The 57,671-nt window shown below is 34.2% G+C and carries 48 protein-coding genes and 3 tRNA genes (2 of these 51 only partly in view); 23 read left to right on the forward strand and 28 right to left on the reverse strand.

Translation table 11 applies throughout. The annotated features are described in order from the left end of the window. A protein-coding gene (locus tag Q1W72_RS03285) for a response regulator (RefSeq protein ID WP_099715916.1) crosses the window boundary here: on the forward strand, positions 1-295 show its 3' portion. The gene continues 110 nt to the left of window position 1, outside the view; only the last 295 of its 405 coding nucleotides appear in the window; its start codon lies off the left edge, out of view; it ends in the stop codon at positions 293-295. Positions 296-363: 68 nt separating this feature from the next. Here Q1W72_RS03285 and rpsT read toward each other — a convergent pair whose 3' ends face one another. The 5 genes from rpsT to proS all read right to left on the reverse strand — a co-directional run bounded on the left by rpsT (position 364) and on the right by proS (position 2,508). Continuing rightward, the gene (gene rpsT, locus Q1W72_RS03290) at positions 364-615 is read right to left on the reverse strand and encodes a 30S ribosomal protein S20 (protein ID WP_035673520.1); all 252 of its coding nucleotides are present in this window, start codon (positions 613-615) and stop codon (positions 364-366) included. Positions 616-647: 32 nt separating this feature from the next. Beyond that, positions 648-719 (reverse strand) — tRNA-Glu (locus Q1W72_RS03295). 41 nt (positions 720-760) lie between these two features. Then, a tRNA-Glu gene (locus Q1W72_RS03300) sits at positions 761-832 on the reverse strand. Between the two features lie 47 nt (positions 833-879). Continuing rightward, positions 880-951 (reverse strand) — tRNA-Glu (locus Q1W72_RS03305). Between the two features lie 78 nt (positions 952-1,029). Further along, positions 1,030-2,508: a proline--tRNA ligase gene (gene proS, locus Q1W72_RS03310; RefSeq protein WP_302137381.1), complete on the reverse strand. Its 1,479-nt coding sequence runs from the start codon at positions 2,506-2,508 to the stop codon at positions 1,030-1,032. 100 nt (positions 2,509-2,608) lie between these two features. Between proS and Q1W72_RS03315 the strand changes: the two genes are divergently transcribed. The 5 genes from Q1W72_RS03315 (at position 2,609) to Q1W72_RS03335 (ending at position 8,198) form a co-directional block, all read left to right on the forward strand. After that, the gene (locus Q1W72_RS03315) at positions 2,609-3,592 is read left to right on the forward strand and encodes a hypothetical protein (protein ID WP_302137382.1); all 984 of its coding nucleotides are present in this window, start codon (positions 2,609-2,611) and stop codon (positions 3,590-3,592) included. Positions 3,593-3,647: 55 nt separating this feature from the next. After that, positions 3,648-5,228 carry an OmpP1/FadL family transporter gene (locus tag Q1W72_RS03320; RefSeq protein ID WP_302137383.1) on the forward strand — a complete coding sequence of 527 codons (1,581 nt, stop codon included), beginning with the start codon at positions 3,648-3,650 and terminating at the stop codon, positions 5,226-5,228. Between the two features lie 206 nt (positions 5,229-5,434). Next, the gene (rimO, locus tag Q1W72_RS03325; RefSeq protein ID WP_099715919.1) at positions 5,435-6,748 is read left to right on the forward strand and encodes a 30S ribosomal protein S12 methylthiotransferase RimO; all 1,314 of its coding nucleotides are present in this window, start codon (positions 5,435-5,437) and stop codon (positions 6,746-6,748) included. A 39-nt stretch (positions 6,749-6,787) separates the two neighbouring features. Then, positions 6,788-7,261, forward strand: a complete 474-nt coding sequence (locus tag Q1W72_RS03330) for a hypothetical protein (RefSeq protein WP_302137384.1) — start codon at positions 6,788-6,790, stop codon at positions 7,259-7,261. A 34-nt stretch (positions 7,262-7,295) separates the two neighbouring features. Further along, on the forward strand, positions 7,296-8,198 hold the full coding sequence (locus tag Q1W72_RS03335) for an N-acetylmuramoyl-L-alanine amidase (RefSeq protein WP_302137385.1): 903 nt from the start codon (positions 7,296-7,298) through the stop codon (positions 8,196-8,198). Positions 8,199-8,537: 339 nt separating this feature from the next. Here Q1W72_RS03335 and Q1W72_RS03340 read toward each other — a convergent pair whose 3' ends face one another. After that, positions 8,538-9,587: a porin gene (locus Q1W72_RS03340; RefSeq protein WP_099715921.1), complete on the reverse strand. Its 1,050-nt coding sequence runs from the start codon at positions 9,585-9,587 to the stop codon at positions 8,538-8,540. Positions 9,588-10,601: 1,014 nt separating this feature from the next. Here Q1W72_RS03340 and Q1W72_RS03345 point away from each other — a divergent pair. Continuing rightward, positions 10,602-11,081 carry a hypothetical protein gene (locus Q1W72_RS03345; protein ID WP_099715923.1) on the forward strand — a complete coding sequence of 160 codons (480 nt, stop codon included), beginning with the start codon at positions 10,602-10,604 and terminating at the stop codon, positions 11,079-11,081. A gap of 139 nt (positions 11,082-11,220) precedes the next feature. Here Q1W72_RS03345 and Q1W72_RS03350 read toward each other — a convergent pair whose 3' ends face one another. From Q1W72_RS03350 to Q1W72_RS03380, 7 genes are all read right to left on the reverse strand, one after another. Next, positions 11,221-12,573: an NAD-dependent succinate-semialdehyde dehydrogenase gene (locus Q1W72_RS03350; protein WP_302137386.1), complete on the reverse strand. Its 1,353-nt coding sequence runs from the start codon at positions 12,571-12,573 to the stop codon at positions 11,221-11,223. 252 nt (positions 12,574-12,825) lie between these two features. After that, entirely contained in the window at positions 12,826-14,937 is a 2,112-nt protein-coding gene (locus Q1W72_RS03355; RefSeq protein ID WP_302137387.1) for an ATP-binding protein, read from the reverse strand. Positions 14,938-15,181: 244 nt separating this feature from the next. Next, positions 15,182-16,138: an aldo/keto reductase gene (locus tag Q1W72_RS03360; protein WP_302137388.1), complete on the reverse strand. Its 957-nt coding sequence runs from the start codon at positions 16,136-16,138 to the stop codon at positions 15,182-15,184. 171 nt (positions 16,139-16,309) lie between these two features. After that, entirely contained in the window at positions 16,310-17,851 is a 1,542-nt protein-coding gene (locus tag Q1W72_RS03365) for an acyl-CoA carboxylase subunit beta (protein ID WP_302137389.1), read from the reverse strand. A 51-nt stretch (positions 17,852-17,902) separates the two neighbouring features. After that, positions 17,903-19,342: an acetyl-CoA carboxylase biotin carboxylase subunit gene (gene accC / locus Q1W72_RS03370; protein ID WP_302137390.1), complete on the reverse strand. Its 1,440-nt coding sequence runs from the start codon at positions 19,340-19,342 to the stop codon at positions 17,903-17,905. Between the two features lie 90 nt (positions 19,343-19,432). Further along, positions 19,433-19,918: an acetyl-CoA carboxylase biotin carboxyl carrier protein subunit gene (locus Q1W72_RS03375; RefSeq protein WP_099715929.1), complete on the reverse strand. Its 486-nt coding sequence runs from the start codon at positions 19,916-19,918 to the stop codon at positions 19,433-19,435. 100 nt (positions 19,919-20,018) lie between these two features. Then, positions 20,019-22,217: a radical SAM protein gene (locus Q1W72_RS03380; RefSeq protein ID WP_099715930.1), complete on the reverse strand. Its 2,199-nt coding sequence runs from the start codon at positions 22,215-22,217 to the stop codon at positions 20,019-20,021. A gap of 447 nt (positions 22,218-22,664) precedes the next feature. Between Q1W72_RS03380 and Q1W72_RS03385 the strand changes: the two genes are divergently transcribed. The 4 genes from Q1W72_RS03385 (at position 22,665) to Q1W72_RS03400 (ending at position 33,949) form a co-directional block, all read left to right on the forward strand. Next, positions 22,665-24,551, forward strand: a complete 1,887-nt coding sequence (locus tag Q1W72_RS03385) for an IS1634 family transposase (protein WP_302134830.1) — start codon at positions 22,665-22,667, stop codon at positions 24,549-24,551. Between the two features lie 104 nt (positions 24,552-24,655). Next, positions 24,656-31,768 carry a T9SS type B sorting domain-containing protein gene (locus Q1W72_RS03390; protein WP_302137391.1) on the forward strand — a complete coding sequence of 2,371 codons (7,113 nt, stop codon included), beginning with the start codon at positions 24,656-24,658 and terminating at the stop codon, positions 31,766-31,768. Between the two features lie 85 nt (positions 31,769-31,853). Further along, positions 31,854-33,443, forward strand: a complete 1,590-nt coding sequence (bshC, locus tag Q1W72_RS03395; protein WP_302137392.1) for a bacillithiol biosynthesis cysteine-adding enzyme BshC — start codon at positions 31,854-31,856, stop codon at positions 33,441-33,443. An 86-nt stretch (positions 33,444-33,529) separates the two neighbouring features. Beyond that, positions 33,530-33,949: a nucleoside-diphosphate kinase gene (locus Q1W72_RS03400; RefSeq protein WP_091259031.1), complete on the forward strand. Its 420-nt coding sequence runs from the start codon at positions 33,530-33,532 to the stop codon at positions 33,947-33,949. Positions 33,950-34,094: 145 nt separating this feature from the next. On the opposite strand, the gene Q1W72_RS03405 is transcribed toward Q1W72_RS03400, so the two are convergent. Further along, positions 34,095-34,391, reverse strand: a complete 297-nt coding sequence (locus Q1W72_RS03405; RefSeq protein WP_099715934.1) for a DUF721 domain-containing protein — start codon at positions 34,389-34,391, stop codon at positions 34,095-34,097. Then, positions 34,372-34,926 carry a hypothetical protein gene (locus Q1W72_RS03410; protein ID WP_233206916.1) on the reverse strand — a complete coding sequence of 185 codons (555 nt, stop codon included), beginning with the start codon at positions 34,924-34,926 and terminating at the stop codon, positions 34,372-34,374. Before Q1W72_RS03410 ends, Q1W72_RS03405 begins: the two co-directional genes overlap by 20 nt. A gap of 135 nt (positions 34,927-35,061) precedes the next feature. On the opposite strand from Q1W72_RS03410, the gene Q1W72_RS03415 reads away from it, so the two are divergent. Next, positions 35,062-36,138, forward strand: a complete 1,077-nt coding sequence (locus tag Q1W72_RS03415; protein ID WP_099715935.1) for a serine hydrolase — start codon at positions 35,062-35,064, stop codon at positions 36,136-36,138. Positions 36,139-36,325: 187 nt separating this feature from the next. On the opposite strand, the gene ftsY is transcribed toward Q1W72_RS03415, so the two are convergent. The 11 genes from ftsY to Q1W72_RS03470 form a co-directional block, all read right to left on the reverse strand. Beyond that, positions 36,326-37,279, reverse strand: a complete 954-nt coding sequence (gene ftsY / locus Q1W72_RS03420) for a signal recognition particle-docking protein FtsY (protein WP_099715936.1) — start codon at positions 37,277-37,279, stop codon at positions 36,326-36,328. A gap of 128 nt (positions 37,280-37,407) precedes the next feature. Then, a complete protein-coding gene (locus Q1W72_RS03425; RefSeq protein WP_073370281.1) occupies positions 37,408-37,560 on the reverse strand; it encodes a DUF4295 domain-containing protein in 153 nt (50 codons plus the stop codon). A gap of 74 nt (positions 37,561-37,634) precedes the next feature. After that, entirely contained in the window at positions 37,635-37,817 is a 183-nt protein-coding gene (gene rpmG, locus Q1W72_RS03430; RefSeq protein ID WP_017495179.1) for a 50S ribosomal protein L33, read from the reverse strand. Between the two features lie 27 nt (positions 37,818-37,844). Continuing rightward, positions 37,845-38,081, reverse strand: a complete 237-nt coding sequence (rpmB, locus tag Q1W72_RS03435; protein ID WP_024980263.1) for a 50S ribosomal protein L28 — start codon at positions 38,079-38,081, stop codon at positions 37,845-37,847. Positions 38,082-38,153: 72 nt separating this feature from the next. Beyond that, positions 38,154-39,407: a competence/damage-inducible protein A gene (locus Q1W72_RS03440; RefSeq protein WP_099715937.1), complete on the reverse strand. Its 1,254-nt coding sequence runs from the start codon at positions 39,405-39,407 to the stop codon at positions 38,154-38,156. Positions 39,408-39,465: 58 nt separating this feature from the next. Next, positions 39,466-40,170, reverse strand: a complete 705-nt coding sequence (locus tag Q1W72_RS03445) for a hypothetical protein (protein ID WP_099715938.1) — start codon at positions 40,168-40,170, stop codon at positions 39,466-39,468. 226 nt (positions 40,171-40,396) lie between these two features. Then, on the reverse strand, positions 40,397-40,741 hold the full coding sequence (locus Q1W72_RS03450; protein ID WP_099715939.1) for an Hpt domain-containing protein: 345 nt from the start codon (positions 40,739-40,741) through the stop codon (positions 40,397-40,399). Then, entirely contained in the window at positions 40,741-41,352 is a 612-nt protein-coding gene (locus tag Q1W72_RS03455; protein WP_099715940.1) for a fumarylacetoacetate hydrolase family protein, read from the reverse strand. The genes Q1W72_RS03450 and Q1W72_RS03455 overlap by 1 nt, the downstream gene beginning before the upstream one ends. Positions 41,353-41,370: 18 nt before the next feature. Beyond that, positions 41,371-42,147 (reverse strand): 3'-5' exonuclease, encoded by a 777-nt coding sequence (locus tag Q1W72_RS03460; RefSeq protein ID WP_099715941.1) that lies wholly within the window; start codon positions 42,145-42,147, stop codon positions 41,371-41,373. A 173-nt stretch (positions 42,148-42,320) separates the two neighbouring features. Next, complete coding sequence (locus Q1W72_RS03465; RefSeq protein WP_099715942.1) at positions 42,321-43,622, reverse strand: dihydrolipoamide acetyltransferase family protein; 1,302 nt, start codon at positions 43,620-43,622, stop codon at positions 42,321-42,323. A gap of 84 nt (positions 43,623-43,706) precedes the next feature. Beyond that, on the reverse strand, positions 43,707-44,882 hold the full coding sequence (locus tag Q1W72_RS03470) for a glycosyltransferase family 2 protein (protein WP_099715943.1): 1,176 nt from the start codon (positions 44,880-44,882) through the stop codon (positions 43,707-43,709). Positions 44,883-45,120: 238 nt separating this feature from the next. Between Q1W72_RS03470 and Q1W72_RS03475 the strand changes: the two genes are divergently transcribed. The 5 genes from Q1W72_RS03475 to Q1W72_RS03495 all read left to right on the forward strand — a co-directional run bounded on the left by Q1W72_RS03475 (position 45,121) and on the right by Q1W72_RS03495 (position 50,015). Then, positions 45,121-46,089: a T9SS C-terminal target domain-containing protein gene (locus tag Q1W72_RS03475; RefSeq protein WP_233206917.1), complete on the forward strand. Its 969-nt coding sequence runs from the start codon at positions 45,121-45,123 to the stop codon at positions 46,087-46,089. Between the two features lie 80 nt (positions 46,090-46,169). After that, entirely contained in the window at positions 46,170-48,032 is a 1,863-nt protein-coding gene (locus tag Q1W72_RS03480) for an ABC-F family ATP-binding cassette domain-containing protein (protein WP_302137393.1), read from the forward strand. A 256-nt stretch (positions 48,033-48,288) separates the two neighbouring features. Then, positions 48,289-49,191 (forward strand): hypothetical protein, encoded by a 903-nt coding sequence (locus tag Q1W72_RS03485; protein WP_302137394.1) that lies wholly within the window; start codon positions 48,289-48,291, stop codon positions 49,189-49,191. 190 nt (positions 49,192-49,381) lie between these two features. Beyond that, positions 49,382-49,684: a nucleotidyltransferase family protein gene (locus tag Q1W72_RS03490; RefSeq protein ID WP_099715947.1), complete on the forward strand. Its 303-nt coding sequence runs from the start codon at positions 49,382-49,384 to the stop codon at positions 49,682-49,684. Continuing rightward, complete coding sequence (locus Q1W72_RS03495) at positions 49,674-50,015, forward strand: DUF86 domain-containing protein (protein ID WP_099715948.1); 342 nt, start codon at positions 49,674-49,676, stop codon at positions 50,013-50,015. The genes Q1W72_RS03490 and Q1W72_RS03495 overlap by 11 nt, the downstream gene beginning before the upstream one ends. Before the next feature lie 81 nt (positions 50,016-50,096). Here Q1W72_RS03495 and Q1W72_RS03500 read toward each other — a convergent pair whose 3' ends face one another. Next, complete coding sequence (locus Q1W72_RS03500; RefSeq protein WP_099715949.1) at positions 50,097-51,644, reverse strand: SDR family NAD(P)-dependent oxidoreductase; 1,548 nt, start codon at positions 51,642-51,644, stop codon at positions 50,097-50,099. A gap of 179 nt (positions 51,645-51,823) precedes the next feature. On the opposite strand from Q1W72_RS03500, the gene Q1W72_RS03505 reads away from it, so the two are divergent. Further along, the gene (locus tag Q1W72_RS03505) at positions 51,824-52,615 is read left to right on the forward strand and encodes an O-methyltransferase (protein WP_302137395.1); all 792 of its coding nucleotides are present in this window, start codon (positions 51,824-51,826) and stop codon (positions 52,613-52,615) included. Between the two features lie 54 nt (positions 52,616-52,669). On the opposite strand, the gene Q1W72_RS03510 is transcribed toward Q1W72_RS03505, so the two are convergent. Then, complete coding sequence (locus Q1W72_RS03510; RefSeq protein ID WP_282715697.1) at positions 52,670-53,344, reverse strand: hypothetical protein; 675 nt, start codon at positions 53,342-53,344, stop codon at positions 52,670-52,672. Between the two features lie 379 nt (positions 53,345-53,723). Between Q1W72_RS03510 and Q1W72_RS03515 the strand changes: the two genes are divergently transcribed. From Q1W72_RS03515 to secA, 5 genes are all read left to right on the forward strand, one after another. Beyond that, complete coding sequence (locus tag Q1W72_RS03515; protein ID WP_099715952.1) at positions 53,724-54,410, forward strand: ABC transporter ATP-binding protein; 687 nt, start codon at positions 53,724-53,726, stop codon at positions 54,408-54,410. Positions 54,411-54,565: 155 nt separating this feature from the next. Next, on the forward strand, positions 54,566-55,423 hold the full coding sequence (locus tag Q1W72_RS03520) for a RimK family alpha-L-glutamate ligase (protein ID WP_302137396.1): 858 nt from the start codon (positions 54,566-54,568) through the stop codon (positions 55,421-55,423). Between the two features lie 31 nt (positions 55,424-55,454). Further along, the gene (locus Q1W72_RS03525; protein ID WP_121341485.1) at positions 55,455-56,024 is read left to right on the forward strand and encodes a cob(I)yrinic acid a,c-diamide adenosyltransferase; all 570 of its coding nucleotides are present in this window, start codon (positions 55,455-55,457) and stop codon (positions 56,022-56,024) included. Between the two features lie 183 nt (positions 56,025-56,207). Then, positions 56,208-56,429, forward strand: a complete 222-nt coding sequence (locus tag Q1W72_RS03530) for a DUF2795 domain-containing protein (protein ID WP_007138072.1) — start codon at positions 56,208-56,210, stop codon at positions 56,427-56,429. 84 nt (positions 56,430-56,513) lie between these two features. Beyond that, positions 56,514-57,671 carry the start of a preprotein translocase subunit SecA gene (secA, locus tag Q1W72_RS03535; protein ID WP_302137397.1) on the forward strand. 2,184 nt of this gene lie beyond the right edge of the window, so the window shows 1,158 of its 3,342 coding nt (coding positions 1-1,158); the start codon lies at positions 56,514-56,516; its stop codon lies beyond the right edge, outside the window.

The following is a 57,671-nucleotide window of genomic DNA, read 5'->3' on the forward strand; positions in this document are numbered from 1 at the left end:
AGAAGAAGCACTAAGCTATTTCAACACTATGAGATATGCCAAAAATAAACCAGACGAACAACCACAATTAATTTTTTTAGATTTAAATATGCCCGTAATGGGTGGATGGGAATTTTTAGACCATTTCAATAGCCCGGAATTTTCAGAATTTAACACTATAAAAGTTGTTGTCCTTTCCTCAACTATTGACCCCGAAGACTTAGAAAAAGCAAAACAATACCCAATGGTTATTGACTTCCTATCTAAACCAATTACCCGTTCAATGCTTGAATACTTAAAGAACAAGATGGAATAGGAAAATATAAGATATAAAAAAAGCTCTCATTTTATGAGAGCTTTTTTTATATCTTAAAATTGTATTAATTACAATTTAGCAACGTGCTTAGTTAATTTAGATTTTAAATTAGAAGCTTTGTTATCATGAATGATATTCTTTTTAGCTAATTTATCAATCATAGATATCACGCTTGATAATTTAGAAGTAGCATCTGTTTTATCAGTAGCTATTCTCAAGGCTTTGATAGCGTTACGAGTAGTTTTATGTTGGTATCTGTTTAATACTCTTCTCTTTTCGTTACTTCTAATTCTCTTTAAAGCTGATTTATGATTTGCCATTTTATTATTTTTTTATCTTTTACTAATTTTTGTAGTCCGTAAGGGAATCGAACCCCTGTTACCAAGACGAAATCTTGGCGTCCTAACCCCTAGACGAACGGACCATTATCCCCTAAGTTTTTATCAATCTAAAATATTGAAATTGTAGCCCGTAGCGGAATCGAACCGCTCTTACATGGATGAAAACCATGCGTCCTAACCGATAGACGAACGGGCCATACTTCCCTCTAAGTTCAGGAAAACTTTAATCTGCAATAAAAATTGTAGCCCGTAGCGGAATCGAACCGCTCTTACATGGATGAAAACCATGCGTCCTAACCGATAGACGAACGGGCCCTGCTTCTCTAATGCGGATGCAAAAATACAACTATTTTTGAAACGTACAATAGTCCATGCAAAAAAATTTATTTTTTTTTAATACGCCTTTGCAAACAACACTCTTCCTACTGAGTTTTCTCCAGTAAAAACACAGCTTCCCGCCTCTTCTACTCTATCCAAAGGAATACATCTGATAGTAGCTTTAGTCAAATCTTTAATCTTCTCTTCCGTTGCTGCAGTTCCATCCCAATGTGCTGATACAAAACCTCCTTTAGTATCTAAAACCTCTTTAAACTCTTCAAAACTGTTTACCTCAGTAATATGCGTATTTCTGTAATTTAATGCTTTTTCGAACAATTCTTTTTGAATTTGCTCTAATAAATCACCGATGTAAGCTGTAATTCCATCTTTAGAAACTACTTCTTTAGTCAATGTATCTCTTCTTGCCACCTCAAAAGTTCCATTTTCTAAATCTTTTGGACCAACTGCAATCCTAACAGGTACTCCTTTTAATTCCCATTCAGCAAATTTAAAACCAGGCTTCTGAGTCGTTCTATCATCAAATTTCACAGAGATGTGTAATTTTCGTAAAGCTGCTGTCAAAACATTTACTTCGGCTGTTATAGCGGCCAATTGCTCGTCTGTTTTGTAAATAGGAACAATCACTACCTGAATAGGTGCTAAACTAGGAGGCAATACCAATCCTTGATCATCTGAATGTGTCATTACTAATGCACCCATCAAACGAGTAGAAACCCCCCAAGAAGTTCCCCAAACATATTCTTGCTTCCCTTCGGCATTTGCAAATTTAACGTCAAAGGCTTTCGCAAAATTCTGACCTAAAAAATGTGATGTTCCAGCTTGTAAAGCTTTTCCATCCTGCATCAAAGCTTCGATACAATAGGTCTCTTCAGCTCCTGCAAAACGTTCGGTTTCAGTTTTCATCCCTTTTATAACTGGAATTGCCATAAAATTCTCGGCAAAATCAGCATACACATTCATCATTTTTTCTGATTCTTCAACTGCTTCTGCTTTTGTAGCATGAGCTGTATGCCCTTCTTGCCATAAAAACTCTGCAGTTCGCAAAAATAACCTGGTTCTCATTTCCCAACGCACTACATTCGCCCATTGATTAATTAATAAAGGTAAATCTCTGTAAGACTGAACCCATCCTTTGTAAGTAGACCAAATAATAGCCTCACTTGTAGGACGAACGATTAATTCCTCTTCTAATTTCGCATTAGGATCAACCATAAGTTTCCCCGGTTTGTCTGGATCGTTTTTTAATCTATAATGAGTCACAATTGCACATTCTTTTGCAAATCCTTCTGCATTTTTCTCTTCAGCCTCAAACATGCTTTTGGGAACAAATAGTGGGAAATAGGCGTTTTGATGACCTGTTTCTTTAAACATTCGATCCAATTCAGCTTGCATTTTTTCCCATATTGCATATCCGTATGGTTTGATAACCATACAACCTCTAACTCCTGAATTTTCGGCTAAATCGGCTTTAACAACCAATTCGTTATACCATTTTGAATAATCTTCTGATCTTGTAGTTAAGTTCTTACTCATATTGAATAATTTGGCACAAATTTTGCATTAATAATTTTAAGTAAATAGTTCAGCAAAACTAACTATTTTTGTAATGTGCAACAATAAAAACTCCATATATATGAAAACTAGTACTCTTTCCTTCCGAAACCCAACAATATATTACTTTGTTGGATTTTTGAGCGTCCTGTTGACATCCTGTGGCTCCTACCAAAACAGTTCTTACTATGATTCTGACGGAATATATGGTAACGCTCCAAGAAGAGCTGTAGAAGTAGAGACGCAAAATGCTCCAAATAATCAATACAAAGACTACTTTGGGTCTTTGCAAAACAACAACCAACCTGTAGAAATTTTTACAGATGTAGACAATTACAATGATTATAATATAGAAAACGACAGTATAGACTACAACAACTATCCTGGATGGGGCAGTAATCCTCAAACTGTAAGCATAAACGTTTATGACAATGGATGGGGAATGAATAATTGGTATGGAAATAACTGGGGTTGGAATACTGGTTATGGATGGGGATGGAACGTTGGTTTTGGATGGAATAATTGGTACGGAAACAATTGGTACGGAAATAATTGGGGTTGGAATAGTTGGTATGGAAACAACTGGGGCTGGAATAACTGGTATGGTAATAATTGGGGATATCCAAATTACTACAATAACAGAGCCTATTCCTACAACGCAAGCAGAAGAGGTTCTTCTTATACTACCAATACAAGTAGCAATAGAAATTACAGTACCCGAAGTTCAGCAAATTACTCTAGAAACCAGAGCAATACCGTTAGTCGCAGAACTAATTCAAATTACAGAGGAAATACGAATACTGATTTCAGAAGAAGTACTACAAACGGATTCAATAGAACTAGTCCAACATTTTCAAGAAATCAAAACAATTCCAACAGTACACCTAGCAGAAGATCAAATACAAGTAGCACACGTAGTGAAAACAACTCTCCTGCAAGATCATATACTCCAAGTTCAAGAAACGATAACAATTCCAGATCATACACTCCTAGCTCAAATAGTTCGGGAAATTCTGGTGGTGGCGGTAGATCATCTGGCGGTGGCGGAAGAGGTGGCAGAGGATAATAATTCTTTCTACACCTTCCTATTTTGATATTAAATTAAAACCTACGAATTAAAAATGAAAAAATATATATTTTTATTAGCTTTAGGCTTCACTGCAAGCGTTGCACAATCACAAGAAATATCAGATGCCATGCATTACGCACAGGACAACCTGAACGGAACAGCTCGTTTTAGAGCAATGGGTGGTGCTTTTGGAGCTCTTGGCGGGGATTTATCCTCTCTAAATGTAAATCCTGCAGGTTCTGCAGTGTTTACAAACAACCAAATGACTCTTACCTTAAGTAATTTTGATACAAAAAATAAATCCAATTATTTTGGCAGCACAACAAGCGAGAAAAACAATTCCTTTGATTTGAATCAAGCGGGTGCTGTTTTTGTTTTTAATAACAAAAACCCAAACAGCAATTGGAAAAAGATTTCATTGGGTGTTAATTACGAAAACATTAAAAATTTTGACAATGGCTTTTTCTCTGCCGGAACCAACCCAAACAATTCTATAGGCGATTATTTTTTAAGTTATGCCAACAATTCTAATAATGGAGCTCCAGTACCTCAAGAATTTGTAAATACAAATCCCGGAGAATCTATATCTGATTTATATTCGTTTTTAGGAAGCAATCTCCCTAATAATCAGTATCCAAATTTAAATGGATTTGCAGCGCAACAAGCATTTTTAGGCTACCAAGGTTTTATTATTGATGCAGTTGACGAAACTAATAATAATTCCCCTTACATATCAAATGTTCCTAATGGAGGTGATTATTACCAAGAAAACTCTATTTACAGCACTGGATATAACGGAAAATTATCTTTTAATGCTGCGACATCATATAATGACAAACTGTATATTGGACTTAATTTGAACTCTCATTTTACAGACTTTCACAAGTCATCTACTTTTTTCGAAGAGAATAATGCCCCATTAACAAATGATTATACAGTAACTCGATTGAGTTTTGAGAATGACTTATACACTTACGGAACAGGATTCTCTTTTCAATTGGGTGCAATCGCAAAGGTTTCTGATGAAATTCGTTTAGGTCTGGCTTACGAATCATCAACCTGGTATAAATTAAATGATGAGTTATCGCAAAGACTATTTGCAGTAAGCAGCGCAACAAATGCTGACGACACCAATGATGTTGTAAATCCACAAATCGTTAATATTTACGAGCCTTATAAACTACAAACTCCAAGCAAACTAACCGGAAGTTTTGCTTATGTTTTTGGAAAATCTGGTTTAATAAGTGTTGATTACGCTATTAAGGATTATAGTAATACTAAATTCAAACCTGAAAATGATCCTTATTTTAATGATTTAAACAACGATATGAATTCAATCTTAGATACAACAGGCGAACTACGAATAGGTGCTGAATATAAAATTGATGCTTTGAGTCTAAGAGCAGGATATCGTTACGAACAAAGTCCTTACAAAAACTCCGTAACAATAGGAGATTTAACTGGATATTCAGCAGGTTTAGGATACAGTTTTGGTTCTACCAAAGTAGATTTAGCCTATTCATACGCCAAAAGAAACTCACAACAAGCATTTTTCAATCAAGGATTTACAGATGGTGCCAGTATTGAGGCGATAAACAACAATGTTTCAGTAACATTATTATTTGAATTGTAATCAATCTGAAAAATAAAATTTAAAATCCGTTTCGTTATCATGGAACGGATTTTTTTTTAGCCCTGATGGTCCCGAAGCGTCGGGAGAAATCCTCCCGTTTTTTCGGGACCAGCAGGAATAGCTCCATAAAAAACACAAAGATTTATGGTCCTAAAAATAAAAATTGTAATTTTGCAAAATTCCCAAATTATCGGGATTCTAATGTTATGAGAACTAAGTCGTTAAAAAAGAATAAAATCAACGTAATCACTCTTGGGTGTTCGAAAAATGTGTATGACAGTGAAGTGCTAATGGGACAACTTCGCGCAAGCGGAAAGGACGTTACGCACGAAGCTCCGGAAGCTGAAGAGGGAAATATTATTGTAATAAATACTTGTGGATTTATTGATAATGCTAAAGCAGAATCAGTAAATATGATTTTGGAATATGCTGACAAGAAAGAAAGAGGATTGGTCGATAAAGTATTCGTTACAGGATGTTTATCTGAACGTTACAGACCCGATTTAGAAAAAGAGATACCAAATGTAGATCAGTTTTTTGGCACTACAGAATTACCACAATTATTGAAAGCTTTAGGAGCGGATTATAAGCATGAATTATTAGGGGAACGATTGACTACGACTCCAAAAAATTATGCCTATTTAAAAATTTCAGAAGGTTGCGACAGACCGTGCAGTTTTTGTGCGATTCCGTTAATGCGAGGAAAAAACGTTTCACAAACTATTGAAAAACTAGTTAAAGAAGCGGAAGGATTAGCTAAAAACGGCGTAAAAGAATTGATCTTGATTGCTCAGGATTTAACGTATTACGGTTTAGACCTTTACAAAAAAAGAGCACTGGGAGAATTATTAGAAGCATTAGTAAAAGTAGAAGGAATTGAGTGGATTCGTCTGCATTACGCCTTCCCTACCGGTTTCCCAATGGATGTTCTGGAAATCATGAAGCGCGAGCCTAAAATTTGTAATTATATTGATATTCCGTTGCAACACATTTCAGATTCTATCTTGAAATCAATGCGTCGTGGAACAACTCAAGCAAAAACAACAAAATTATTGAAAGATTTCCGCGCTGCAGTTCCCGGAATGGCTATTCGTACTACTTTGATTGTAGGATATCCTGGAGAAACACAAGAGGATTTCAATATATTAAAAGATTTTGTTCAAGAAATGAAGTTTGACAGAATGGGTTGTTTTGCTTATTCTCACGAAGAAAATACGCATGCTTACGCACTGGAGGATGATGTTCCAGATACCGTAAAACAAGAACGCGCAAACGAAATCATGGAATTACAATCGCAAATTTCCTGGGATTTAAACCAAGAGAAAGTAGGACAAACATTCAAATGTATCATTGACAGAAAAGAAGGTGGACATTTTGTAGGAAGAACTGAATTTGACAGCCCTGATGTAGATAATGAAGTCTTGATTGACGCATCAAAACATTATGTAAAAACGGGTGAGTTTGTAATGATAAAAATTATTGAAGCAACAGAATTTGATTTATACGGAGAACCAGCATAATTTTCTTAAGACGATTTTAATCCATTTTAAAAACTAAATATGAAATCATTTCAATCACTATTAATCATCGCATTTGTATTATTATCGACAAATATAATTTCTGCGCAATACGGTAATGGCGGATATGGAAACGGTTACGGTAATGGTTATGGAAGTAATCGTAGAATGAACAGTGCAATGGATCAATCCAGAACTCAAGACAAACCAAAAGAAATTCCTGTTGAAGTAACGGTTGGAAAAATCATGAAGCGAATACAACCGGAACTTATTCTGGACGAACTTCAGGTAATTGCAATCTCAAATATTTTGACCGAAAGCATAAAAACTCAAGGCATGCTTATAAAAGCAGAAGTTAGCCAAGATGAAAAAATAAAAAACATAACAGTTCTTTCAGAAACTACTGATAGAAAAATAATGGAATTATTAAACAAAGACCAAAAGGAGAAATATACAGCTATGAATGAAGAAGCTAAAAATCCTAAAAAATCGAAATCTAAAAAGAAATCTAATTAATCGATTTTTAGTCTGTTGCTAAATGAAAACCTACATGAGAAAAATTTTTTATTACCTTATTTTGGCAGTTATTGCTGCATCCTGCTCAACAAATCCTTATAAAAAGAGTGAAAAAATTTATGACTCTAAACTCAAAACATTAAAAGAGACTATTTCTAATAAAGATCCGCAGCCATTACCTGTTATTCCTCATGTAGAAATAAACATTGACACACTATACACAAAACAGTTGCACACCTATAAGGATACTCTTTTCAAAATGGGATCAACTCCTTTGCAAAACGGTGTCAATACAGAATGGATAGGAACCGTAAATTTTAATTTAAGAAAGCCGAATTTCATTATTATTCATCATACCGCACAGGATTCATTACAACAAACACTAAAAACATTCACCAAAATAGAATCTCAAGTGAGTTCGCATTATCTAATTTCGGATGACGGTAAAGTGGTTCAAATGTTGAATGATTATTTAAGAGCCTGGCATGCAGGTGCTGGTACTTGGGGAAAAAATACAGATATTAATTCTACATCAATAGGAATTGAACTAGACAATAATGGATCTGAAGTTTTTTCTGAATTACAAATCAACAGCTTACTGGCGCTTTTGACGAAGCTAAAAAAAGATTACAATATTCCTGCTCAAAACATTATTGGTCACGCAGATATTGCACCAACCAGAAAAAAAGATCCCAGCCAATTGTTTCCTTGGAAAATATTAGCAGACAAAGGTTTTGGTATTTGGTCAGATGAGTTTTTAGAAACCGCTCCTATTAATTTCAATATAGAACAAGGATTGCGAATTATAGGATATGACACAAAAAATTTACCCGCCGCAATAACTGCTTTTAAACTACATTATATTCAAACAGAAGTCAATGAAATATTAGATGAAAAAACAATAAACACTATTTATTCCATTTACAAAAAACAGTAAATAGTTTATATTATGCAAACACCTATAAAAACGGTTTTTTGAATCATTCAAAGAACCGTTTTTTATTTAAATACATTTTCAAATCTTCTCGTAGTTTATCCTAATGTAGACTTCTTTTACTTTAAAAAGCTAAACAAACAGGCTGTCAAACACCCGAAAGCATCTTGGAACAAAAAATAGCAACTCAATACAAGATGAACAAGTTGTTGCAAGTAATACATAAACCCTTAAAGTTTTTATGACTGCATAACAAATCCAACTGTAATATCTAAACAAAAAAAAAGCTGCCAAAATACTTAAAAGCATCTTGACAGCTAAAAAAAAAATATTATTTCAATACTAGAATGAGTATGTTGTTGCAAGTAATGCATAAGCTGTTAAACCTTTTGGCGCAGCATCACTGTTTGTAAAGATATCTTCTGAAGCTGTGTCAACACGGAATTCAGGAATAATAGTCAAGTTTCCTACTTTATAGTTTAGTGATAAAGTATTACCTACAACACTAGTTCCAGCAAGTGAACCAAGTCCAGCAGTTGCATCTTTAGCATCCAAATACTCTAATCTGTAAGCTAAACTTAATGATTCTTTCAATGCGAAATTTGCATATCCTACTAAAGCAAACCACTCACCATCTAATGTACTATCAAAGTCATTGTTAGTCATTGCATAAGTACCGTTGAATCCTAAAGAGAATGAATCACTCACTTTCTTTGAACCTACAAAATCAAATTGTGTTTTGTTCTCATCAGAAGAAGGATTACTACTTCCAGAAGTAACATTGAAATATGCACTTCCAGTATCACCAACATAGCCTAATTGACCTATGAACGTTTTTTGGCTTGAACCTGCTTCAATTGTTGTTTTAAAATCTGTTGGATTTGAAACTCCAGCCATGAAGCTGAATTTTCCAGAAGTATATTGTGCTTTTACCCCAGTATTAAAGAATGGACCGTAAGTAAATGCATAAGACATACTGTAGTTTTTATTATCTACTGCATCTAGAAGTTCATATCCTACATGGGTTCCAAAACTACCTGCAGTAACTTTAAATTTATCTGAAAATTCATAAGTGAAATTCAATTGTTTGATCATGAAAGTTGAAGCGGCATCATTATAAGTAAATTGAGCAGCTCTGTTTCCAAACCCCAAATCAACAAAAACAGATGCTTTCCCCATTTTATGAGATGCTTCGATGGAAGCCATCCCTAATTCAAATGAATTGTGAGAATTTGTAAAACTGGTCAAACTGTTGTCTACACCAGAAAAATCATATTTATAATATGCATCAGCAGATCCTGCAAAAGTAGTTGAAGGTGCAACTGGAGCGTCTTGTGCGAAAGTTAAACTTGTTGTTAGCATTAATGCTAAAATAGCTAGGTTTTTTTTCATCTTTAATTGGTTTTAATTAGTAATCTAGTTTGGTTATTATTTTGGTCTTAGTTTATACGGTTTAAAAAATTCTAGTACTTATAATCCAGAAAACTGCTTTGAAATGCACTTTTTTTAATGTGAAATTTTCTTGTTTCTGAAGCGAATTTATTAACTTTTATTTCACTTGAATTACTATTTGGCACTTTTTTGCCTTGTTTTGAGAAGAATTATTAATAACGAAAAATCAACAAAAAACAATAGATATTCCGTATTTTAAAGCATCAATTTTAAAAATTTAATAATCAGTTTTTAAGCACATACCCCTATTTTTTTGAATTATAAACCATATATAAATCTTAAAAATCATTTTTTACAGACATTTTTGCGTGAAATAAAATCAAACCCCTATAAAAAAACACACATTAAAATAAATAATCAATTTTAAGGATAGAGACTTGATGTGCTGATTTTTTTATACAAAGACATCTATATATAAAATTTTCATCGTTAGAAACACAATTTAGACTACATTGAAAAAGCGGCTAAATCAAAAGTGATAAAAAACTAAATCACCCTATTATTAACACTAATTTTATGAAAATTTTAATTGTGAACAGATTCCTTTTTTAGTACTTTTAAACCATGTTTCGTTTAGCACTTAAAATTTCCGTTTTACTTGTATTCCTCACTTTTTCCCTTATTTGGGTAAGTGATAAACTTTCAATACTTATTCATGAGAAGCAATATGATTTTTATGAACTAGCCGAAAATAACACCGAAGAAAACAATTTTGAGAGTAAGCTAAAACTACTGTTCATGGATTCAATTGAACTTTTTAATTGTTTCGAATATTACTCTTTTAATAAAGCCCGAATTAACTCTTTCGATTTATTTGTAGTCAAAGAGTTTGCTTTAAAAAATTTCACTCCTCCGCCAGAGATAGTTTAATCCCTATTTTTTACTAAAAAAACATTATTAATATATGTCCCAATTTAAAAATGGGAACATACACCTTTACTATTATCTAAACACATGAAAAATTTATTTATAGCGTTCACTATTTTATTTACAACTTCATTAATTGCACAAACCCATCAAATTATCAAACATGATGGCGAAACGATGGATATAAACTTTATTAAAACAGCAAATAATTTAGTTTACTATACGTTACCTCAAAGCGTCGAAGAAAAGACAATAAGTCAATACGCGGTAGCACAATTGAATGAAAAGTCAAAAAGTGATTCTAAAATCATATCTGAAAAAATTCAACTAAATGGAAAATCAGATTATAAAAAAGTTGTTGTATTAAAAAAACATCAAACCATCGGATTGAAAGAATCTGGGATAATTACAAGTTTTTACGGAGGAACGAAAGGAGAATCTCCTTTATCGTTTTCTGATAACGGTGAAAAACGATTAAAACAAAATGCCGCGCTTAAAGGGTCTGCATTTATTGTGATTCTTTCCAATAAACCAAAAGATTTAAAAGCAGCTATTTACACCTATTAGTAAGTTTAAATCAAGTAATGAATTGACAACTTGATACTTTTATAAATAGGAATCGAGTGAATAAAAAAATCGAGAACAGATTTGTTATAAATACAATTCCTGTTCTCGATTCTTTACTTATAATATGCACTAAATACTATTATTCTATAATCAATGACTTCATATTCATAAATTCTTTGATTCCTATTGCACCTAATTCTCTGCCATAACCTGATTTTTTTATGCCTCCAAAAGGAACCCTGGAATCAGATCGCACTAATGAATTCACAAACACATTTCCCGCTTCAATTCTCCTTGCCAGTCTATATGCATTTTCTCGATCTTCTGTCCAAATTGCAGAAGCCAATCCATATCTATGATTATTGGCAATAGTTATAGCATCATTCTCATCTTTAGCTCTAATAACAGTTGCTAATGGTCCAAAAGTTTCTTCCTTAAATGCAATATTATTTGAATCAACAAAATCTATTAGCGTAGGTTGAAAATTACAATCTTCGCGCTCCCCGCCTACTATTAATTTAGCACCTTGCTGCAATGATTTTTCCAATTGATTTGCTAATTTCTCCGCTAAATCAAGCCGAGCCAGCGGCCCCATATTAATTCCTTGCTGTAATGGATTTCCTTGTTGCAATGATTTTATTTTTTGGGTGAAAAGCGCTGTAAATTGATCCGCTACTTTCTCTGTAACAATAAATCGTTTGGCACAAATGCAAGCCTGACCTGCATTTAGCATTCTTGATTGTGTGGCAACCGTAGCTGCCTTTTCAAGATTTGCATCATTCAAAACTATAAATGCATCTGAACCTCCCAATTCCATGACTGATTTTTTGATATGTTTTCCTGCCAATGAAGCCACAGATGATCCCGCCATTTCACTTCCGGTCAAAGTAACTCCATGCACAATATCCGCCGCAATTACACTTTCGACCTGAGGAATATCAATCGTAATTTGTTGAAAAACACCTTCAGGAAAACCAGCTTCTAAAAAAGTATTTTCAATAGCTTTGGCACAACCAATAACGTTTGGCGCATGTTTCAAAAGTGTCACATTGCCCGCCATAATTGCCGGAGCAGCATAACGTAACACTTGCCAAAAAGGATAATTCCAAGGCATTATTGCAAAAACAGCTCCCATTGGATCATAAACCGACATGCTTTTGAAAGGAGTATCATAATATTCATCTTTCAGCATTTTTTCAGCATTTTCGGCATAGAAGTCACAGTTACCAGCTGATTTTTCTACTTCAGATATACTTTCTGATAGTACTTTACCCATCTCATTGGTAATCAATAAACCGAGCTCCTCTTTCTTTTCTCTAAGAATGTTAGCTAGCTTTTTCATCCTATCTGCTCTTTGCTCAAATGTGGTTTGCTTCCAATTTTTAAATGCGCGTTCTGATAATTGCAATTTTTGATTCAATTGCGCATTTGTCAATACTTCGTGTTCGGCTATAATTAGTTGTGAAAACGGATTTATCGATTTAAAAACCATGTGTTTGTAATTTAAATTCTTTGAAATATAAGTTTTGGAAAATTAAGCAGCAGTTTAAAATCATTTCAAACATTGATTAACGATTCATGCATGCTTAGTCATGTTTTAAATCTAGTAAAATTACAGCTATAAATGGGTGGAAAAGTTTAAAAATTGCAAGAATGAAAGAAGTCAGATTCTAAAAATTTCAAGAAACTTTAGAAATCAGTAAAGAGAGCACAATCAAAAGTATTCAATTAAATACCCTAAACTTTATTTATTGATTCCCATAAAAACAGTATCCAGCAGCTCGAATACTTTTTCTTTATCCAATGGTTTTGTGATACAGTCCGTAAAACCAAATTGCATCATTTTTTCTCTATCTTCAAATGAGGAATAAGCGGTTTGGGCTACGACAGGAAGTTCTGGTTTTATTACTTTTATTTTTTCGAAAGCTTGATAGCCATCCAAAATAGGCATTTTTATATCCATAAACACCAAAGTAATGTTTGGATTCTCTGTACAAACATCTACTGCTTCTTGTCCGTTTTTAGCTCTTAGAACTGTATGATTTTTTGATTCAATAATTTTTCTCAACAGCAGGAAATTAATGGTATCATCTTCTGCAACTAAAATAATTTCATTGTCATAATTCCTGTAAAAAGATTTTACTTTTTTTGGTTTTATAGCTTTTATCGTTCGATCAAATTTTAATGGTATCGAAAATGAAAAAACGGAACCCTGTCCAATTGTGGATTTTACCTTTATTTCTCCACCTAACATTTCTACATAAGCTTTTGTAATTGACAAACCCAATCCTAGTCCAGATAATTCAACCGATCCATCGCCCTCAATTCTTCTAAATCTATCAAAAATTACTTTTAAATAACTTTCGCTGATTCCCATTCCTGAATCTTCAATCTTAAATTCTAAAACTTCTTTTTCTTTGTTTATTGAATATCCAAAAGCCACAAAACCTCTATCGGTAAACTTTAACGCATTAGTAATTAAATTAACTATAATCTGTTTCAGTTTTGTTTCATCCGTTAGAATATCCCCCTGAAGTTTCTCCGGATTTTCAAGAATATAAAATTGAATTTCTTTGTCTTTAGGAATCGTGACTTTTATGGAATCATACAATTCTGTAATGCACTTTTCTATATCTAATCCCTTATAATTAGGCATGATTTGCCTTGCATCAATTTTAGACATTTCGATAAGGTCTTCGATAATTGAAACCAGGTTACCACCACTATTTTTTATAATTTTCAAATATTCTAATCTCTCCTCTTCTTCTAATTTTGCATCATGAAGTAAATCACTGAATCCCATTATGGCATTCATGGGTGTTCTGATTTCATGCGATAAATTTGCCAAAAAAGATGATTTTAACGTATCGCTTTCTTCTGCTTTTTGCTTGGAAATTTCTAATTGTTTCCGCTGGTTGCTGTTTTCTTCAAATAGGTTTCCAATGTATCCAAATTCTCCATCAGATCTTTTTAAGCTATTTATGGAACTTATATTTCCCGTTTCAAGAATGCTTTTAATTAGCTTTAATGGATTATAAACCCATCGTTTCGTGTAATAAACATAAACAAAAATGTTAATCAAGGAAACCAGAACAACAATAAAAAGAATCTCTTTTGTGTTCGTATAATTTAAATTGAAAGGTCTTTTAAAAAGCAATCTGGCTACAACTTCTTTTTTCCAATCTTTTAAATCTAAACCTACAATAACAAAATCATCTTCATTTGCAATTACATAATCGCTTGAAACTAAATTAACTTTTGAGCTACTTATGTTCCCTAAAGCACTCATAAATGATTCGTCTAAAAGTCTGGCCATAAAAAAATAACCGGAAGGCTTCGTTTTATTCTTTTTAGGATCATTTGAAGGGTGAATTGTAGCTCCAAAAACCTCAACAATACCTTCTGGAATTTTTATATAAAATCTTTTAAGTTTAGATTTATAAAGCACTGACATCATCTCTTTTGGGATAAAATCAAAGTTTTTAATCTTAGAAGAAACTGTCTTATTGATTAGTTTTTGATCTAAACCATAAATACCAATGTAATCAGCTTCATACGATTCAAATTCCCTTAAAATATATTTATTATACCACTTTTCGTCTTTTGTATTTGTAAAATGGACTAACTCGTCCCAGTAGGTAACATCAATAATAGTGGCTGTAGGCGTTTTGGAATTAAGTCTAAACAAAGACTTCACTTCTTTATCGTATTGATTATAAGTGATTTTGTAAAAATGACTTTCTTCTTGAACAGTATAAAGATAAAGCGAGATGTAAATTAGAAAAAAGAAAATACTTGTCGAAATTATCAACAATAGTAGTTTAGAATACGTATTTAAATTAATCAATCTCTTCATGGAATACACTCAAATATAAAAGAAAAACCAAAACACAGTTTCCGTTTTTGTAAGATATATCACTTTTTTTCTTTGGCGCAAGTTAATCTTTTTTATCATAAAAAAAAACTCCATCGATTTAAGCCAATGGAGTCCATTGCAATAAAGGTTTATTTATCAACGATATACTTTTACAAAAACCATCAAACCTTGATTTCTGGCTCTACAAAATATTTATTTTCACTTTTCGTTCAAACTTTTCTAACTATCTCAAAATATTCTCAATCTCCAATAATTCGGCTGTAGAGAAAACCAGATTTTGTAAACTGTCAATATTATTTTTTAATTGACCAACAGAACTTGCACCTATCAAAACAGAAGTAATTCGGTTATCTTTTAACAGCCAAGCTAAAGCCATTTGTGCCAATGATTGATTTCTTTGTTGTGCAATAGCATTCAGTTGAATGATTTTTTGGATTCTTTCCTCTGAAACTTCATCTGTTTTTAAATGACCATTTGGATTAAAAGCTCTTGAATTTTCTGGAATCCCTTTCAAGTATTTATCCGTTAAAAGTCCTTGAGCCAAAGGTGAGAAAGCAATACAACCCACTCCCTTTTCTTCGAGAACATCTAGTAATCCCGCTTCAGGCTCTCGCACAAACATCGAATATTTTACTTGATGAATCAAGCAAGGCGTTCCCAATCGTTTCAAGATTTCAGTAGCCTCCTTAGTTTGTTCTGCATTATAATTCGAAATCCCTGCATACAATGCTTTTCCGCTTCGCACGGCATAATCCAAAGCCATCATGGTTTCCTCCAAAGGTGTTTCAGGATCAAAACGATGCGAATAAAAAATATCTACATATTCCAGATTCATGCGCTTCAAACTCTGGTCTAAACTCGACAACAAATATTTACGGGAACCCCAGTCGCCATATGGACCATCCCACATAGTGTAACCGGCTTTCGTCGTAATCACGATTTCATCACGTAGGTTTCCTTGAAAATTATTCTTTAGGATTTTTCCAAAATTAGTTTCTGCTGAACCCGGAACCGGACCGTAATTATTAGCCAAATCAAAATGGGTAATTCCTTCATCAAAAGCTGCTTTGACAATGTTCTCTCCATTTTCAAAACTATCCACTGAACCGAAGTTATGCCATAATCCCAAAGAAATTTGTGGCAGTAACAAACCACTTTTTCCACATCTGTTGTATTTCATTTAGTTGTTTTTTAATCTAGTTCTAGTTTAATTTTTTTAGTCAGCTGCGAAAGATACAAAATGTCAAATTATACTAAAAAAAACACCTACCGGTTTTTTAAACTTTAAATACAAACTACAATAAATCAAAAAACCACCTTCATCAGGTGGTTTTTTGATTCTTATAAAATACTATAAAGGAATATTTCCGTGTTTTCTATTCGGAGTCACACTAACTTTATTTTCGAGCATACTAAATGCTTTTATCAGTTTGCGTCTGGTGTCTTGCGGTAAGATTACCTCATCTACAAAACCACGTTGTGCTGCTGTGTACGGATTCGCAAACAAATCGGCATATTCCGCTTCTTTTTCCAAGAGTTTTGCTTCATGGTCTTCGGCTTCGTTGATTTCTTTCTTGAAGATAATTTCAGAGGCTCCTTTGGCTCCCATCACCGCAATTTCGGCAGTTGGCCAAGCAAAATTCATGTCGGCACCAATGTGTTTCGAGTTCATTACATCATACGCACCTCCATAAGCTTTACGTGTAATTACGGTTACTCTCGGCACAGTTGCTTCGCTTAAAGCATACAATAATTTCGCACCGTGAACAATGATTCCGTTCCACTCTTGATCGGTTCCCGGTAAAAATCCCGGTACATCTACCAAAACCAATAACGGAATATTAAAACAATCGCAAAAACGAGTAAATCGCGCCGCTTTTTTCGAACTGTTTACATCCAGACAACCCGCTAAAATCATCGGTTGATTCGCTATAATCCCAATGCTTTTTCCTCCCAATCGGGCAAAGCCTACAAGGATATTTTCGGCATAATTTTTATGAATTTCAAAAAACGAATCTTCGTCAATAATTCCACCAATCACCTCGTGCATGTCATACGGTTTATTGGGATTATCGGGAATTATCGTTGCTAATTTGGTTCGAACTTCATCATTTAGTTCGTAAGGTAAATTGTGTGCTTTTTCTTTATTGCTTTGTGGCAAATAACTCAACAAGCGTTTCAAATCTTCCAGACATTCCACATCATTGGTCGAGGTACAATGCGCCACACCAGATTTAGTAGAATGCGTGCTCGCACCACCCAATTCCTCCGAAGTTACCGTTTCATTGGTTACGGTTTTTACCACATTCGGACCAGTAACGAACATATAACTGGTATCTTCAACCATCATCGTAAAATCAGTCATGGCTGGAGAATACACGGCTCCACCAGCACAAGGCCCCATGATAGCAGAGATTTGTGGAATTACTCCCGAAGCTTGTACGTTTCTATAAAAAATATCGGCATAACCGCCCAAAGAACGAACACCTTCCTGAATACGTGCTCCACCAGAATCATTCAATCCAATCATTGGCGCACCCATTTTGACTGCCATATCCATAATTTTACAGATTTTCTCAGCATGGGTTTCGGATAATGAACCACCAAAAACCGTAAAATCCTGTGCAAAAATATAAACCAATCGCCCGTTTATGGTTCCGTATCCTGTAATAACTCCATCGCCATAATACATTTCAGTTTCCATTCCAAAATCAGTTGTACGGTGGGTTACCAGCATCCCAATTTCTTCAAATGAACCTTCATCCATCAAATAATTAACACGCTCTCTTGCCGTTAGCTTTTTATTCGAATGTTGTTTTGCTATTCTATTTTTACCTCCACCTAAATGAGCTTCGGCAATTTTATCGTTTAATGTACTTATTTTGTCTTTCATACTATTCTTTTTTTAACCGCTAATTCGCTGATTTTATTTAAAACCATTATTTTAATGTAGTAAGCGTACGATTTTTTGATCTTCAAAATACTGTTTCAACGCTACCAAAGCAGCGATTTCAGCTTCTTGCTCCATTTGTTTTTTCAACACATCGGCATTGTAATAGTTTTTTACAAAATGTGTGTCAAATTTTCCGGAACGAAACGCCTCGTGTTCAAAAACAAATTTTCCGAAAGGCAACGTTGTCTGCACACCTTCCACACGATAGTCTTCAATAGCCTTTATCATAATTTGAATAGCCTCTTCACGGGTTTCGCCATAAGTGATTAATTTGGCTAACATTGGATCATAATAAATGGGAATATCCATCCCTTGCTCAAAACCATTATCCACACGAATTCCTTCACCAACAGGTAATTGATATACGTCCAAATGCCCTACACTCGGCAAGAAATCATTCATCGGATCTTCAGCATACACACGCAATTCCATCGCGTGTCCTTTTATTCTCAAATCTTCTTGTTTGATTGTCAATGCTTCACCTCTTGCCACTCTTATTTGCAGTTCGACCAAATCGGTTCCAGTAATCAATTCTGTAACGGGATGTTCAACCTGCAAACGCGTGTTCATTTCCAAGAAGTAGAAATTATTATTTTCATCCAATAAAAACTCAACGGTTCCAGCCCCTAAATAATCACAGGATTTAGCCACCAAAACAGCAGCTTCACCCATTTTTTTGCGTAATTCCGGTGTTAAAACGGAAGAAGGTGCTTCTTCAATTACTTTTTGGTGACGACGCTGGATGCTGCATTCTCTTTCGAATAAATACAACACATTACCATGACTGTCAGCCATCACCTGAATTTCGATATGCCTTGGCGAGCCCACATATTTTTCGATAAAAACAGAACCGTCTCCAAAAGCAGCAATTGCTTCACTGATGGCTCGATCCATTTGAGATTCGAAATCAGCTTCACTTTCTACCACACGCATTCCTTTTCCACCACCTCCAGCAGAAGCTTTAATCAGTATAGGAAAACCAACTTCCTTGGCAATGACTTTTGCTTTTTCGACATCAGTAATGGCTTCATCAAAACCGGGAACCATTGGAATATTGTATTGCTTAACGGCATCTTTGGCCGCTAGTTTACTTCCCATGATTTTTATCGCTTTCGACTTTGGACCAATAAAAATAATGTTGTTTTTCTCTGCTTCTTCAGCAAAATCAGCATTCTCACTCAGGAAACCATAACCGGGATGAATGGCGTCTACGTTTAAAGATTTCGCAACCTCTATGATTTTACTTCCCAATAAATAGGATTGACTTGAAGGGGCGTCTCCAATCCAAACGGCTTCATCAGCAAATTTTACGTGCGGTGCATTTCTATCGGCAGTAGAATAAACTGCTACAGTTTTAATGCCCATTTTTTGTGCGGTTTTCATCACCCTGATGGCGATTTCCCCTCTATTGGCAACTAATATTTTTTTCATATTTAATAAGACTAAAAGAATAAAGACCGCTTCGCTGCAAGAGCAAAGAAATATAAATTCTTGGTTCTTTTTATCTTGTATCTTTTATCTCTACTCGAATTCAATTAACAACTGTCCTTTATCCACGGCATCTCCCATCACTACCGAAATAGTTTTGATAACGCCATCTCGCGGGGAAAGAAAACTGTTTTCCATTTTCATGGCACCCAAAATAATCAGGTTGTCATTCTCTTTTACAGTTTGACCTACCACAACACTGATTTCTAAAATCAATCCAGGCATAGGTGCTTTGATAAAATTGACTTGTTTGGTAAGTCCCGTTTCGAATCCCATTTCCTTAATCAAAATATCCAAAGGATTAGAAATGGCAACGGTATACGTGTTGTTGTTTACCTTGACGGTGTAGTTTTTTTGAAGAAAATCAGAAGTGATGATTTCCGCTTGATAAGGAGTGTTTTCGTGTAAGATATGGAACTTATTCGTTTCCACACGAACTGCATCCAGTTGTGAAACACTTTCCTTTTCCAAATCAAAATGAAAAGTGTCGTTTACATTAACTTTATAACCAATACTCATTTGTTTCTATTTTAGAATCGTAAAAATAAGTAAAAGAAAACGTTTTCGTAAAGCTAAAATTAAGTTTTATGCTAAATAGGTATAGTTTAGGTAGAAAAATTTATAACACTAATAATCCAAATTCTCTAAGAGTTTTAATTGGTTTGGAGTACCAAAACAATTCGAAGTCCTCCAGATGTGATTCGAAATCAGCTTTAACTTCTTGATAATTATAAATTTTAGCATTCGAAACAGAGATTTTCTGTAACATTTCTACCAACCATTCCCCTTCCTTTTTATTCGTTTGAATACTGAAACTTTCTTTTTTATCATGGAAAGTCAAAGTCATCATTTCCCAAGAATTCCCTTTTTTGGATTTGGTAAAATGTTCTGTAAATGGCTTCCCGCCTAACCAAACGATTTTTGCTGTAGGCTTGATGTTGAAATCATCGTCTTCTTGCAAAGCGTCAAAAATAAAATCAGGGGAAATTTTAGTTTTTGGAATTTTAAACTCAAACCAATCCTGCAACTCATAATCAAAACAGATTCCGTGCATAAAATTGAATAAGGATTTCTTGAGTCCAAAACTGAACTTATCATGATCGATTCCTGTGGAATCGGTATAATTAATATCGTTATTGGCGAAAGCTCCAATCGCTTCGGTTTCTTTTATCACACCGAATTTCTCTGGATACAAGCCAACAGGACTATGCGCGGTCATCGCAAACTGATGCCAAAATCCGGATTGTAATACACCTACTTCAAATAATTGACGAACCATTTCCAGACTGTCCACGGTTTCCTGAATGGTTTGCGTAGGGTAACCATACATCAAATAGGCATGAACCATAACGCCAGCTTCGGTGAAATTTCGGGTGACTTTCGCCACTTGTTCGACAGTTACGCCTTTGTCAATCAGTTTTAATAATCTATCGGAAGCCACTTCGAGTCCGCCAGAAACTGCTATACAACCAGATGCTTTTAGAAGTAAACATAAATCTTTAGTAAAACTTTTTTCGAATCGAATGTTCGTCCACCAAGTCACTGCTAATTTTCTGCGAAGGATTTCGAGTGCGAGTGCGCGCATCAAAGCTGGAGGCGCCGCTTCATCAACAAAATGAAATCCGTTCTCGCCCGTTTGAGCAATCATTTCCTCCATTCGGTCGCACAATAAATTGGCCGCAACGGGCTCATATACTTTTATATAATCCAAAGAAATATCACAAAACGTACATTTCCCCCAGTAGCAACCGTGCGCCATAGTGAGTTTATTCCAGCGTCCGTCACTCCACATTCGGTGCATTGGATTCACAATTTCGATAACCGAAATGTATTTATCCAAAAGCAAATCAGAATAATCGGGAGTTCCCACTTGCGATTGTTTGTAATCGTGTTTTAGAGAATTATTTTTATAAACTACTTTCCCCTCTTCCAACAGAAAAGTTCTTTTATAGGAATTGTAATCTTTATTTTCAATATTGGAAATTAACTCTTCAATTGGCATTTCACCGTCATCCAATGTAATGAAATCGAAAAACTCAAACACTCGAGCATCCGAAAGCGAACGCAATTCGGTATTCGGGAAACCACCGCCCATTGAAATTTTAATATTAGGATAATTTTTTTTCACCCATTGGGCGGAACGAAAAGCCGAATATAAATTCCCTGGAAACGGAACCGAAATCAAGAATAATGTAGGTTGAATAGTTTCTATTCTCTCTTTTAGAATCGAAAGAAGTAAATTATCAATGTAGGTTGGTTCTTGTTGCAAGGCTTCATACAATTCGTCAAAAGAATTCGCAGATCGTCCCAAACGTTCTGCATAGCGGCTGAAACCAAAATTAGCATCAACACATTCAACTATAAAATCAGAGATGTCTTCAAGGTACAATGTAGCTAAATGCTTTGCTTTGTCCTGTGTTCCCATAGTTCCAAAAGCCCAATCGAGTTCTTCCAATTGCGCAAATCGGGATGCTTCCGGCAAAAAATCCTCCTGACAAATTTGAAGTGCCAATGTTGGATTTTTTCCTTGAAGGAAAGCAATAACTGGATTGATCGTTTTTAGATATTCATCTTGTAAAGCGAGAATACGTTTAGAATTGTCTGAGATTTCTCCAACTTTAAACTCTAAACTTCCAACGGTAAATAAACTTTGCAAACCTTCTTTCGAAAACAATTTCAAAATCACTTCGATACCCAAATCCGCTTGAACAGACGCAATATTTTTGGTATTCAGAAACCCTTTGATATAAGCAGTTGCCGGATACGGGGTATTCAGTTGGGTAAAAGGAGGCGTAATTAAGAATAATTTGGTTTTCAAAAGAAATAAGTTTTGTGCAAAAATAAGGGATAATTATTGTTTTTCAACAAAAGAAACAACTTGCAGTTATTCGAGTAAAATTGCGTAATTAATCACGTAATTAATTGAATTAAATCTCTCGAAAAACAATGTCATTTCTACATTTTGACACTTACCATTTCAAATATAAAATTCATACAAAAATTAATATCTTTCAAGCTAAAACCCTGATTTTTTATTTACTTTTGTGTACAAAATTCCCACAATGAAGCTTAACCCAACTTGCAGGGTTGAATGACGATAAAAGTTAATTAATTGTTAATTACATCATTTTAACAATCATTTCTGTAAGTTTTTATTTAAAAATTGGTATTTTTTGTATTCAAAACAGGTGTTTTTTAGGTAAATTCCGTTTTGTAGTCCCCAGCAAATCTTGTCTTTAATGGGGATATTTCCGATTTTTACTAAATGTATTTCAAATCTACTTTTCGTCGAAATCCTGAAACAGGCAAAATGGAATCCTACTACCGATTGGTAGAGAGTTTTCGTGATCAAAACGATATTGTTAGAAACAGAACTATTGTAACTGCTGGATTTATAGACCATTTAACGGCTGAGGAATTGAATTATATCCAGAAAAAATTGACTGAAAAACTCAATGGAAAAAACAGCTTGTTTGAAGATGATTTTCAAGAACATCTTTGGGAGTATATTGATGAATTGTATTCCAAAATACTAAAATCAAACAAAATAGATAATTCTCATTCTTCCCAAAAAGACATTCACAGTGTAGATTTGAACACACTAAAACACACTGAAGCACGTGAACTAGGAGGTGAATGGATGAGTTTGCAAACATTGAAGCAACTAAAAATAGACCAGTTTTTATTGGATAAAAATTGGCCGGAAGAACAAGTTCAATTGGCACTCACTCAAATTATAAGCAGAGCCGTTTATCCCGCGAGCGAAAACAGAACCAGTAAATGGATAAAAGAAAATTCGGCTATTTGTGAATTAACCGCTTATCCTATCAAAAAAATAACAAAGGATAAATTATATCAATCTGCCTTAAATTTGTATCAAGTTAAAGATGAGATGGAAAAATATTTGTCTCAAAAGACCAATGAATTATTTGATATTGAAGATAAATTTTATTTGTATGACCTAACCAATACCTATTTTGAAGGTCAGAAAAAGAACAGTGATTTAGCTCAGTACGGACGTAGCAAGGAAAAGCGAACCGATGCCAAACTAGTTGTTTTGGCAGCTGTTGTAAATGTAGAAGGCTTTTTGAAATATTCCAATATCTACCAAGGGAATATGGCCGATTGCAAGACCTTGTCCGATATGATTGATAGCCTTCGTGAGGCTACGAGTGAGTCCACAAAAAAGGCTTTGGTGATTATGGATGCTGGTATTGCCACTGACGAAAACTTGAAATTGGTGACAGAAAAAGGATATGATTATTTATGTGTAAGCCGTACTAAACCCAAAAAATATGCCTTAAAAAATGAAATCCCTACAATAGTTTATGACAAAAAAAATCAGAAAATAGAGCTGAATGAAATTGAAGGTGAAGAACAAAATCAGTGTGTTTTCAAGGTGAAAAGCGACATGAAAGCAATGAAAGAACGTTCAATGAATCGCAAATTTAAAACCCTTTATGAAGACACATTAACCAAACTTGCCAATGGATTAGCCAAAAAATCGGGGATAAAAAAGCAAGAAATTATAAATCAAAAAATAGGGCGATTGCAACAAAAATATCCCTCAATAGCCAAGCATTACCAAATTGATTTATTGGTTGACCAAAAAACGAGCAAGGTAACTTCTATGAAATGGGAGGTCAAAGAAAGTCAAATAAATCAGAAAAAAGAACATGGCGTTTATTTTATAAAAACGTCTCTAAAAGAAAGGGATGAGCAAACAATTTGGAGAATATACAATTGCATACGAGAAATTGAAAGTACTTTTAGAACGTTAAAAACAGACTTGGATTTACGACCTATTTATCATCAGAACGATGAGTCAACTATGGCACATTTAAACCTTGGATTGTTAGCCTATTGGATCGTAAATACGATTAGATATCAACTAAAAGTAAAAAAAATAAATCACGATTGGCAAGAAATTATGAGAATTGCAAATACTCAAAAGTTAGTTACAACAGAGATAAAAGATGTACTTGAAAACACAATCGAAATTAAGAAATGTTCAGAGCCAAGCCCTAAACTAAAGGAAATTTACTTAGCCCTAAACTATAAAAAATGTCCCTTTACCAGGAAAAAATTTGTAGTCCCCAAATCTGAAATCCTAAAACAAGATTTCCTTTTTAAACAAAGGTTTACAAGCTAAAGTCTGCAAGTTGGGTTAAAATCCTACTGCTGTTTATTTTATTTCACCAATGTGTTGTTGTTTTTTCTCAAGAAACAAATCCAAACTCATCCAATAAAATTTTATTGGAAGATAAAAATGGTCATTTAATTCAAACTTTGGATGAGCAAAACGAGTTTTTGAAAATTAGGGAAGAAAAAAGGAAAAAAGAAATCCTGAATTTAAAAAAAGTAAATCTGAATTTAAAAACAACAGCTACACAACAAGCTGTAGAAATGTGCACTAATGGAAGTTTCGAACAATATGAAACTATCAGTGGGAGTAGTTCCCTCAAGAATTTTCTTTATACCATAGGTGATCCTCCTGGACCAACGCAATGCCAATCTATTTCCAATACCGCCAATTCATACATCAATCGGTATGACCCTAATAATATGAATATTATGGCGACTGGTGTATCTTCAAATTTAGTTGATCCTTATATGGGAGATATAAAAGCATTCGATCAATACGCCCTTAAAATTAATCATGAGAACTCATCTACTTATGGCTCTATTGTTCAAGGTAAAAGGTTTAAAACTAATAATGAAAATTATCTAAAATTCAACTACAAAGCAGTATTACAAAGTGTATATGACAATAGTCACACTGACAATCAGGCATTTGTAAAAGCAAGGATTTTAGATAAAAACGGGGTTGTCGTAAATGAATTTTGTTTGGTCGGTGACGAAAAAAATTGCATTTTCACCAAAGTTCCGAGTCAAACTTCTTCTTATGTCACTTTGTATACTGCCAATTGGCAATCTGGAATACTGGATATTTCATCTATACCTAACAATGAAGAATTTACCGTGGAATTTATGGCTTCAAGATGTGGATTGGGTGGACATTTCGGATATATGTATGTAGATGATATTTGCTTACTGCATTCTACAGAAAATTTACAAGGATCTGTAGAACTAGATCCTTTGGATAAAGTTTGCCCTAGTTTACCGATTTCCGTGTGTGGAAATTATACCATTCCTAATTCTGGCGGAATTTCTTCATCAGTAAAAAAAATCACTTTAAATGTTTATAACAGTAATAACGTATCCGTTTATAGTACATCTACAACCTCAAGCTTAGACACAACAAATAAAAAGTTTTGTTTTACACTGAATGCCACTGATTTTCCAAATAGTACCAATGCCAATTATAATGTTGGAGTACAAGTAGATTATGATATTTCTGGAACTTCTTGTGCCGGAACTACATTTAATTCGGCCACAGATCCTGATGCGAATTCTGGTTGGGATATTTCTTTTTTAAATTGTACTTCAAGTTGCAACATTAATGTAACAACAGCAAAGATATCTCAATGTGATGCAAGTCATGACGGGAGTGAAAATTTTGATTTATCTAAATTAAATTCTTTGGTGGTAACGTCTACTACAGGTTTAAGTTTTAGTTATTACAAAAATTACAATGATGCGGAAGCCAACTTGAATGCAATTGCCAATTTTACAAGTTATCCAAGTTCTAGCACTTCTATTTTTGTTAGAGTGAGTAAAGATGCCACTTGCTACAAAATAATTTCTGCAAGTTTAGAGGTAAGAAATCCAACGGCAAATATTACTGGTATTTTAAATGTTTGTTCAGGAAGCACTGTATTAACAGCTTCTTCAGGATCATCCTATCTATGGAGTACAGGGGGCACTTCGCAAAGCATTACAGTAACTTCGACAGGAAATTATTCTGTTACTGTTACTGATTCTTTTGGATGTAGTAGCGATGCTATTGTTTCTATAGAACCTAGCCAAACTGCTGTTTCACCAATTTTGCAAATCACTCAACCCTCGTGTTTTTCTACCACAGGAAGTATAAAAGTAACTTCAACTGCATCACAATATAGTTTTGACGATGGTTCAACTTGGAGTACAAACGACACAAAGAGTAATTTAAATCCTGGAACGTATTTGGTGAAAATAAAAACCATAAATGGATGTACTTCTTATGCTCAAAGTGTAACCATTACAGCTGTCTCAACTTCATATCCAAATTATAACTATACTAATCCTTTATTTTGTGGGGATGTAGGTAGTATTACTATTACGACGCCATCTGCATATTATAGTTTTGATGATGGTGTAACTTGGGTAAATTATGCTACTGCCACCAATCTTTCACCAGGGAATTACAAAATTCGTACAAAAGATTTACAAGGTTGTATTTCTTCGGCCAACAATGTACTTATTAGTAGCAATACACTAGAAACTCCAACTTATACTACCATACAGCCTGCTTGTAATGTAACAGGAAGCATTACCATTAATACTATTTCAGATTTTTATACTTTTGATGGAGGTACAACTTGGGTTACAAGCAACACCATTAGCAATTTAAGCTCTGGAAGCTATTCTTTAGGAATCAAAAATGCTTTAGGTTGTACTTCCTATTATACCTATGTTTATTTAAATGATTTTCAATATTCCTATCCTGAATACACTACAGAACAACCCGTTTGCGGAAGCAATGGAAGCATTACTATTACTACAGTTGCAGATTCCTATAGTTTTGATAATGGTGTAACTTGGACTAGCAATAACGTAGCAAATTTACCCTATGGAAACTATCCCGTAAAAGTAAAAAATAGTGCAGGATGTATTAGCGCTGCTAATTATGCTTATTTATATCAACCTTACTTATATCCACCAATTATTAGCATAGAACAACCAACCTGTGGTGCAAACGGAAAAATCACTGTTAATTCATTATCAGATTTTTACAGCTTTGACAATGGAGTAACTTGGACAACCCTCAATAATAAATCATTGCCTCCAGGGTATTACAACATAATTATAAAAAATAGTATTGGTTGTACTTCCTATCCAACTGGTGTTTATTTAAACAATCCAGATGTAGCGGCACCTACTTTTACTGTCATTCAGCCAACTTGTACTACCGCAGGAAGTATTGCAATAAATACAATTGCAGATTTTTACAGCTTTGACGGGGGGTATACTTGGGGAACCACACCTACATTATCAAATATTAATTCTTATGGATATTACAACATTTCTATAAAAAATAGTTTAGGATGCGTATCACAGAATATAGGTATTCCGATTAATAACCCTAGTCTTCCAGACCCAGATTATACAGTTACTAATCCAAGTTGCGGAAATATTGGTAATATTACATTCAACAGCGCTGCAGATTACTATAGTACAGATTATGGCGCAACCTGGAGTACCAATACTATTTTTAATAATTTAACCCCAGGATATTACTATCTATTGGTAAAAAAAGCGGATTGTACATCCAAATATATTTCTGTTTATTTAGATTCAGCTCATTTAGCACCACCAAAATACACAATCGTTCAACCAGTTTGTGGTACAAAAGGCTCCATCACCATCACCACTACTGCAGATTTATACAGTATAGATGGACAAACTTGGGTTACAAGTCCTGTTTTTACCAATCTTTCTTCTGGCTATTATTACCCTTCAATAAAAAATGCCCAAGGTTGTATTTCTAACTCGAATTCTGCAAATCTTCAAACTTTTTACCTTCCTAATCCTACTTTTACAACAACACAACCCACTTGTGGAAACGGAGGAAGCATAACTTTTACTACTACTGCAACACAATACAGCATAGATGGAGGTAATACATGGAATACCAATCCTGTCTTCACTAATCTTAATTCTAGTTCTTATTATTTAGTGGTAAAAAATGCTGCTGGATGTACTTCTTATCCTTATAATACTTACACAAATTTAAATCCATATTATTTGCCAAATCCCGATTTCACATTCGTCCAACCAACTTGCGGTACCAATGGAAGCATTACTATTGCAACAGTTGCAGATTCATATAGTTTTGATGGCGGTAGTACTTGGACAACAAACCCCACCCTTTCTGGACTAACGTCGGGATATTACAATATTGTTATAAAAAATGCAACTGGCTGCAAATCTTATGGAATACCAATATACATTAACCCTTTTTATCTTCCGAATCCAAATGTAAAAGTGATACAACCAAGTTGTGGAAATGGAGGAAGTATTACCATCACTACTCCTGCTGATCAGTATAGTTTTGATGGAGGCACAACTTGGACTACCAATCCTATTTTACTTAATCCTACATCATCATCCTATACTATTGTTATTAAAAATACGACTGGTTGCAAATCACAGTCGCAATACTACTACATTAATAAATATTATTTACCCACGCCAAATGTAACTTCCATTCAGCCAACTTGTAGTTCTCCTTCTGGAACTATAATAATAAATACTATTGCAGATCAATACAGTTTTGATAATGGTGTAACTTGGACTACAAATCCCATAAAGAAAAATCTAGCTGGCGGTTCCTATAATATAGTAATAAAAAACACATTAGGTTGTATCTCTTACGGCAGTTATGCCTATATTAATACACCGCCTGCCATTCCTCCAGCACCCGCTGTACAGATTGTTCAGCCCTCTTCATGCGGAGCAACTGACGGTAGCATAACTATAACTACAACTGCACTAAGTTATAGTTTCAATGATGGAAACAGCTGGACAACAAATCCAACAAAAATAAATGTAGGAGCTGGTACGTACATTATTAAAATCAAAACAAATTCTTATAGTTGCGAATCATCAACAACAGTTGTAAATTTAAGTTCAGGCACTACAATTGCTGCTCCTGCTCATACTTCAACCCAGCCGAATTGTAGCTCAGCAAAAGGTTCTATTACTATTACTACAACTGCTGCAACATATAGTTATGACAATGGATTAACCTACGTTTTTTCGAATACAAAAACGGATCTTTCTCCAGGAATTTATTTTATAAAAATTAAAAATTTAGCTGGTTGCGTTTCGGATGCTGCCACAGTCACTATTTCAACATTATCTGCACTTCCAGCCCCTACCTACAAAGCAAGTCAACCAGATTGTACCAACTTTTCAGGATTACTATCCATCGATACCGTTGCCGATTTATATAGTTTTGATAACGGAATCACGTTTGGAACTTCAAACACAAAATCCAATGTAGCACCAGGAACATATAATTTAATGATTAAATATAATTCTGGTTGTATTTCTCTTAGCGCACCCGTTACCATAGATGCTGCTCCCACAATTCCAGCAGCACCACAAGTTGTGGTTACAAATCCTATTGGTTGCACATCATCAACAGGTAGCATTATGGTTTCTACTGTTGCAAATCTATATAGTTTTGATGATGGTGTAACTTGGAATACGAGCAATACTGCTAGTTTATCTCCAGGAAATTATTTAATCCGAATAAAATATACAAATGGTTGCCCTTCGATTGCCTATGCTGCAACCATCAATACACCTCCAAACGCACCTTCAACTCCAACTTTAAACGTTTCTCAACCTGTGAGTTGTAGTAATCCGTTTGGTTCTATTTCCATTACAAGTGCCGCTTACCACTATAGTTTTGACAATGGCGCAAATTATTCGACCAATCCAATTTCAGGAAATTTAGCAGCTGGAACCTATTTAGTTCGGGTTAAAAATAGTAGCGGTTGCGAGTCTGTAGCATTATCTGTAAAAATTAATGCTCCAACTGATTATCCAGTAAATCCTGCATTTACAACTATTCAGCCAGACTGTAATAATCTTAAAGGAACTATTACAATTACCGATATTGCCGCAGAATATAGTTTTGACAATGGAGTTACTTGGAAAACAAATACAATGCAATCAAATCTTGATCCTGGAACATATTATGTAAAAGTAAAAAACAGCATTGGCTGTATTTCAAATGCTACAACAGTTATACTAATTCCTTTTACAAATTTTACTCCAAAACCTACATTAACAAATCCTCAAACCTTCTGTATCCAACAAAATGCAACTTTAAATGAGATTTCAATTACAGGACAAAACATAAAATGGTATGATACTTTGACCAATGGAAGTTTATTAACGAACACAACTTTATTACAAAATAACACAACTTATTATGCTTCGCAAACCATTAATGGCTGCGAAAGCGAAAGAATTCCTGTCTTAATTAACATTAAAAATACTTCTGCTCCAACAGGAAATACAAGTCAGACTTTTTGTTCCAGTCAAAATCCAACTCTAGAAATTATCGAAATTTCTGGAACTACAATAAAATGGTATAATGGTATTGGAGTTCTTTTGTCTAGTTCAACTCCTTTACAAGATGGTGAGACATATTATGCTTCGCAAACAGAAAACAGCTGCGAAAGTCCTAATAAACTAGCTGTAACTATTTCTCTAATAAACACTTTGCCCGCAAATAATTATGAAGAATTATTTTGTGATGATTTGAATGACGGTTCTGAAAAAGTAAATTTATCAGACTATAATTCGAAGCTAATTTCAAATACTTCAGGATATACATTTTTTTATTATTCAACTATTTCAGGAGCAGAAAATCAATTTGCTGCCAATCAAATCACTAATTTTTCAAATTACAACTTAGTCGTAGGTGATAACAAAATCTACGTTCGAATCAATTCGAATACGCCTTGTTATGCTCTTGTTGAATTGAAATTAACTCTTTTATCAAAACCAATTATTTCAATTCAGGACATTGTACCCATTTGCGAAAACAATACTATTATAATACATGCAGATGCCGGTTATGACAGCTATTTATGGTCAACTGGAGAAACAACACCATCGATAATGGTATCTAATCCTGGTAATTTTTCAGTAACAGTAACCAATAATTACAGTACAATTTCTTGTTCCAATACAAAGAATTTTGAGGTAAAAAAATCAAATATTGCAACAATTACAGCTATTGAAACTAAAGACTGGACTGATAATGAGAATATAATCACCGTTTTTGCATCAGGTGAAGGTGATTTCGAATATTCAATTGACGGTATTCTTTTTCAGGATAGCAATCAATTTTCGGCATTGTATAGTGGTGAATATACTGTACATGTCAGAGATAAAAATGGTTGTGGAACAGCTACTGATGCAGTCTTTTTATTAATGTATCCAAAATATTTCACACCAAACGGAGATGGTTTTAATGACACTTGGAATATTAAATTTTCAGATCTGGAAACCAACTTGACTGTCAAAATATTTGACCGTTATGGAAAATTGTTAAAAGTACTAATCCAAAATGGGGCTTGGAACGGAACTATGAATGGACACGAACTGCCATCAGATGATTATTGGTTTGTGGTGACTAGAGCAGATGGAAAAGAATATAAAGGTCATTTTACTTTAAAGCGATAATTACTATTTTCCTAAACATATCTTAAACCAAAAAAACATAACTTTACTTTTTCTTACTTTAGCGACAAATTTAGAAACTCAAAACATGCCAACCGACTGTATCAGCTATCAGAATTCAGGATATTTTTCTACTTTAATGAATGATTATTTAGAGGAAAAAAGCAATCTTCAATCTTTATACCATCATTTTCCAAATCTTCAAAACTTTGGATCACAAATTCAGGAGAAAAAAGCGAATTTTAATGATACATCCAGAGCTACTTTAGTTTCTGTTTTACAAAAACAATATGCTACAGTTGAAACTTCGGCTTTAACAAATCAAAATATTGCCGCTTTAGCTAATTCCAATACATTTACCATTACCACTGGTCATCAATTGAATTTATTCAGCGGACCATTGTATTTTTTATACAAAATTATTTCGACCATTAATTTAACAACCGAATTAAAATCGAAATACCCTGATTCAAATTTTGTCCCAATTTATTGGATGGCAACGGAAGATCATGATTTTGAAGAAATCAATTATTTTAATTTTAAAGGCAAAAAATTCCGTTGGAACAAAGAAAGTACAGGTCCCGTTGGCCGATTGTCTACTGAAGGTTTAGCTGATTTCCTTGAAGTATATGCACTGGAATTAGGTTCAAGTACAAATGCAAATACGCTCAAAAAACTGTTTGAAGATTCTTATCTTAATCATGATAATTTAGCCGATGCTACTAGATTTTTGGCTAATGCGCTTTTTAGTGCGTATGGTTTAGTTATTTTGGACGCAGATGATCAGGATTTGAAACGCAACTTCATTCCTTTTGTAGAAGAAGAATTGCTTCATCAATCCTCCCATAAATTGGTATTGGAAACCGCCGAAAAACTAAAAGACTATACGATTCAAGTAAATCCTCGTGAAATCAATTTGTTTTATATTGAAGATAATTTACGCGAACGCATCATCTTTGAAAACAACACCTACAAAGTAAATCATACAAAAATTGAGTTTTCTGAAAGTAAAATTTTATCACTTTTAGAAAATCATCCTGAAAAATTCAGTCCTAACGTGATAATGCGTCCGTTGTATCAAGAAGTGATTCTCCCTAATTTATGCTACATCGGCGGAGGTGGAGAAATCGCGTATTGGTTAGAACTAAAATCCTTTTTTGCTGCAGCAAAAATAACTTTCCCAATGCTGTTACTTAGAAACTCTGTACTATTGGCTACCGAAAAACAAGCTAAAAAAGCAGATAAACTAAATTTGAGTTGGAAAGATTTATTTTCAAAACAAGCCGATTTAGTAAATACTAAAACCACAGAATTCTCGGATTTCCCAATCGATTTAACGCATTTGAAAGAACAATTGCAAAAACAATTTATCGCCCTTTATGAAGTAGCAAATAAAACCGATGAATCCTTCATTGGAGCTGTAAAAGCGCAGGAAGTAAAACAAATTAAAGGATTAGAAAATCTGGAGAAACGCTTGCTGAAAGCACAAAAAAGAAAGTTAAGCGATATTTTACAACGCATTACCGACTTGCAAAACGAATTATTTCCTAACCAGAGTTTACAGGAACGTCAAACTAATTTTTCAGAATTTTACCTAGAAAACGGCGACAATATTATTCCAACATTGATCGAACAGCTCAAACCACTGGACAACAAATTCGATATTATTGTACTTTAATCAGATTACGGTTATTTGAATGCCGAATTTGTAAAAATAATCAATAAAAAAATACTATTTTTGCACAAAATTTAAAAAACAAAAAAATGGCTACTAATAGAACATTTACAATGATCAAGCCTGATGCTGTTGCTAACGGACACATCGGAAACATACTTGCAATGATTACTAATGCAGGTTTCAAAATCGTTTCTTTGAAATTAACGCAATTAACTATTGCTGATGCTCAAGCATTTTATGAAGTTCACGCTGCAAGACCTTTCTACGGTGAATTAGTAGAATTCATGTCAAGAGGACCAATTGTTGCTGCTATTTTAGAAAAAGATAACGCTGTTGAAGATTTCAGAACTTTAATTGGTGCTACAAACCCAGCTGAAGCTGCTGAAGGAACTATCCGTAAAGCATACGCAACTTCTATTGGAGAAAATGCAGTTCACGGTTCTGATAGCGATGAAAATGCAGCTATCGAAGGTGCATTCCATTTTGCTGGAAGAGAGCAATTTTAATTTATGATTGAAGATTAACGATTTTTGAATTAAGATTTAGAAATCCTATAAATAGAAAATCCCGTTTCAAAATTGAAACGGGATTTTTTTATATCAAAAATCTGAAATCTGAAATCTAAAATCGTTAATCAACAATCTAAAATCATTACCTCAAAACCACATCTTTCACCACATCACGTCTTAATTCCTCATTAATCATAGCTACAATTTTAGATCTGCCGTGACTTAATTCTTCTCTTAATACTGAAGAGCTCAACTCCACATACAAAGTGCTTCCTTTCAAAACTACATTTTTAGTGTAATTATTCACGCCATTCCCCATAAGATTTTTCCACGCATCTTTAACATCAATTTGATCCATTCCGGGTTGAAGTTTATTCACTTGGATAATTTGTTTCAAAACATCCCCTATCGTACTTTGATTATTCAGCCTTTTTGCCATCGCCCAGTAAATTTATTGGTGTTGCTTTCTTATAATGATATTCCATTTTGTCCTTGTTCAGCAATACTAATTCTTCCTCTGACAAAGCAATTAACTCCTCACTCCATTTCATATAAGATGTGGAATAATCCAAAAATACTTTATCATCGGCAAATCGCACCGCAACGTTTTCATATACATCATTCACCAAAAAAGTTCCGTCCAATTGTGGCATCACTTTCTTCCGAATCCCTTTATTGTCGCTTATTTTAAAAAAATCATAACTTTCATTCATGCCATAATCCTTGTCTTTCCCAGCATCAAAAACAACTTTTTCAATTTCCCAATATCCGTTTATTTTAGAAATGTCTGCAGGCTTAATCTTTTGCTGACACCCCACAAAAAGGAATGCTATAAAAAAAATGCTAAGTGTGTTTTTCATATAATTATTATTCTTAGGAGCTAATTCCTGCTGTACGCTATATCTTTTTCTTGCCATTCTTCCTTTCGTCAGAATAGCAAGAAAAAGGATGCCGCTTCCATCAGGGCTAGTCAATTCGGGTTAAATCTCGTTTGTTCTAAATACAAAGTTACTCTTATTAAATTCAAAGAAAACAAAAATAGTAGAAACCCATTAAACTATTTTCTATATTTTTGGTCTTAAAGGAATTAGAAACAAATCAGTAGCAAGATGTCAAAAATAATCTACAGTCTCCTCATCCTAATATTTTGCAGTAGCTGCAGTTCCGAAACTACGGAACCAACTCCCACTCCTACACCTGCAGAGACAATCTATTTTCCACCTTTAACAGGCACAACTTGGGAAACAAAATCTATTGCGAGTTTAGGTTGGAAGCAATCCGCCGTGCAGCCGTTATTGGATTATTTGGCACTCAAAAATTCAAAATCTTTCATAATTCTTGTCAACGGAAGAATCGTAATGGAAAATTATTTCAACGGTCATGATGCCAATGCTTTTTGGTATTGGGCAAGTGCCGGTAAAACACTAACATCAACTGTAACGGGAATTGCACAACAAGAAAACCTGATTAACATCAACAATAAAGTTTCACAATACATAGGAACTGGCTGGACTAGCCTGCCTTTAGCAAAAGAAAATTTGATTACAAACAAACATCTACTCAATATGACTTCCGGATTAGATGACAGTACGGATGATGTTGATCCAGTGAACCTAAAATACAAAGCTGACGCAGGAACGCGTTGGGCGTACCATAATGTCTATGTGAAATTGCAGGATGTGATTGCGCAAGCCAGCGGTCAAACTTGGAATTCCTATTTCAATACCAAATTGAAAGATAAAATAGGAATGGATGGAGCATGGTTTCAGTTAGGTAATAATTCTGTTTATGGAAGTAATACTCGTTCTATGGCACGCTTTGGTTTGTTAATCTACAACAAAGGAAAATGGGAAAGCAATGCCATAGTGAATGAAAACTATTTAAATGAAGCTACAAATACTTCACAAACCATAAATATGGGATACGGTTATTTATGGTGGCTGAATGGAAAATCAAGTTACCATTTACCACAAAGTCAACTGCAGTTCAATGGTAGTTTAATACCAACAGCTCCAGCCGATATGTATATGGCATTAGGCAAAAATGACCAAAAAATCTATGTCATTCCCAGCAAGAAAATGGTCGTTATCAGAATGGGAGATGTTGCAAATCCAGATAATCCAACTTTTGCTTTATCCGATTTTGATGAAACATTATGGCAAAAAATTAGTGCTTTATACCAATAGATTTACTTGGTTTTCAAACGTCTCATAAAACCTAAAACAAAAAAAACCAACCCTATTATCAACAAAAAATAATAAAAACCAAGACTTTTATCTCGAACAATATTTGCCAATATAAAAGAAATGATGCTCACTAAATAAAGATACATTGGAGGTGTATTTTTTAAAGAAGAAAAATCCATTCTAATTATTATTTAAAAAAACTATCTACAAACTCATACTTATTAAAAACCTGAAGATCTTCAATCCCTTCACCAACACCAATATATTTCACCGGAATTTTAAATTGATCTGAGATTCCTATTACAACGCCACCTTTTGCAGTTCCGTCTAGTTTTGTAACTGCTAAACAAGTAACCTCAGTAGCTGCTGTAAATTGTTTTGCTTGTTCAAAAGCGTTTTGACCGGTTGAACCATCCAAAACTAATAATACATCATGTGGTGCATCACCAACAACTTTTTGCATCACTCGTTTTACTTTGGTCAATTCGTTCATTAAATTAATTTTATTATGCAAACGACCTGCGGTATCAATTATAACAATATCGGCATTTTGCGCCACTGCTGACTGCAAGGTATCAAAAGCTACCGAAGCCGGGTCACTTCCCATATCCTGACGAACAATAGGAACTCCTACTCTATCCGCCCATATTTGCAACTGATCGATGGCTGCGGCACGAAAAGTATCGGCTGCACCAAGAACCACATTATAACCTGCTTTTTTAAACTGATAGGCTAACTTACCAATGGTAGTCGTTTTCCCAACTCCATTAACTCCTACCACCATTAAAACATAAGGCTTAGTCTGAACTGGAATTACAAATTCAGTAGCTTCACCAGTATTTGTCTCTGATAATAAAGCCGCAATTTCTTCTCTAAGAATTTGATTGAGTTCCTCTATACCAAGGTATTTATCTGAAGCAACACGATTCTCGATTCTGGTAATTATTTTTAATGTCGTATTTACACCAACATCTGAGGCAACAAGGATTTCCTCTAAATTATCTAAAACTTCATCATCAACTTTTGACTTTCCGGCAACAGCTTTGGTTAACTTCGAAAAGAAATTTGTTTTTGATTTTTCAAGACCTTTGTCTAATGTTTCTTTTTTCTCTGATGAAAATATTCTTTTGAAAAAACTCATTGTATAAATAGTATTAAGAATGAAGTATTTAAGTCCATAGAACCAATACGTTTTTCTAACGGTAAATATAGAAAATAAAAAAGCTACTTCCGAATGAAAGTAGCTTTTCTATATAATGTGATTGCTAATTATTTCTTTTTCAAGAATTCATCAACAGCTTCAGGAGCCATAATAGATTCTACGAATGTATATGCACCTGTTTTTGGAGATTTCACCATTTTGATGGCTTTTGATAATCTCTTAGAAGATGTTTGTAACGATGCTACGGTTTTCTTTGCCATGATTCAAATGTTATTTAAATTTAAATAAAATCTTCAAATGTTACCATTTAAGATTTTATCAAAATCTCTAATTATTACTTAATTTCTTTGTGAACAGTTACACGTTTCAAGATTGGATTAAATTTTTTAATCTCTAATCTATCTGGTGTATTTTTTTTGTTCTTTGTTGTTATGTATCTTGAAGTTCCTGCAACACCCGAAGTCTTGTGCTCAGTACATTCTAAAATTACCTGGATTCTATTACCTTTCTTTGCCATCTTGCTATTTTTTTATTTTGGAATGGATTATTTAATAAATCCTTCTGACTGCGCTTTTTTCAAAACTGCAGCGATTCCATTTTTATTAATTGTTTTTATCGTAGATGCAGCTACTCTTAGAGTAATCCATCTATCTTCTTCTGGAAGATAAAAACGCTTTTTAACTAAGTTTACAGAAAATTTTCTCTTAGTTTTGTTCATAGCGTGAGAAACGTTATTTCCTACCATCGCTCTTTTACCTGTAAGGTCACAAACTCTTGACATTATACTTATCTTTTATCGTTATTCAAAATCAGGGTGCAAAGAAAAGAAAAATAAACCTATTAAGCAACAAATTTACTGCACATTTTTTAAAATTTCTTTCTGTAATAGTTCTAAACTTTTAATTACAGCTCTATCTATCACTTTTTCACGGGGTTGACCAAAATTAAATTCTTCAACAATTACTTCACTTGGCGTTGCCAATGCAATAAAAACTGCTCCAACTTCTGCATTTGAGTCTCCTTTTGATGGTCCAGCGTTTCCGGTTGTCGCAATTGCATAGTCCGTTTTCATCATGTTTTTTATATTCAAAGCCATCTCCGAAACTACCGCTCTACTCACAACAGAATGTTCTTTTATGAGACTTTCCGAAACACCCAAAACATCAATTTTAGCAGCAGTCGCATATGAAACAACACCTCCTTTAAAATACTTTGAAGCCCCGGAAACTGATGTCAATACTGCTGCAATTTTACCTCCGGTACAACTCTCAGCGGTGGAAATCGTTTTATTTTGCTTTGTAAGCATTTTTCCTACTACAACTTCCAAGGTTTCATCATCATCAAAACCCACGATAATATCATGGATTATCACATCCAGCGAATTTACATTTTCTTCGAGAGCGGCTTCTAATTTTTCTTTGTCAGTGCCACGGGCAGAAAGACGCAAACGAACTCTTCCCGGTGCAGGCAAATAAGCCAACTTAATAAATTCAGGAAGGTTATTTTCCCAATCCTCTATTCGTTCGGCAACCATGCTTTCACCTTGTCCGTAAGTGAGAATTGTTTTATGGATAATATAAGGGCGTTTATATTCCCGAACTACTTTTGGGATAATTTCATGCTCCACTAAATACTTCATTTCATAAGGAACTCCGGGAAGCGAAATAAAAACTGTGTTTTCCTTTTTCATCCACATTCCTGGCGCAGTACCTACTTGATTGTGAAGCACCGTACATTTTGAAGGAACCAGTGCCTGATCTTTATTGATCTGCGTAATTGTTCGCTTGTAGAAACCTTCTATAAGTTGCGTAACATGGGCCAGCACTTTTTGGTCTACAATCAATTCATCTTCAAAATAATCACAAAATGTTTTTTTGGTAATATCATCTTTTGTTGGCCCTAAACCTCCAGTTATAATCACCAAATCGACTTTGTTTTGAAGTACTGCAAACGTATCTAAAATGTGTTTTTTATTATCACTAATCGAAATCATTTCGTTTATTTCAACACCAATCTTATCTAATGATTTGGCTATAAAACCAGAATTCGTATCGACAATTTGACCTATTAAAATTTCGTCACCAATGGTAACTATGGTTGCTTTCATTTTTCTGATTTAGGAATTTAGAAGTTTCTAAAATTTAAAAGTATTACAATTTAGATGATTATTTAATTATCAACCTAGGCCCTAATGGCTTACCAGTATTACAATTTTCAGGAATAATGAGGTATTTATTGATTTTTACAAATTGTATCAATTTATAAACAAACAAATATTTCTTACTATTATAACTCATCGTATAACTTTCTTTTACAATCCCATTGGGGATATTTTTACCGTTTTCTCTGCTATCAAAGGATCCTGAAAATACAAGTAGGGGAAGATGGAATTCTGTATTGTTTTCTATAATATAATTCGAAATTCCACGATTATACTTCCTCGAATTTGCAGTTTTATGATACTTCATTGTATAATTTTGATGATAAATACCATTAATCAGCGTATCCCTTTTATTGATAATATCAAACATACTTCCGTCATACTTTTCTTTAACCATTAAATAATGTATACTCTCACACAATAATGATATGGTTTCTGCTTTAAAAAAATCATTTTTATCAATTATCGAAACACTATGAGTACCATTCCTATCTCTAAAATTCATAGCAAAATTCAACTTATCTTCTTCGTAAACTAAACAATCATAAGTATCGTCTTTAGAATTAGTTAAAAGATATCGTTTCTCTACTTTTGAAGTTTGATTTGCCTGAAACTTATACTCAATAATATAGTCAAAAAAATATTTTTTTTGACTATATATATTGATAGAAGACAATAAAAATAGCAGGAGTATTATTTTGTATTTCATATTTGCCTTTTAGACCAAAAAACAATTCTATGGTAGTTTTTAAAAATACGCTATAGTTAAATGAAAGTATTCATTTGTAGTTTGCGTGAGGGATAATAGTGAAAATCCTCTCTCGTTTTTTAACGAGAGAGATCACTTTACCTAATAATTATTTTCATAGGAGTTCAGTGAACTTAGTTTGTAACGGATAGCCCGACCCGCTTTTTCAGCGGGTCACGCCCCAATATTACAAATCGAAATCTTTTTTGATTTCTTTGATAGCGTCATTAACTTGGTTTTTTACGCTCTTAAAAGTTTCTTTGATGTCTTTCTTTTTACCTTCGGCTTTGGTCCAGGCTTCGATTTGAAGAATCTCCTCAAAAGCCACGTTTAACCCCATTAAATCAAGCGTAGGTTTTATCTTGTGCGCATAAGCATAAGCGTGCTTATGGTCTTTCTTTTTTATTCCTTCTTTGATTTGCACTAAATCATCTGGAACTTCGGTAACAAACAATGTCAAAATTTCATTTACAAATTCTGCATCGTTGTCTGAAAGTGCGTACACTTTTGAAAGGTTGTAGTTTATAGCCATTATTTTACTTGTATTCTAAAGAGTTGTTGTCCTTCTAAAAATCCTTCCAAAACGTCATCTGGCTTTACAGCAGCTACTCCTTCTGGAGTTCCTGTAAAAATAATATCTCCAATTTTTAGGGTAAAAAACTGAGAAACGTATGAAATTAGCTCGTCAATTTTCCACAACATATGACTGGAATTACCCTTTTGTACCGTTTTATTGTTGTTGGTTAATTCAAAAGTAATATTTTCTAATGAACTAAATTGATTTTTTGGTAAAAATTCACCTATAACTGCCGAGCCGTCAAATGCTTTTGCTTTTTCCCAAGGCAAGCCTTTTGCTTTTAATTTCGCCTGTAAATCACGTGCCGTAAAGTCAATTCCAACACTAATTTCGTCATAATATTTATGCGCAAACTTAGGCTCGATGTATTTACCAACTTTATTTATTTTGACAATAATCTCAATCTCGTGATGAATATCCTCCGAAAATTCCGGAATCACAAATGGATGCTGCTTTAATAAAACGGCCGAATCCGGCTTCATAAAAACAACAGGTTCTGTTGGTCTTTCGTTCTGTAATTCTTCTATATGATTGGTGTAATTTCTACCAATGCAGATTATTTTCATTTCTTATTGATTCAAAAATTAGCTTAATTTATTATTCAGTTTTCGAAGTTTTATTGCCGTTAAAACTTTCTTGGTATACAACGGAAAATCTGCATTTTGTATCCAACTGAAATAACCGGGTTCTGTTTCCAGAATTTTATCCACTTTCACTCCTTTGTGTTTTCCAAAAGTAAAAATCTCTTCATCGTCCTTATCAAAAGCAATCATACCAGCAAAATCAGCGATTTTCTTTCTTGTCGTAAACTCCGATAATGATTTCATATCGTTTTCCAGTTCCGGATAACGATCCAGTTGCGCTTTTAATATTTCATAAGTCGCCATGGTATCCGCTTCTGCAGAATGTGCATTTTCAAGCGTTTTCCCACAATAAAACTTATGCGCCGCGCTTAAAGTTCGCTCTTCCATTTTATGAAAAACGGTCTGTACATCAACTGAAACCCTGTTTTTCATGTCAAAATCTACTCCGGCACGAAGCATTTCCTCTGCCAATAACGGAATATCAAATCGATCCGAGTTAAATCCAGCCAAATCACTGTCTTTAATCATATTATAAACTTGCGCAGCCAGTTCATTAAAAGTAGGCTCATTTGCCACTTTTTCATCGGTAATTCCATGAACAGCTGTTGTTTGTGGCGGAATTGGAATCGTTGGATTAACCAGCCAAGTTTTGCTTTCTTTATTTCCGTTTGGGAAAACTTTGAATATTGAGATTTCTACAATTCTATCTTTTCCGATATCAATTCCTGTAGTTTCAAGATCGAAAAAGCAAATTGGTTTATTGAGTTTGAGTTCCATTTTTAAATTTTGTGTGGATACAAATATATAGGTTAAACACGAATTTGACGAATTATCCCCAAATAATTTCTTCAAGAATTCTTGTCTTTTTGTGCAATTAAAACGGTGTACTAAAATAAAAACCCGACTGATTTTTGAAAATCGGTCGGGTCTACTATTCTAATTATATTTATTTAAACATCTCTGTTTACATCAAAAGCTTCTAAGTACTCAGCAACTCTTTTTACAAAGCTACCTCCTAATGCTCCGTCAACTACTCTGTGGTCATAGCTATGCGACAAGAACATTTTTTGACGAATTCCGATAAAATCTCCTTCTGGAGTTTCGATTACTGCCGGCATTTTACGAATTGCTCCAAGAGCTAAAATCCCAACTTGTGGCTGATTGATAATTGGCGTTCCAAAAACACTTCCAAAAGTCCCCACATTTGTAACCGTATAAGTTCCGCCTTGCGTATCGTCTGGTTTCAGTTTCCCCATTTTAGCACGGTTTCCTAAATCGTTTACCGCTTTTGCCATTCCTACTAAATTCAGTTGGTCAGCGTTTTTAATAACAGGAACAATTAAATTTCCGTTTGGTAACGCAGCAGCCATTCCTAGGTTGATGTTTTTCTTTTTAATGATATAATCACCATCTACAGAAATATTCATTCCAGGGAAATCTTTCAGCGCTTTAGCAACTGCTTCCATAAAAATTGGAGTGTACGTCAATTTCTCCCCTTCTCTTTTTTCGAAAGTAACTTTATTTTTCTCTCTCCATTTTACAATATTCGTCACATCTACTTCAATAAATGATTGTACGTGAGCCGAAGTTTGCACAGAAGCCACCATATAACCAGAAATCAGCTTGCGCATTCTGTCCATTTCTATGATTTCATCACCACCGCTTACTGATACTGGAGCTGCTTTTTGAGCCACTGGAGTTGCAACCGGTTTTTGAACTGCTGCAACCGGAGCCGAAACTGCTGGCTGGCTTGTTCTATTTTTTACGTAGTCTAAAATATCATTTTTAGTAACTCTTCCTTCTTTTCCTGTTCCGGAAATTGATGCTAATTCTGCTACAGAAACCCCTTCTTCTTTGGCAATATTTTTCACTAAAGGCGATAAGAATTTTTCAGAATCAGAGAAATCAGCAGGAACCGCAACCGCTTCTTTGGCTACTTCAACTGTTTTTTCAATAATTGCAACTTCAGCAGGAGCAGCAACTTCTTGAACAGTTTCAGCAACAGCTGCACTATCCGTTTCAATAATGGCAATCGTTTGCCCTACTTGAACCAAATCATCTTTACCGAACAGTTGTTCGACTAAAATACCCGAAACTTCGCTCGGCACTTCACTGTCCACTTTATCAGTAGCAATTTCGAGTACCGCTTCATCGGCTTCAATTTTGTCTCCAACTTGTTTCAACCAATTTGTAATGGTCGCTTCTGCAACGCTTTCTCCCATTTTCGGAAGCTTTAATTCAAATCTTGCCATATTGTTAACCTAAAAGGTGATTTTGATTTTCAGTTTGCGAAATTACTAAATATTTCAAATATAAATTACATTAAATGTAATTTTTTACTCTATTTCTATAATCTCACCTCTCTCGTTACTATTGTTACTTCCTATTAAAAAATTAGCGTTTTTTGGTATAATTTTAAAGGTAAACCTTTTATTTCTTGAAGATTCGAGAATTGCAATACACTCTTTAAAAGAAATGAATTCGTTATCTAAAATAACTTCTGTGCTTATTTTACTCTTAACAGAAGACGAAATTACCATTTTTTCTGTTTTCAAATCGTGAAACAGGACTTTTTTTTGCAAAACTAAACGGAGTTTATCTACTAATTTTTCATTAGCCGAATACAACAGATATAATTTTGGAGTCATTTTTATCCCGAAGTTTCGCGAGGATTTTCCTTGAAACATTTTTGCCAAAGAGAAAAAGACAATTCCTATTTTCATAAAAAGTGAGAATAACACGGATACACGAAAATGCTTTTTATAAAAAAAATTCATCGCTTCCTGAAAACGTTTCATATACGTTTCGTCTTTAATGGTACTTTCTCCTTTATAATGGATTACGGTGGTTTCATGAAAATAAAAATTAGATTTTCCTTCTTTCAGGACTCGATACGACAAATCGATATCGTCAGAATACATGAAACAATCTTCATCAAATCCACCCATTTCAAGATATAAATCTCTTTTCATAAACATAAAAGCCCCAACGAGAATATCCACTTTTCCGGTTTGGTTTTCGTTTAAATGCGCAGCATAATATTTTCCGAAAGTCCTTGATTTAGGAAATAATTTATACAAACCCGTAATTTTTGTAAATGCAACAAAAGGCGTTGGAACACCGCGCTTGCTTTCGGGAAGAAAATTCCCGGTTCCATCAATGAGTTTACAACCCAAGATTCCTAAATCTGATTGTTTTTGGGCGAAAGCCAATACTTTTACAAATGTATCTTCAGCGACAACAGTATCAGGATTCAGAATACAAATGTATTCGCCTTGAGCTTGAGCAACTCCTATATTATTGCCTTTTGGGAAACCTATATTTTCGTTGTTTTGAATCAGTTTTACCTTTGGAAAACGCTGTTTCATCATTGCAAAACTGTCATCCGAAGAATTATTATCTATTACAATAATTTCTCCATCAATGGTTTCTAATGCATTTTGAACACTTAGGACACATTGCTCCAAAAAGAAACGAACATTATAATTAAGGATGATGACGGATAGTTGCATTCTTCAAAGATATATTTTAAGATGTAAAGACACAAAGGTTCAAAATTTAAAAACACAAAAACATATTTCTCCTTAGCCCCGATAAAGCCGATATCCTTTGAGAGGAACGAACAAAGATAAAGGCGTAAGCGGGAACGATATCAGCAAATAAATCCAAATCATTCGCTCCAGATTAAGATTTTAATCTTTAGAATCCATTACTTTTGGAGAACACTAACGACTCTATACCTTTTAAACATTGAAAAAGATATTCTCATTATTATTCTTGATTTTTTTTAACCCTGCACAGTCTCAAATTTCAGGTTGCACGGATCCACTTTCTAAAAACTACAATCCAGCTGCTACTATTAATGACGGAAGTTGTGTCTATACTTCGGTAAAAATTAAACCCAAATACTCCGTAAAATTAGATGCGGTTCTGAAAGAAACTTCAAGTTTGACACAAAGTGATTCGCTGTTATGGACCAGTAATGACAACACTGACAAAGCACTTTATGCGATTAATAACAAAGGTGTTATTCAAAATAAAATCCAGCTCAAGAACACTACCAATACCGACTGGGAAGAAATTGCACAAGACAACGACTACTTTTACATTGGCGATTTTGGAAATAATGTCTCCGGAAACAGGAAAGACCTGCATATATTGCGAGTCGAAAAACAATCGTTTTCACAGAACAATCCAAAAATTGATACGCTTTCGTTTTCGTATTCCAATCAAACCAATTTCACCAAAACCAAGTCCAATGCGACCAATTTTGATTGTGAAGCTTTTATTGTTTCCGGAGAGAATATTTTCTTATTTACCAAACAATGGAAAGACAAAAAAACCAGTATCTATGTGATTCCGAAGATTCCCGGTAAGCACGTTGCTCAACTGAAAGAATCCTATGATGTAAAAGGATTGATTACCTCAGCAACTTATTTACCTAAAAAAAAGCTACTCGTTCTTGCGGGCTACAGCAGGTTTTTATCGCCTTTCATTTATCTGCTTTACGATTATAATGATTCCGGTTTCTTTTCCGGAAATAAGAGAAAAATCAATATTGCACTTCCGTTTTATCAGATGGAAGGCATCAGCACCCAAGATGGACTTCATTATTATTTGACCAATGAAAATTTCATCAGAAAACCAATTATAAATGTCCCACAAAAGTTACATCAATTCGATTTAAGTGCATTTCTAACCAATTATCTGAAACAATAATTGTTAATGAAAACTTAGATTCGACTAAACAATTGGCAAATCGTTATTTAATAGCTTACTTTTGCAAAAAATTTAGCCTTGTGAATTACCTTTCTGTAGAAAATATCTCGAAATCTTTTGGTGAACGTACGTTGTTTAAAGACATCTCGTTTGGAATTAATAAAGATCAAAAAATTGCTTTCATAGCCAAAAACGGTTCTGGAAAAACGACTATTATGAGTATCATTAATGGTCTAGAAGAATCTGATACTGGACAAGTCGTATTGAGAAAAGGCATCAAAATGGCTTTCCTTTCGCAAAATAATAACTTGCAGGACGAATTAACCATTGAAGAAAGCATTTTTGCATCGGATAACGAGACTTTGAAAGTGATTGAAGCCTATGAAAAAGCGTTAGAAAATCCAGAAGACGAAGAAGCCTACCAAAAAGCTTTTGACGGAATGGATCAGCACAATGCGTGGGATTTTGAAACGCAGTACAAGCAAATTTTGTTCAAACTGAAATTGGAAAATTTCAAACTGAAAGTAAAAAATCTTTCCGGTGGACAGAAAAAACGTTTATCACTGGCTATCATTTTAATTAATTGTCCCGACTTGTTAATTCTGGATGAGCCTACAAATCACTTGGATTTAGAAATGATTGAATGGCTGGAAAGCTATTTTGCCAAAGAAAACATAACGTTGTTTATGGTGACGCACGACCGTTTCTTTTTGGAGCGTGTTTGTAATGAAATCATCGAACTGGACAACGGAAAACTATACCAATACAAAGGAAATTACTCCTATTATTTAGAGAAAAAAGAAGAACGTATCGCATCCGAAAATTCGAGTGTGGATAAAGCACAGAATCTTTTTGTAAAAGAATTGGAATGGATGCGCCGTCAGCCAAAAGCGAGAACGACAAAATCGAAATCGCGTCAGGATGATTTTTATGAAATCAAGGAAAAAGCACAAAGTCGCCGTCGCGAAAATAAAGTAGAGCTTGAAATTAATATGGAACGTATGGGAAGCAAGATTATTGAGCTTCACAAAATCTCCAAAAAATTCAAGGATCACGTCATCATGGATAATTTCAGTTTTGATTTTCAACGTGGCGAACGCATTGGAATAATTGGAAAAAACGGAACCGGGAAATCGACTTTCTTGAATTTATTGACTGGAACTTTACCGCTTGATGGTGGAAAAGTAGTGATTGGTGAAACCATAAAAGTGGGTTACTACACACAAAGCGGTATTAATCCAAAACCGGGTCAGCGCGTGATTGATGTGATTAAGGAATACGGAGAATTCATTCCGTTGATGAAAGGGAAATTGATTTCAGCTTCGCAATTGTTAGAACGTTTCCTGTTTGATGCTAAAAAACAATATGACTTTGTGGACCGATTGAGCGGTGGCGAATTGAAACGTTTGTACTTGTGTACAGTTTTAATTCAGAATCCGAATTTTTTGATTCTGGATGAGCCAACGAATGATTTGGATATTGTGACGCTGAATGTTTTGGAAAGCTTCCTTTTGGATTATCCAGGTTGCCTTTTAGTGGTTTCTCACGATAGGTATTTCATGGATAAAATTGTGGATCACTTATTTATTTTTAGAGGTGATGGTGTAGTAGAAGATTTCCCTGGAAACTATTCTGATTTTAGAGCCTACGAAGACAGCACTGATGTAGCGCAAAAAGAAGAAAACAAAGCCGAAAAGAAAGACTGGAAACAAAATAATCCAACTGGAAACCTAACGTTCAACGAGCAAAAAGAATTTCAGAAAATCGAACGAGAAATCAAAGATTTAGAGATTCAAAAAGTAGCTATCGAGCAATTATTCTCGGATGGAAAAGTGCAAGAAAGTGATGTAATGACCAAAGCCAAAGAATTAGAAAACATCAACAATAAGATTGAAGATAAAGAGGAAAGATGGTTTGAGCTTTCTGCGAAGATAGAAGGATAAAAATAGTATTCAGTGTTCAGTCATAGTTTGCATTACAGAACATTAATCCTATTAGTTTACACCCACAACAGAATCTAATTCTGTTGTGGGTTTGTTTTTTTAGTAAAAAACTAATTTTAAATTAGGTAAGAAATATTAGAATAATTAAAAGTTCATCTAATTATTTATAGTTTATTTTATATATTTTTGAGAAAAATAAAGCTTGATGTTTATATAGAATAATAACCTAATCGACCTTAAAAAATCCTACTTCAGAATGAAATTTCAATTATTAATAATTTTCACCTTCTGTATACCTAATATTTATAGTCAAAATAAAACAATAATTACGTACGACATAACTGAAAATAAGGCTATAGAAAATGTAAATTTTATATTTAATGGAGGCACCAACTATAGTTCAAACAAAAATGGCAGGGTAATATTAAAATCAATTCCTTCTGAAAATGTAGTGATTACACATATTGCCTACGATACAATAAACACTAAGATTTCATCCCTACGAGATACACTTTTCTTAAATAAGAGAATTACAAAACTGAATGAGATTGTTATCCACAAAAAGAGAATAAAGATAATTTATCCTAAAAAATCTGTTGGCAACTTAAATCCTAGAAACTATGGAACGTCAGCTCCATTAGATGAAAAGAACATATATGCTGTTCATATTCCGAACAATTTAAATGTTAATTTTTTTATCAACAGTATTACATTAGAACCCACAGATTTTTCGATTGCATATCTTAATGAGAAAGATAAAATCAAATCTGAACGTTATAAAAATCAGAAATATGCTCCTTTTAAACTAAATTTATATACAGTGGATTCTATATACGACATTCCGGATCAGCGCATTTTTGAGAAAGATTTTATTTTAAAATTAGAGGAAGGTAAAAAATACGTAACTCTTAAATTAGACAACCAAATAGAAATAAATAATACAGGTTTTTTTATAGCACTTTCACCTTTTTCAAAAGAAGAATATGAAAGCTTAGCTTTTGAAAGATCTCCTGCTTTTAAACATATTCAAGCGAATAAAGATATTGAATATAGAGTCTTAACAAAAAATGAGAAAGTTGATTCCAGTATTTGGAAACAAACACAAAGAAGCAAAGATTACAATCAAGTTTTATATTTTGAATTAGAAATAGAATATTAATTACTATTACTAAATAAGCTTGCAAGTCCAGCTCTTAGAAGTATACAATAGTTCTTGATTACGCTGCACAAATGCCTCGGACTTTGCGCCTATAACGGTGAACCACTTAATAGGTCAAACAGGAATTTGAATAGTCAAAATTCCAGTAAATGAATTATTTTGCGTATTTTTGAATTATACTATTTAAACCATGAATCCAATAGAAAGCCATACTACTGATATCACTAAATTATGCAAAACACATAATGTCAAGTCATTGTATGCATTTGGTTCTGTTTTAACTGATAAATTCAATACGGAAAGTGACATTGACTTAATCGTTGAATTTCAACCATTAGATGTCTTGGATTATGTAGATAATTATTATGATTTAAAATTTTCATTAGAAACGATATTAAAAAGAGAAATTGATTTGCTTGAAGAAAAAGCAATTAAAAATCCTTATTTCAGAAAAACTATAAATCAAAATAAACAACTGATTTATGGACAATAATATTAAAACTTGGCTTTATGATATTTTAAGTTCCATCAATGAAATAGAAAGTTATTTTATTGATAGACCAAAAGAATTTAAAGTCTATGAAAATGATGTAAGAACAAAAAGAGCTGTCGAAAGGAATATTGAAATCATTGGTGAAGCAATGAACCGAATTTTAAAAGAAGATAGTGAAATAATTATTTCAAACTCCAGAAAAATAGTTGATGTTAGAAATAGAATAATTCACGGTTATGATTCCGTTTCTGACGACGTGATTTGGGGAATTGTAATTCGACATTTACCCATTCTACAAAAAGAGGTCGAAAAAATGCTGAGAGAACAATAAACAATACTGACATTAACACATAAAAAAACCACAACAGAATTAGATTCTGTTGTGGTTTTTTATTTTATAAATCTGAAGTTTCTACCAAGGAATCGGATTGTAATCTTTCAAAAACTTACCGCACCAATGCTTTCCGGTATTGATACCGTCAAACAATGGATCCATAACTCGTGCAGCTCCATCTACAATATCCAATGGCGGTTGAAAATCTTCTTCTTCTTGCTTTCTTTTGGCTAATTCTGCCGGATCTTCGTCGGTTACCCAACCAGTGTCTACCGCATTCATAAAAATACCATCTTTTGCCAAAGTTCCCGAAGAAGTATGTGTCAACATATTCAAAGCGGCTTTAGCCATATTAGTATGCGGATGGCGGTCTTCCTTGAAAAAGCGATGAAACTTCCCTTCCATTGCCGACACATTGATGATGTGTTTTTTTCCGGTGTTGTCTTTCTTCATTACTTCCGAAAGGCGGTTGCACAATACAAAAGGTGCCACCGAATTCACCAATTGTACTTCTATCATCTCCGTGGTTTCTATTTGTCCCAATCGCAAGCGCCAACTGTTGGTTTTTCTTAAATCTACTTGCTGCAAATCGGCATCAAGTTCTCCTTCCGGAAAAACTTCGTTTGCCACGAGCGCATTATCAAACGAATACGGAATCTGTGATAATTTGGCAGAAGCCCGCAACCCAATTCCAGGTTCTGGTCCGTGCCAAGTAACTGGCATATTCTGATTTGGAGAAGCTCCAGATGTCAATACTTTCAATTCATCCAAACAATTGGTATGATCCAATAATAATTCTTGCGCTTGTTTGGGCAAAGAAGCTATGGAACGCTCTTCATTTTCCATTAAATGGGTATAGAATCCGGCAGGACGTCTCACCGTTTGCGCTGCATTATTGATTAAAATATCCAAACGTTCGTATTTCTGCTCTATGAAATTGCAAAAAATCTCCACACTGGGAATGTGTCTCAAATCCAATCCGTGAATTTTCAAACGATGTCCCCAATCCATAAAATCGTCTTCCTTAGAAAAACGCAATGCTGAATCCACAGGAAAACGGGTCGTTGCAATAACTGTTGCTCCACCTCGTAAAAGCATCAACGTAATATGATACCCAATTTTTAAGCGAGAACCTGTAATGACTGCCACTTGTCCTTGTACATCTGCCGTTTGAAAACGTTTGGCATAATTAAAATCACCACAATCGGCACACATCGTATCATAAAAGTGGTGCATTTTAGTAAACTCAGTTTTACAAACGTAACAATTTCGTGGAGTTTCCAGTTCCAATTGCTCTTTGTGGGCAAGATCATGTGAAGCCAATAATTTTGGCGCTACAAAAATACTCGCTTCACGCGCATGACGGATTCCAGTTTCCTTTCGGGCGGTACGGTCGCGTTTTTCCATTTTGCGTTTGGCAGCCACTTTTCCGTCTTTTTTTCTACGGGAAAGCTCATCACGATCGGGTCTGGAAAACATTCCAGCCGCTTTGATTAAAGCTGTACGTTGTTCTTTTGGAATATCAAATATTTGGTCGGTATCGGTATTCAATTGAGCCAAAATAGCGATGCATCGGTCAATTTCCTCCGAGCTTATGGCACTTTTATTTTCTATTTGTTCAATCATTATCGTAAAAAATAGGTATTATTCTTGGTGTAAATTCCAAGCGAGCAAAGATAGGCTTTTAAAGTATTAAAGTTTCAAGGTCATAAAGTCCAAAGTCCAAGTGCGAAGATGAAGTCATTCTATCTTTTGACTTTCGACTATAATCTTACTATCTTCGCACCTACCTTCTAACAATCGCTATGTTATTCCAAATAAAATCGTACTTACATTTCCTTTGGCACTCAAAAAATGAGCATGCTGTACATTCACCTTTTGTGTTTAATTTGTTGACGAAATGTTTTTATGATAAAAAATCAAAACCGGAATATGCTATTTTAAAAAAATACCGAAACTCGCTTTTAGCTAATAACAATACGATTGAAGTCACTGATTTTGGTGCAGGTTCGAAAGTTTTTAAATCGAATACAAGAGTTATTTCCAAGATTGCAAAAACAGCGGGGATTTCTCCAAAACGAGCCGAATTATTATTTAGAATCACAAATTATTTACAGCCCGATACGATATTAGAAATTGGAACATCATTAGGATTAGCAACTTCGGCGCTTTCTTTAGGGTCCCGAAGCGTCGGGATAAAAGCAAAAATAATCACTTTAGAAGGTTGTCCCGAAACTGCAAAACAAGCTCAATTGCAATTTCAAAAATTCAATTTCAATACTATACGTTCCGAAATAACAGAGTTCAGTACTTATCTCCAAAACTGTACACTGAACACTGAACACTTTTCCTTAATTTACTTCGACGGCAATCACTCCAAGAAAGCAACACTGGACTATTTCGAATTATTACTTCCTACAATAACTAACGAAACCGTTTGGATATTCGATGACATTCATTGGTCGCCAGAAATGGAAGAGGCTTGGGAAATCATAAAAAACCATCCAAAAGTAACGGTGACTATTGATACGTTTCAGTGGGGATTGGTCTTTTTTAGAAGAGAACAACCCAAAGAGCATTTTGTGATTCGTACCTAAAAAAAAATGACAGCCATTGCTGACTGTCATTTCTAACATTGAATTAATTATTCCTTATTCTTTAGCTTTTTTCATTTCACCTGATTTTGCTCCCATTCTGTTAACAGTATACATTGGTGCAAATTTCAATTTTAAACTAGCAATTTTTCTGTTATCATCACCTGAAAGTCCTTCTTTTTCAACAGTATTTTTTCTGCTGTCCAATGCTTCATACATCAATTTAATTTCATCCCAGTCTTCACGAGAATAAGCATCTTTATTTGTTTCAACAGTACTTACAAATTGTTGATAAACACCAAGAATATTGTCTTTGTTTACCCATGTAAAGCTCATGTCATCCCCTATTTTTCCTTCACCAAACAAAGCATTTCTTAGTTGTTGTTTTGGGTTTGCAGCTACAGCAGCTTGAGCATTCTCTTGCATTTCAGCTTCATATTTAGCTTTTAACGCTTCATATTTAGCAGTTGCAGCATCAAGACGTTCTTGCGCTTCTGCATTATCTTTCATATTTGCCAAGGCTGCTTGAGCATCTCCGCTTCTTAATTGATACGTAGCTTCAATTCCTTGCCAGTTTGCTTTAGCATCCTCTGAAGCAACATTTCCTAATGAATCAACATACATTACATACGTATCTACCGTTTTTTCTGCTTGTTGAGCTTTCTCATCTTTACATGAAGTAAATCCTAAAGCGATTACCGCTATTCCTAACACCATTTTTGTACTTTTCATAACTACTTGATTTGATTAATATTATTTATGTAAATTTAAGTAACATTATTCGATTCATAATTATAATCCAAAAATCTTATAAATATTACATATAATTATGAAATAAAGAGAAATAAAGTGTGAATTATATAAACTAACCCTAAAATAGTATAAATAATTACGGCTGATTCTATGTATTAAAAATTGCCTTTTAAAAGAAATCGGCAAAAAACGCAATTGTTTGATTTTAAAAAAGTTAGTTCTTATTTAAAATTAAGGCGTAAAATGTAACAAATTTTAAAAAACAACTACTTATTAATAATTCAAAAGTCTTTTGTACTTTTAAAATCTAATTTAATAGCAGCCTACGCTCGATCGCAGGTCAAAATCATATATTCTAATGGCAAACCCGCTAATCAAAATAACCAATATCAAACGAGATTTTGTACTTGGAAATGAAATCGTTTATGTTCTTAAAGGCATTGATTTAGAAATAAATAAAGGTGAATATGTAGCATTAATGGGACCTTCAGGATCTGGAAAATCAACTTTAATGAATTTATTAGGTTGTTTAGACACACCAACTTCCGGGAGTTACATCCTCAACGGAAAAGATGTCAGCCAGATGAAAGACGATGAATTAGCCGAAATTCGAAACAAAGAAATAGGATTTGTTTTCCAGACTTTCAACCTTTTACCCAGGACCACCGCATTAGATAACGTGGCTTTACCCATGATTTATGCCGGATTTTCAAAATCAGAAAGAAAAGCAAGAGCTACCGAAGTTTTAGAACAAGTAAATCTTGCAGACAGAATGGACCACCAACCCAATCAGCTTTCAGGTGGACAACGTCAGCGTGTGGCAATCGCCCGTGCTTTGGTCAACAAACCGTCCATCATTCTTGCCGATGAACCTACCGGAAATCTGGACAGTAAAACATCATTAGAAATCATGAAGCTTTTTGGAGACATCCACGCCAATGGAAATACCGTAATTCTGGTAACCCACGAGGAAGAAATCGCCGCTTACGCCAATCGCGTAATTCGTTTGCGTGACGGACTTATAGAAAGCGATACTTCTAAATAGTTTTTTTTCAGGAGCTGCTTCCGGCTATCCGCTTGTATCTCTTTCTTGCCATTCTTCCTTCGTCTGAATGACAAGAAAGAGGATATCGCTTTTATCCGGGCTAGGAAATCCAAATTACGATTGCGTTTAAAATTCCAAGTAACACCCACCAAAAAATGAAAATCGCTATACTAACCTGCGAAAAACTTCCAGACCTAAATCCCGAAGATCAAAAAATAATTCCGGCATTAGCTAAACATACTATAGAAGCCAGTGCCGCTATCTGGAGCGACAAAAGCATCAATTGGACTGATTTTGATTATCTAATTTTTCGCAATACTTGGGATTATTTCGAGAAAGAAACCGAGTTTAAAATTTGGCTCGACCAAATAGAAAAACTGGGAATCAAAACACTAAATCCCATTGAAGTAATCAAGCAAAACATCCATAAGTTTTACTTGCGTGAAATGGAACAGCAAGGAATCACAATTTTGCCAACCGTTTTCATTGATAAAACAGATCATCTTAATCTTGCTGAATTGATACCTACACATTGGAAAAAAGCGGTTATAAAACCTGCATTTTCTGCTGGTTCCTATCTCACCGAAGTTTTTGACGTATCCGAAATTCAGGAAATAAGCACGAAATATAAAAGTATAGCAGCGGAGAAAGAGTTGCTTTTACAGGAATTCATGCCCGAAATTCAAACATTGGGCGAAACTTCTTTTATCTTTTTCAATAAAAAATTCTCACATGCGGTGAATAAAAAACCCGTGGATGGCGATTTTAGAGTACAATCCCTTTTTGGAGGAAAATACAATTTGGTTCAACCCAGTCAGGAACTAATTGAAAAAGCGCAAAAAATTGCCAATACATTTCCAGAGAATTTACTCTATGCGCGAGTAGACGGAATCCTTATTGAGAACGAACTGTATTTAATGGAAATTGAATGCATTGAACCTGATTTATATTTCAATCTCAGTGAAAATTCACTGGAACGATTTGTTGCAGCAATAGTGGAATTAATACGCTAAATTTGTTTTTTTAAATCAAATAATACGGTAGATGAAAGTATATACAAAGACTGGAGATAAAGGAACAACAGCACTTTTTGGCGGAACTAGAGTCCCAAAAGACCATGCCCGAATTGAAAGTTACGGAACTGTTGACGAATTGAATTCTCATATTGGTCTGATTCGTGATCAGGAAATGAATGCGCATTACAAAGAAATCCTTATCGAAATCCAAGATCGTCTGTTTACTGTTGGTGCAATATTAGCAACGCCACCGGAAAAAGAAGTGATGAAAAACGGGGAACTCCGTTTGAAAAATTTGGGGATTATAGAATCTGACATTGAATTATTGGAAAATGAAATTGACGCTATGGAAGAAGCATTGCCGCCAATGACTCATTTTGTACTTCCAGGCGGACATACTACTGTGTCATATTGTCATATTGCACGTTGTGTTTGTCGCAGAGCAGAGCGTTTATCCGTTCATTTAAGCCACAATGAACCCGTTCCTGAAATAGCAATCAAGTACTTAAACCGACTTTCTGACTACCTTTTTGTGTTGGCACGAAAGTTGTCTCATGATTTGAACGCTGCCGAAGTTCAATGGATTCCGAGGAAGTAGGATTTCAGATTGAAGATTAACGATTTTTGATTTCAGATGTATTTAAAAAATCAAAAATCGTTAATCTGAAATCAAAAATCAGCAATCAACAAAACGTTCTTAACTTTAACTAAAAATAAATGATTTTTTACTTGTCTTTTTCAGTAAAAAATTTATTTTTGCACAAAACTAAATCGACAACACATGTATTGGACATTAGAATTAGCATCTTATTTAAGCGATGCACCGTGGCCTGCTAACAAAGACGAACTTATTGACTACGCTATTAGAGCAGGAGCTCCATTAGAAGTAGTAGAAAACCTTCAATCTATAGAGGATGAAGGCGAGATATATGAATCAATGGAAGAAATTTGGCCAGATTATCCAACTGACGAAGATTATCTTTGGAATGAGGATGAATATTAAAAAGTAAACCAAGAAAAAGTCTCAAAAGAGGCTTTTTTTTTGTTTAAATTTACAGAATTACACAAACAGAAATAAAAACATATTATGAGTTTTATAAATAGTATTATTAAAGTCTTTGTTGGGGATAAATCCCAAAAAGATGTCAAAGCTTTACAACCGTATCTTACCAAAATTAAAGCTTTTGAAACTCCTCTGATGGCATTATCTAATGATGATCTTAGAGGACGCACTGCTTTTTTCAAAGATAGAATCAAACAGGCACGTGCTGAAAAAGATGCAAAAATTGCGGCGCTGAAACTAGAAGTGGAAAGCATTGAAGATATTGACAAGAGAGAAGATATTTATGTTGCTATTGACGCATTAGAAAAAGAAGCTTACGAGATTTCCGAAAAAACATTAATGGAAATTCTTCCGGAAGCATTTGCCGTTGTAAAAGAAACAGCTAGACGTTTCAAAGACAACACTCAAATAGTGGTAACTGCTACACCAAAAGATCGTGAACTTTCTGCTACTAAAACCTACATTACCTTAGATGGTGACAATGCAGTTTGGGCAAATTCATGGAGTGCTGCAGGGAAAGAAATTACTTGGGACATGATTCACTATGACGTACAATTAATTGGCGGAATGGTTTTGCATGAAGGAAAAGTAGCTGAAATGCAAACAGGTGAAGGAAAAACATTAGTGGCAACTTTACCGCTTTACTTAAATGCTTTAACTGGAAATGGTGTGCATTTGGTAACTGTGAATGATTATTTGGCAAAAAGAGATAGTACTTGGAAAGCGCCATTATTCGAATTTCACGGTATGACTGTAGAATGTATTGACAATTACCAACCAAGTTCTGAAGGAAGAAAAAAAGCATATGATGCTGATATCACTTACGGAACCAATAATGAGTTTGGTTTTGACTACTTAAGAGATAACATGGCGCATTCGCCAGAAGATTTAGTGCAACGAAAACACAATTACGCGATTGTCGATGAGGTCGATTCAGTTTTAATTGATGATGCAAGAACACCATTGATTATTTCAGGTCCGGTTCCACAAGGAGATCGTCATGAGTTTAATGAATTGAAACCAAAAATTGAAAACTTAGTTAGCATACAAAGACAATTGGCTAACGGTTTCTTATCTGAAGCAAAAAAATTAATTAAAGAGGGAAATACTAAAGAAGGTGGATTCCAATTATTAAGAGCTTACAGAGCATTGCCAAAAAACAAAGCATTAATTAAATTTTTG

Origin of the sequence: Flavobacterium sp. ZE23DGlu08 (assembly GCF_030505335.1) — a bacterium.
In the GTDB taxonomy this organism is placed as follows: domain Bacteria; phylum Bacteroidota; class Bacteroidia; order Flavobacteriales; family Flavobacteriaceae; genus Flavobacterium; species Flavobacterium algoritolerans.

What these genes read in the sequence shown, in the direction of transcription:
- rpsT (WP_035673520.1), bottom strand. Translation starts at nt 615, where the DNA reads ATGGCAAATCATAAATCAGCTTTAAAGAGAATTAGAAGTAACGAAAAG.
- proS (WP_302137381.1), bottom strand. Translation starts at nt 2,508, where the DNA reads ATGAGTAAGAACTTAACTACAAGATCAGAAGATTATTCAAAATGGTAT.
- Q1W72_RS03315 (WP_302137382.1), top strand. Translation starts at nt 2,609, where the DNA reads ATGAAAACTAGTACTCTTTCCTTCCGAAACCCAACAATATATTACTTT.
- Q1W72_RS03320 (WP_302137383.1), top strand. Translation starts at nt 3,648, where the DNA reads ATGAAAAAATATATATTTTTATTAGCTTTAGGCTTCACTGCAAGCGTT.
- rimO (WP_099715919.1), top strand. Translation starts at nt 5,435, where the DNA reads ATGAGAACTAAGTCGTTAAAAAAGAATAAAATCAACGTAATCACTCTT.
- Q1W72_RS03330 (WP_302137384.1), top strand. Translation starts at nt 6,788, where the DNA reads ATGAAATCATTTCAATCACTATTAATCATCGCATTTGTATTATTATCG.
- Q1W72_RS03335 (WP_302137385.1), top strand. Translation starts at nt 7,296, where the DNA reads ATGAGAAAAATTTTTTATTACCTTATTTTGGCAGTTATTGCTGCATCC.
- Q1W72_RS03340 (WP_099715921.1), bottom strand. Translation starts at nt 9,587, where the DNA reads ATGAAAAAAAACCTAGCTATTTTAGCATTAATGCTAACAACAAGTTTA.
- Q1W72_RS03345 (WP_099715923.1), top strand. Translation starts at nt 10,602, where the DNA reads ATGAAAAATTTATTTATAGCGTTCACTATTTTATTTACAACTTCATTA.
- Q1W72_RS03350 (WP_302137386.1), bottom strand. Translation starts at nt 12,573, where the DNA reads ATGGTTTTTAAATCGATAAATCCGTTTTCACAACTAATTATAGCCGAA.
- Q1W72_RS03355 (WP_302137387.1), bottom strand. Translation starts at nt 14,937, where the DNA reads ATGAAGAGATTGATTAATTTAAATACGTATTCTAAACTACTATTGTTG.
- Q1W72_RS03360 (WP_302137388.1), bottom strand. Translation starts at nt 16,138, where the DNA reads ATGAAATACAACAGATGTGGAAAAAGTGGTTTGTTACTGCCACAAATT.
- Q1W72_RS03365 (WP_302137389.1), bottom strand. Translation starts at nt 17,851, where the DNA reads ATGAAAGACAAAATAAGTACATTAAACGATAAAATTGCCGAAGCTCAT.
- accC (WP_302137390.1), bottom strand. Translation starts at nt 19,342, where the DNA reads ATGAAAAAAATATTAGTTGCCAATAGAGGGGAAATCGCCATCAGGGTG.
- Q1W72_RS03375 (WP_099715929.1), bottom strand. Translation starts at nt 19,918, where the DNA reads ATGAGTATTGGTTATAAAGTTAATGTAAACGACACTTTTCATTTTGAT.
- Q1W72_RS03385 (WP_302134830.1), top strand. Translation starts at nt 22,665, where the DNA reads ATGTATTTCAAATCTACTTTTCGTCGAAATCCTGAAACAGGCAAAATG.
- bshC (WP_302137392.1), top strand. Translation starts at nt 31,854, where the DNA reads ATGCCAACCGACTGTATCAGCTATCAGAATTCAGGATATTTTTCTACT.
- Q1W72_RS03400 (WP_091259031.1), top strand. Translation starts at nt 33,530, where the DNA reads ATGGCTACTAATAGAACATTTACAATGATCAAGCCTGATGCTGTTGCT.
- Q1W72_RS03405 (WP_099715934.1), bottom strand. Translation starts at nt 34,391, where the DNA reads ATGGCAAAAAGGCTGAATAATCAAAGTACGATAGGGGATGTTTTGAAA.
- Q1W72_RS03415 (WP_099715935.1), top strand. Translation starts at nt 35,062, where the DNA reads ATGTCAAAAATAATCTACAGTCTCCTCATCCTAATATTTTGCAGTAGC.
- ftsY (WP_099715936.1), bottom strand. Translation starts at nt 37,279, where the DNA reads ATGAGTTTTTTCAAAAGAATATTTTCATCAGAGAAAAAAGAAACATTA.
- Q1W72_RS03425 (WP_073370281.1), bottom strand. Translation starts at nt 37,560, where the DNA reads ATGGCAAAGAAAACCGTAGCATCGTTACAAACATCTTCTAAGAGATTA.
- rpmG (WP_017495179.1), bottom strand. Translation starts at nt 37,817, where the DNA reads ATGGCAAAGAAAGGTAATAGAATCCAGGTAATTTTAGAATGTACTGAG.
- rpmB (WP_024980263.1), bottom strand. Translation starts at nt 38,081, where the DNA reads ATGTCAAGAGTTTGTGACCTTACAGGTAAAAGAGCGATGGTAGGAAAT.
- Q1W72_RS03440 (WP_099715937.1), bottom strand. Translation starts at nt 39,407, where the DNA reads ATGAAAGCAACCATAGTTACCATTGGTGACGAAATTTTAATAGGTCAA.
- Q1W72_RS03445 (WP_099715938.1), bottom strand. Translation starts at nt 40,170, where the DNA reads ATGAAATACAAAATAATACTCCTGCTATTTTTATTGTCTTCTATCAAT.
- Q1W72_RS03450 (WP_099715939.1), bottom strand. Translation starts at nt 40,741, where the DNA reads ATGGCTATAAACTACAACCTTTCAAAAGTGTACGCACTTTCAGACAAC.
- Q1W72_RS03455 (WP_099715940.1), bottom strand. Translation starts at nt 41,352, where the DNA reads ATGAAAATAATCTGCATTGGTAGAAATTACACCAATCATATAGAAGAA.
- Q1W72_RS03460 (WP_099715941.1), bottom strand. Translation starts at nt 42,147, where the DNA reads ATGGAACTCAAACTCAATAAACCAATTTGCTTTTTCGATCTTGAAACT.
- Q1W72_RS03465 (WP_099715942.1), bottom strand. Translation starts at nt 43,622, where the DNA reads ATGGCAAGATTTGAATTAAAGCTTCCGAAAATGGGAGAAAGCGTTGCA.
- Q1W72_RS03470 (WP_099715943.1), bottom strand. Translation starts at nt 44,882, where the DNA reads ATGCAACTATCCGTCATCATCCTTAATTATAATGTTCGTTTCTTTTTG.
- Q1W72_RS03485 (WP_302137394.1), top strand. Translation starts at nt 48,289, where the DNA reads ATGAAATTTCAATTATTAATAATTTTCACCTTCTGTATACCTAATATT.
- Q1W72_RS03490 (WP_099715947.1), top strand. Translation starts at nt 49,382, where the DNA reads ATGAATCCAATAGAAAGCCATACTACTGATATCACTAAATTATGCAAA.
- Q1W72_RS03495 (WP_099715948.1), top strand. Translation starts at nt 49,674, where the DNA reads ATGGACAATAATATTAAAACTTGGCTTTATGATATTTTAAGTTCCATC.
- Q1W72_RS03500 (WP_099715949.1), bottom strand. Translation starts at nt 51,644, where the DNA reads ATGATTGAACAAATAGAAAATAAAAGTGCCATAAGCTCGGAGGAAATT.
- Q1W72_RS03505 (WP_302137395.1), top strand. Translation starts at nt 51,824, where the DNA reads ATGTTATTCCAAATAAAATCGTACTTACATTTCCTTTGGCACTCAAAA.
- Q1W72_RS03510 (WP_282715697.1), bottom strand. Translation starts at nt 53,344, where the DNA reads ATGAAAAGTACAAAAATGGTGTTAGGAATAGCGGTAATCGCTTTAGGA.
- Q1W72_RS03515 (WP_099715952.1), top strand. Translation starts at nt 53,724, where the DNA reads ATGGCAAACCCGCTAATCAAAATAACCAATATCAAACGAGATTTTGTA.
- Q1W72_RS03520 (WP_302137396.1), top strand. Translation starts at nt 54,566, where the DNA reads ATGAAAATCGCTATACTAACCTGCGAAAAACTTCCAGACCTAAATCCC.
- Q1W72_RS03525 (WP_121341485.1), top strand. Translation starts at nt 55,455, where the DNA reads ATGAAAGTATATACAAAGACTGGAGATAAAGGAACAACAGCACTTTTT.
- Q1W72_RS03530 (WP_007138072.1), top strand. Translation starts at nt 56,208, where the DNA reads ATGTATTGGACATTAGAATTAGCATCTTATTTAAGCGATGCACCGTGG.